Annotated in this window: 41 protein-coding genes and 1 riboswitch (3 of these 42 cut by a window edge); of the genes, 25 read left to right on the top strand and 16 right to left on the bottom strand. The window is 55.0% G+C overall.

All coding sequences use genetic code 11. The annotated features are described in order from the left end of the window. From G006_RS0101485 to G006_RS0101455, 7 genes are all read left to right on the top strand, one after another. Positions 1 to 619 carry the 3' end of a DUF1549 and DUF1553 domain-containing protein gene (locus tag G006_RS0101485; RefSeq protein WP_020481385.1) on the top strand. The gene continues 1,718 nt to the left of window position 1, outside the view, so only the last 619 of its 2,337 coding nucleotides appear in the window; the start codon falls outside the window, past its left edge; it ends in the stop codon at positions 617 to 619. A gap of 103 nt (positions 620 to 722) precedes the next feature. After that, positions 723 to 2,186 carry a DUF1501 domain-containing protein gene (locus G006_RS0101480; protein ID WP_020481384.1) on the top strand — a complete coding sequence of 488 codons (1,464 nt, stop codon included), beginning with the start codon at positions 723 to 725 and terminating at the stop codon, positions 2,184 to 2,186. 390 nt (positions 2,187 to 2,576) lie between these two features. Beyond that, the gene (locus G006_RS0101475) at positions 2,577 to 2,927 is read left to right on the top strand and encodes a hypothetical protein (RefSeq protein ID WP_020481383.1); all 351 of its coding nucleotides are present in this window, start codon (positions 2,577 to 2,579) and stop codon (positions 2,925 to 2,927) included. A 10-nt stretch (positions 2,928 to 2,937) separates the two neighbouring features. Continuing rightward, positions 2,938 to 3,528: a peroxiredoxin gene (locus G006_RS0101470; RefSeq protein ID WP_020481382.1), complete on the top strand. Its 591-nt coding sequence runs from the start codon at positions 2,938 to 2,940 to the stop codon at positions 3,526 to 3,528. Positions 3,529 to 3,557: 29 nt separating this feature from the next. Further along, entirely contained in the window at positions 3,558 to 4,253 is a 696-nt protein-coding gene (locus G006_RS0101465) for a c-type cytochrome (RefSeq protein ID WP_235048808.1), read from the top strand. 52 nt (positions 4,254 to 4,305) lie between these two features. Next, positions 4,306 to 4,896, top strand: coding sequence for a peroxiredoxin (locus tag G006_RS0101460; protein WP_026146767.1), 591 nt, complete (start codon positions 4,306 to 4,308; stop codon positions 4,894 to 4,896). A 90-nt stretch (positions 4,897 to 4,986) separates the two neighbouring features. Beyond that, entirely contained in the window at positions 4,987 to 6,627 is a 1,641-nt protein-coding gene (locus G006_RS0101455; protein WP_020481379.1) for a PepSY domain-containing protein, read from the top strand. A gap of 192 nt (positions 6,628 to 6,819) precedes the next feature. Here the strand turns inward: G006_RS0101455 and G006_RS0101450 are convergent, their stop codons facing one another. The 8 genes from G006_RS0101450 to cysT all read right to left on the bottom strand — a co-directional run bounded on the left by G006_RS0101450 (position 6,820) and on the right by cysT (position 15,535). Beyond that, entirely contained in the window at positions 6,820 to 8,466 is a 1,647-nt protein-coding gene (locus G006_RS0101450; protein ID WP_020481378.1) for a family 2A encapsulin nanocompartment cargo protein cysteine desulfurase, read from the bottom strand. Beyond that, positions 8,453 to 9,370 carry a family 2A encapsulin nanocompartment shell protein gene (locus G006_RS0101445; RefSeq protein ID WP_020481377.1) on the bottom strand — a complete coding sequence of 306 codons (918 nt, stop codon included), beginning with the start codon at positions 9,368 to 9,370 and terminating at the stop codon, positions 8,453 to 8,455. The genes G006_RS0101450 and G006_RS0101445 overlap by 14 nt, the downstream gene beginning before the upstream one ends. Positions 9,371 to 9,470: 100 nt before the next feature. Continuing rightward, positions 9,471 to 10,400 (bottom strand): serine O-acetyltransferase EpsC, encoded by a 930-nt coding sequence (gene epsC / locus G006_RS0101440; RefSeq protein WP_020481376.1) that lies wholly within the window; start codon positions 10,398 to 10,400, stop codon positions 9,471 to 9,473. Beyond that, the gene (gene cysK, locus G006_RS0101435) at positions 10,397 to 11,374 is read right to left on the bottom strand and encodes a cysteine synthase A (RefSeq protein ID WP_020481375.1); all 978 of its coding nucleotides are present in this window, start codon (positions 11,372 to 11,374) and stop codon (positions 10,397 to 10,399) included. The genes epsC and cysK overlap by 4 nt, the downstream gene beginning before the upstream one ends. 341 nt (positions 11,375 to 11,715) lie before the next feature. Then, a complete protein-coding gene (locus tag G006_RS0101425; protein WP_020481373.1) occupies positions 11,716 to 12,618 on the bottom strand; it encodes a LysR substrate-binding domain-containing protein in 903 nt (300 codons plus the stop codon). Positions 12,619 to 12,726: 108 nt separating this feature from the next. Then, positions 12,727 to 13,770 carry a sulfate/molybdate ABC transporter ATP-binding protein gene (locus G006_RS0101420; protein ID WP_026146766.1) on the bottom strand — a complete coding sequence of 348 codons (1,044 nt, stop codon included), beginning with the start codon at positions 13,768 to 13,770 and terminating at the stop codon, positions 12,727 to 12,729. 65 nt (positions 13,771 to 13,835) lie between these two features. After that, entirely contained in the window at positions 13,836 to 14,699 is an 864-nt protein-coding gene (gene cysW / locus G006_RS0101415) for a sulfate ABC transporter permease subunit CysW (RefSeq protein WP_020481371.1), read from the bottom strand. A gap of 8 nt (positions 14,700 to 14,707) precedes the next feature. After that, positions 14,708 to 15,535, bottom strand: coding sequence for a sulfate ABC transporter permease subunit CysT (cysT, locus tag G006_RS0101410; protein WP_020481370.1), 828 nt, complete (start codon positions 15,533 to 15,535; stop codon positions 14,708 to 14,710). A 306-nt stretch (positions 15,536 to 15,841) separates the two neighbouring features. On the opposite strand from cysT, the gene G006_RS0101405 reads away from it, so the two are divergent. The 12 genes from G006_RS0101405 to G006_RS0101350 all read left to right on the top strand — a co-directional run bounded on the left by G006_RS0101405 (position 15,842) and on the right by G006_RS0101350 (position 38,926). Beyond that, positions 15,842 to 16,027, top strand: coding sequence for a YezD family protein (locus G006_RS0101405; RefSeq protein ID WP_020481369.1), 186 nt, complete (start codon positions 15,842 to 15,844; stop codon positions 16,025 to 16,027). Positions 16,028 to 16,111: 84 nt separating this feature from the next. Continuing rightward, positions 16,112 to 17,677, top strand: coding sequence for an alginate export family protein (locus G006_RS24645; protein WP_020481368.1), 1,566 nt, complete (start codon positions 16,112 to 16,114; stop codon positions 17,675 to 17,677). Between the two features lie 338 nt (positions 17,678 to 18,015). Continuing rightward, a complete protein-coding gene (locus tag G006_RS26795; RefSeq protein WP_020481367.1) occupies positions 18,016 to 23,100 on the top strand; it encodes a PAS domain S-box protein in 5,085 nt (1,694 codons plus the stop codon). 1 nt (position 23,101) lies between these two features. After that, positions 23,102 to 27,466, top strand: a complete 4,365-nt coding sequence (locus G006_RS26790; protein ID WP_020481366.1) for a response regulator — start codon at positions 23,102 to 23,104, stop codon at positions 27,464 to 27,466. Between the two features lie 311 nt (positions 27,467 to 27,777). Continuing rightward, positions 27,778 to 27,878, top strand: a riboswitch (guanidine-I (ykkC/yxkD leader). Positions 27,879 to 27,941: 63 nt separating this feature from the next. Beyond that, the gene (locus G006_RS0101385; protein WP_020481365.1) at positions 27,942 to 28,937 is read left to right on the top strand and encodes an ABC transporter substrate-binding protein; all 996 of its coding nucleotides are present in this window, start codon (positions 27,942 to 27,944) and stop codon (positions 28,935 to 28,937) included. Between the two features lie 15 nt (positions 28,938 to 28,952). Continuing rightward, the gene (locus G006_RS0101380) at positions 28,953 to 29,762 is read left to right on the top strand and encodes an ABC transporter permease (RefSeq protein WP_020481364.1); all 810 of its coding nucleotides are present in this window, start codon (positions 28,953 to 28,955) and stop codon (positions 29,760 to 29,762) included. 5 nt (positions 29,763 to 29,767) lie between these two features. Then, positions 29,768 to 30,607, top strand: a complete 840-nt coding sequence (locus G006_RS0101375) for an ABC transporter ATP-binding protein (protein WP_020481363.1) — start codon at positions 29,768 to 29,770, stop codon at positions 30,605 to 30,607. Between the two features lie 18 nt (positions 30,608 to 30,625). Continuing rightward, entirely contained in the window at positions 30,626 to 31,357 is a 732-nt protein-coding gene (locus tag G006_RS0101370; RefSeq protein WP_020481362.1) for an urea amidolyase associated protein UAAP1, read from the top strand. Between the two features lie 25 nt (positions 31,358 to 31,382). After that, positions 31,383 to 32,021, top strand: a complete 639-nt coding sequence (locus G006_RS0101365; protein ID WP_020481361.1) for an urea amidolyase associated protein UAAP2 — start codon at positions 31,383 to 31,385, stop codon at positions 32,019 to 32,021. Between the two features lie 69 nt (positions 32,022 to 32,090). Next, positions 32,091 to 35,699 (top strand): urea carboxylase, encoded by a 3,609-nt coding sequence (uca, locus tag G006_RS0101360; RefSeq protein WP_020481360.1) that lies wholly within the window; start codon positions 32,091 to 32,093, stop codon positions 35,697 to 35,699. After that, positions 35,696 to 37,504, top strand: coding sequence for an allophanate hydrolase (gene atzF, locus G006_RS0101355; protein ID WP_020481359.1), 1,809 nt, complete (start codon positions 35,696 to 35,698; stop codon positions 37,502 to 37,504). Before uca ends, atzF begins: the two co-directional genes overlap by 4 nt. 120 nt (positions 37,505 to 37,624) lie before the next feature. Beyond that, complete coding sequence (locus tag G006_RS0101350; protein WP_020481358.1) at positions 37,625 to 38,926, top strand: porin; 1,302 nt, start codon at positions 37,625 to 37,627, stop codon at positions 38,924 to 38,926. A 168-nt stretch (positions 38,927 to 39,094) separates the two neighbouring features. On the opposite strand, the gene G006_RS0101345 is transcribed toward G006_RS0101350, so the two are convergent. From G006_RS0101345 to G006_RS0101310, 8 genes are all read right to left on the bottom strand, one after another. Beyond that, positions 39,095 to 39,805: a rhomboid family intramembrane serine protease gene (locus G006_RS0101345; protein WP_020481357.1), complete on the bottom strand. Its 711-nt coding sequence runs from the start codon at positions 39,803 to 39,805 to the stop codon at positions 39,095 to 39,097. Beyond that, the gene (locus tag G006_RS0101340; protein WP_020481356.1) at positions 39,802 to 40,209 is read right to left on the bottom strand and encodes a hypothetical protein; all 408 of its coding nucleotides are present in this window, start codon (positions 40,207 to 40,209) and stop codon (positions 39,802 to 39,804) included. The genes G006_RS0101345 and G006_RS0101340 overlap by 4 nt, the downstream gene beginning before the upstream one ends. A gap of 315 nt (positions 40,210 to 40,524) precedes the next feature. Continuing rightward, positions 40,525 to 42,006: an efflux transporter outer membrane subunit gene (locus G006_RS0101335; RefSeq protein WP_020481355.1), complete on the bottom strand. Its 1,482-nt coding sequence runs from the start codon at positions 42,004 to 42,006 to the stop codon at positions 40,525 to 40,527. Between the two features lie 10 nt (positions 42,007 to 42,016). After that, a complete protein-coding gene (locus tag G006_RS0101330; protein WP_020481354.1) occupies positions 42,017 to 45,142 on the bottom strand; it encodes an efflux RND transporter permease subunit in 3,126 nt (1,041 codons plus the stop codon). Beyond that, entirely contained in the window at positions 45,139 to 48,279 is a 3,141-nt protein-coding gene (locus G006_RS0101325; protein ID WP_020481353.1) for an MdtB/MuxB family multidrug efflux RND transporter permease subunit, read from the bottom strand. Before G006_RS0101325 ends, G006_RS0101330 begins: the two co-directional genes overlap by 4 nt. A gap of 3 nt (positions 48,280 to 48,282) precedes the next feature. Then, the gene (locus tag G006_RS0101320) at positions 48,283 to 49,554 is read right to left on the bottom strand and encodes an MdtA/MuxA family multidrug efflux RND transporter periplasmic adaptor subunit (protein ID WP_020481352.1); all 1,272 of its coding nucleotides are present in this window, start codon (positions 49,552 to 49,554) and stop codon (positions 48,283 to 48,285) included. Continuing rightward, complete coding sequence (locus G006_RS0101315; RefSeq protein WP_020481351.1) at positions 49,551 to 50,210, bottom strand: CerR family C-terminal domain-containing protein; 660 nt, start codon at positions 50,208 to 50,210, stop codon at positions 49,551 to 49,553. Before G006_RS0101315 ends, G006_RS0101320 begins: the two co-directional genes overlap by 4 nt. A 310-nt stretch (positions 50,211 to 50,520) precedes the next feature. Beyond that, complete coding sequence (locus G006_RS0101310) at positions 50,521 to 51,993, bottom strand: MBL fold metallo-hydrolase (protein ID WP_020481350.1); 1,473 nt, start codon at positions 51,991 to 51,993, stop codon at positions 50,521 to 50,523. Positions 51,994 to 52,392: 399 nt separating this feature from the next. Here G006_RS0101310 and G006_RS0101305 point away from each other — a divergent pair, with 399 nt between their 5' ends. Further along, positions 52,393 to 53,664 carry an OmpP1/FadL family transporter gene (locus tag G006_RS0101305; protein WP_020481349.1) on the top strand — a complete coding sequence of 424 codons (1,272 nt, stop codon included), beginning with the start codon at positions 52,393 to 52,395 and terminating at the stop codon, positions 53,662 to 53,664. A 72-nt stretch (positions 53,665 to 53,736) separates the two neighbouring features. Next, positions 53,737 to 54,894 (top strand): pyridoxal phosphate-dependent aminotransferase, encoded by a 1,158-nt coding sequence (locus tag G006_RS0101300; protein ID WP_020481348.1) that lies wholly within the window; start codon positions 53,737 to 53,739, stop codon positions 54,892 to 54,894. An 88-nt stretch (positions 54,895 to 54,982) separates the two neighbouring features. Continuing rightward, on the top strand, positions 54,983 to 55,597 hold the full coding sequence (locus G006_RS0101295; protein ID WP_020481347.1) for an ATP-binding cassette domain-containing protein: 615 nt from the start codon (positions 54,983 to 54,985) through the stop codon (positions 55,595 to 55,597). Then, complete coding sequence (locus tag G006_RS0101290; protein WP_020481346.1) at positions 55,597 to 56,829, top strand: hypothetical protein; 1,233 nt, start codon at positions 55,597 to 55,599, stop codon at positions 56,827 to 56,829. Before G006_RS0101295 ends, G006_RS0101290 begins: the two co-directional genes overlap by 1 nt. A gap of 188 nt (positions 56,830 to 57,017) precedes the next feature. Next, positions 57,018 to 57,671, top strand: partial view of a GTP cyclohydrolase II gene (gene ribA, locus G006_RS24630; RefSeq protein ID WP_020481345.1) — the 5' portion only. 3 nt of this gene lie beyond the right edge of the window; only the first 654 of its 657 coding nucleotides appear in the window; its start codon is at positions 57,018 to 57,020; its stop codon lies off the right edge, out of view. Beyond that, positions 57,652 to 57,671, top strand: partial view of a RibD family protein gene (locus G006_RS0101280; protein ID WP_020481344.1) — the 5' end (the start) only. 697 nt of this gene lie beyond the right edge of the window; 20 of the gene's 717 nt are visible here — the first part of the coding sequence; the start codon lies at positions 57,652 to 57,654; its stop codon lies beyond the right edge, outside the window. Before ribA ends, G006_RS0101280 begins: the two co-directional genes overlap by 23 nt.

The following is a 57,671-nucleotide window of genomic DNA, read 5'->3' as shown; positions in this document are numbered from 1 at the left end:
GCAAGTCAGGGATTCCTTGTTAGCCGCGGCTGGCAAATTGGAAGAGAAAGTGGGCGGCCCTAGTGTTTACCCACCCTTGCCGAAAGCGATTAACACCGCCAGCGGCAACTTCCAAGGCGATCCGGCCTGGAAAACCTCCAAGGATGTGCACGATCAGAACCGCCGCAGTTTATACATCTTTACCCGGCGCAGTATCCCTTATCCGATTCTGGACTCCTTCAACATGGCGTCGCCGCAGGAAGCGCACAGCAAACGCGAGGTAACCACCACGCCGCTGCAAGCCCTGACCTTGTACAACAGCGAATTGATTTTCGATTGGTCTAAATCCTTGGCCGGCCGGGTGATCAACGAGGCGGGTGAAGACGAAGAAGATCGGATCAGCAGACTGTATCAAATCTTGTTTGCGCGGCAACCGAAGGATGATGAAAAAGAGTCGCTGCAGGCCTTCTTGAATGAACAGGAAGCCATCATTCGTGCTAAGGCAGCCGATGGCAAATTTGAAGTGAACGTGCCGGCCGGCGTTAAGGACAAGCCGCTGGGTGACCCTGTTAGAGCTGCTGCATTCGTGGATTTGGTCCATGTCGTAGCCAACTCCAACGAGTTTATCTACCGGTTTTAACGATACATACGACTCGGTTTAAGTGGGTGTCTGCCGAATCGGCAGGCGCCTACCGAACCCGAAACAGTTGCCGATACAAAATAATATTCAAGAGGTTTAGATAATGAACAACAAATCACGTCGCGATTTTTTAGTAAAAACCGGCTATGGCTTGGGCGGCTTGGCTGTCAGCGGTTTTCTGCCGGGCGGTGGCGTCATTGCCAGCGCCTTTGCCGATGACCCCGCCTTGCAAGCCTTGGCGGGTGCCAACCCTTTAGCGCCGAAAGCGCCGCATTTTGCGCCTAAAGCCAAAACCGTCATCTGGCTGCATATGTCCGGTGCGCCCAGCACGTTGGATTTGTACGACTACAAACCGCAATTGGTCAAACAAGCCGGGACCGGTATTCCGGCGTCGTTTTTGCAAGGTATCAAAACCAGTACACAAGGGGGCATCACCAAATTGATCGCCACCAAACGCGATTGGAAACAGCACGGTCAAAGCGGTGCCTGGTTTTCCGACTGGTTGCCCAACCTGGCGGAACATGCCGACGACCTGGCATTTATTAAATCCAGTGTGACCGTGGGTGCGACCCACGATATTTCTATCATGAAGTTGAACACCGGCGGTTTGAACCCCGGCCGGCCAACGCTGGGTGCCTGGGTGCAATATGCCCTGGGCTCGGCGAACCCGAATCTGCCGGCCTACGTGGTGTTATATAACGACAAACGTGAGCCACGCGGCGGTGTGACCAATTGGGAGTCCGGCTTTTTACCCGCGGTTTATCAAGGTACGCCGTTCCGTCCCGGTAATTCGCCGATTCTGCATTTGAACAACCCGGAATATCTAGCTAACGCGGAAAAACGCCATGCGCTGGACCTGTTGAAACAGATTAATCAACAACATGCGTCCAACTATCCCACCGATAGCGAATTGCAAGCCCGCACCGAATCTTACGAGCTGGCTTACCGCATGCAGGAAACCGCACCGGAAGCGGTCGACTTCAGCAAGGAATCCGAAGCGACTAAAGCGCTATACGGCTTGAACGACGAAATCACCCGCCCATACGGCGAGTTGTTGTTGCGTGCCAGACGCTTGACCGAGCGCGGTGTGCGCTTCGTGCAAGTCGTATCCGGCCCGACCGACATCAAAGGCGACAGCCGCGATTGGGACGCGCACCAAAACATCGAAGACAACCACAGTAAACATTCAAAAATTATCGACAAACCGATCGCCGGCTTGTTGAAAGATTTGAAAGCCAAAGGTTTGTTGGATGAAACCTTGGTGGTGTGGACCTCCGAGTTTGGCCGCACGCCATGGAGCGAATCCGGCGACGGTCGAGACCACAACCCTTGGGGCTACACCCAATGGATGGCGGGCGGCGGCGTCAAAGCCGGCTATACCCATGGCGGCACCGACGAGCTGGGCGTACAAGCCATCAAAGGCACCGAAGTGGATACCTACGACTTGCATGCGACGGTGCTGAACCAGTTGGGTCTGGATCACTTGAAACTGATTTACAAGTATCAAGGCCGTTCGGAACGCCCAACCGTGGTGTACGGCAAAGTGATCAAGGAATTGATTGCCTAAGGCCGGGCTTTAGAGTCTTACCCGAAGGCGTGGCGCTTTCGGGTAAGCCATTCGCCGAGCCGGCTATTAGCCTGGTGTAACGCGAATTTGAATCAATGTGGACATCTCTGAAATTCCTTCTTTATCAAACAGGGCGTTAGGACGACGCTGTCAGGTGAGCGTTTATCCCGGCAAGGAGGCTGGGGCCAATGGACGGCAGGCCGGATATCTCCCGGTAATACGCGAAGCCGGGCCTTTGTGGGGGCCTTGGGTGACAGTGTTTCGTTTGAGTCCTGTTTGGCGAAGAGGGAATTTTAGAGATGTTCCGAGAAAACAATTTAATGCGGTATGTAATGCCGTGACAGGGTTAGTGATATGCGAAAGACGATTTATCTTTTCGGAGTGTGGTTAGTGCTTAGCAGCAGTGCGGTGATTGCGGAAAGCGAATTCGATTTCGAAGAGTTAATGAATGACGTGGAAACCAAAATTCAGGAAGTGCAAAACAATATTGCCGCCAAGGACGCCAACACCGCGGTAACGCAAGCCAAGCAATTACAGGACGAATTCAAACTGGTTGAAGGCTTTTTTGCGAAGCGCGGCAATGCCGATGATGCCACGCATAACGCCAAGGAATATCAGGACAAGGCGGCGAATATTCAGAATGCGCTGACGGCCGGCGATTTCGATACGGCTGCCGTTGCCGCCAACGACTTTTCCAAACAATGCCGCGGCGCCTGCCACGACAAATACAAACCCCTCTAATTGAAGAATTATGAAAAACCTAATTTTGAAAAGCCTGCTGCCTGCCGTATTTGCTTTGCCGGTGATGGCCGCGCTGCCGGAGGGCCATCCCGCCCCGGATTTTCAAGCGCAAGCCTCTCTAGCCGGCAAGGCTTTTAATTACACGCTGGAAGAGGCTTTGAAAAAAGGCCCGGTAGTCGTTTATTTCTATCCGTCCGCTTATACCGGCGGCTGCAATTTGCAGGCGCATAGCTTTGCGGTCAATCACGAAAAATTTGCCGCCGCCGGTGCCAGCATCGTCGGGGTATCGCTGGACAGCATCGAGCGCCTGAACGACTTTTCGGCCGACCCCAATTACTGCGCCAGCAAGTTTCCGGTAGCATCCGATGCGGACGGCAAAATATCAAGTAACTACGATATTGCCGTGAAAGCCGCCGCGCCGGGTAAAACCGATAGCCGAGGCGTGGAAATCAACCACGGCTTTGCCGAGCGCACCACCTTCGTGGTCACGCCGAACGGCAAAATCGCCGCGACCTTGGGTGGCTTGAAACCTGAAGAAAATGTCGCCAAAGCGCTGGAAATCGTGGAAAAGCTCGCCGCTGAACGATCGAAGGCGAACTAAGCATGGGGTTTTGCCGCTGGGTATTTGCTGTGACGCCCGAAACCAAACCCCGCAGAGCAAGAGCACATTGGCGTCGGCGCAGTCCGTGGCTGGCCGTCAGTACCTTTGCCTTGTTGGCCTCGGCGAAAACCGTATTCGCCGAGCAGGGCGATGAACTTTCTTTGCAACGCATCGGCAACGGCAACCCGGTCGCCGGTAAACAAAAGTCGGCTGACGAACGTTGCCAGGAATGCCATGGCGAGGACGGCAACAGTGGCGATGTCAGAATTCCCAGCCACGCCGGTCAATACGCCGGTTATCTGGTTAAACAGCTCAGCGATTTTAAATCCGGCGCCCGCAGTCACGAGATTATGAATGTGATGGCTGCGGATCTTTCCCAAGAAGATATGGCCGACATCGCCGCTTATTTTGCCAGCCAAAAAGTCATGCGCGGCGAGCGGATCGCCGACAATCCTCTTGCCAAGAATTTGTTTGTGAACGGCGATGCGGCGCGGGATTTACCCGCGTGCGCCAGTTGCCACGGTGAAAACGGTAAAGGCAAGGTGGTGGATAACGTCATTTACCCGGTGATAGGTGGCCAGCGCCGGGTTTATCTACGCAGTCAATTGACCAACTGGAAGCTGGGCGAACGCAAAAACAGCCCGGAAGCGGTGATGAACAAAGTCGCCAAGTCGTTAAACGACGACGAATTGAATGCCTTGGTCGAATACCTATCGGGGTTGTAAGCAGATGAGTGTGCCGCCGGAAGCTTATTCCTATCCTTTTTACGGAGTTGATATGAAACGTTTTTTTCTGGGTAGCGCACTATTGCTGTTAGCCGCGTTTTCGGCGCTGGCCGGCTTGCAAGAAGGTGATGTGGCGCCGGATTTCAATACCCAAGCCTCGTTTGCCGGCAAGCCGTTTGCCTATTCCTTGAAAGAAGCGCGCGGCAAAGGCCCGGTGGTGGTGTATTTCTATCCGACCGCGTACGGGCGTGGCTGCAATATTCAAGCAAGAACCTTTGCGATCAATCACGACAAATTCGCTGCTGCCGGCGCGACTATTGTCGGCGTGTCCTTGGACAGTATCGAGCGTTTAAACGAGTTCTCGGCTGACCCTGATTATTGTGCCAGCAAATTTCCGGTGGCCTCGGATGCGGACGGCAAGATCGCCAATGCTTACGGCTTAAGCGTGGACGAATCGAAAACCGGGCGCTTGGATAGTCGCGGCGTACAAGTCAATCACGGCTCTATCGCCAGGACCACGTTTGTGGTGGCGGCGGACGGCAAGATTGTTGCCAGCGTCGGCGACTTGCAACCGGCCGAAAATGTCGAAAAAGCCTTGGAGATTGTGCAAGGTTTGGGCAAATCCGCACAGGCTGGACAATAACGGGTTAAGGACGTGTGCATTAGGGGGACGAAGTACAAGCTTATTTTCAACGGATAGTGTCATCAACAAAAGGTGTTTAAGAGGGCGGTAATGAAGAAGTCTTTGAATTGGTTGTTATATGAAACCCACCGCTGGCTGGGGGTGGTGTTGGCTTTGTTCATGTTTTTCTGGTTTTTTACCGGCATCGCGATCATCTATTCGACGCCGACCACGCAAAGCCGCAGTCAACAACTGGCGCATGCGGAAAGCCTGGCCCCGGAAGCGGGCTGGTTGAGCCTGGGCGAAGCCTGGGAGCGCAGTACCGAGCAACGTAAGCTGTTTGCCGCGCAACATAAATCAAAGCCGGCAAACATGGGGGAACACGGCGGGCAGGCAAAAGCCGAGGTGGGCCATGGCGTCGAACAAGTGGTCGGTATAGCCGATGCCCGCTTGGTAAGACGTAACGACGAGCCGTTTTGGCTGGTGGAAGATAGCAAAGGCGCCCGCTTTGCACTGTCCGCGTTAGATGGCAGCTTACGCGAAACCTCGGTAGAGCAGGCGCTACGCATCGCCGATGACTGGTTCAAGCGCGATGGTATTAACCAGAATTTGCAAGTAGTGGAAACGGTGGATGCGCCGATTATTCTGCGCAATCAGGATGCCTTGCGGCCTTTTCATCGGGTGGCTAGCGACGCTGGCGACGAGTTGTTGATTTCGGCGCGCACCGGCGAAGTACTGCATGCCTCGACCCGTGTCGATAGAGCGTTTTACTACGCCGGCAACTGGTTGCATTTGTTCAAACCTCTGGAAGCCATCGGTCTAGGTCAATATCGCCATGATGTGCAACTGTGGTCCGGCTTGGGCGCGACTATCGCCTGCATCACCGGTTTGATTATCGGTTGGCTGCGCTGGCGGCCTGGTTTTAACGGCAAGCCCACTTACTCGCAAGGCCGCACGCAACCGTACCGCGAATTTTGGTTTAAATGGCATTTCTGGAGCGGTTTGATCGGTGGTACCGTGGCGCTGTCCTGGGCGTTGAGCGGATTTATCGATACCAATCCCGGCAAATTATTTTCCGAAGCCAACCCGACGCGGCAAGAACTGAACCGTTATTTGGGCAAGGTGTTGCCCGATGCGATGCGCAATTGGCAACCCGGCCCGCTTAACACGGCCCAGGGCAAGGACATTGTTGAACTGGGCTGGCGCCGCTTGGGAGGGGAAGCCGTGTTATTGGCCTACAGCCGCGATGGTCAGCGATTGCCGCAAGCGGTGGATGGGGCGGTTCAGCAATTCAATAAGGTCTCGGTAACCGAAGCGATTCAGCGTGTGGCGGAATATACGCCCATCGCCAGCCAGGAACTATTGGACGACTACGACAGTTATTATTATCCGCGGCATAATCAAAGCTTGGTGGAAAAACCACTGCCGGTGGTGGCGGTGCAGTTGGCGGACGAAGCCGGTACCCGGTTTTATCTGGACCCGCAAGACGGCAGCTTGCTAGCCAAGCTGGATCGCAGTCGCCGGGTGTTTCGTTGGTTGTATTCCGGCTTGCATCATTGGGATTTCGGTTGGCTGTATCACCGGCCGATTTGGGATGTCTGGATGTTGACCTGGGTGGGTTTCGGGTTGGTACTGGGTGCCAGTTCGCTGGTGGTCGGCTGGAAAAGGCTGGTTAAAACCTTTAAGCCGAAAAAACGCAAGGCGGCCGGACCGCAGTCGGTGCTGGAACTGGCTACGGAAACCCGTAGTTAAGATAGTAAATGCTCGGTAACGCCAGGACAATTGGCGTTACCGATAAGCTAAGATATAAGGCCTAGAATCAAGATGGTTTTATAGCGGCTTATGCCCATTTCCTCACGTTGTAAATGCTTCTAAGAAATAGGTTGGCATGTCCAGCGCGAGTATTTGAGGTCAAGACTGTAGTCTTGACCTCAAAATGCTAGTCTAAAACCTCCGAGAAGTGCACTGCAGCCGTTTTAGGGTTGCCGATAACCTATCGATTTCCTCGTAAGTGTTATAAAACGCCAACGAAGGTCTTACGGTACTTTCCAAACCAAAACGCCGCAAGATGGGCTGTGCGCAATGGTGGCCTGAGCGAACGGCAATACCCACCTCATTCAGGGCTTTGCCAATATCTTGCGTGCTATGACCGTCCATTACGAACGAAACCACACTGGTCTTTTCCGGCGCGGTGCCGATCAAGCGTAGTCCGGGAATAGCTTGCAAGGCATGCATCGCATAAACCAGCAATTCATGCTCGTAGCGGGCTACGTTCTCGATGCCAATCTTGTTCAGATATTCCAGCGCCGCACCCAAGCCTACCGCATCGGCAATATTCCCGGTGCCGGCTTCGAATTTGGCGGGTGCCGGCTGATAGACGGTTTTCTCGAAGGTGACGTCTTCGATCATATTCCCGCCGCCTTGCCACGGTTGGGTAGCCTCCAAAACTTCCGCCTTGCCGTAAAGCACACCGATACCGGTTGGACCGAAGATTTTGTGGCCGGAAAATGCCAGCCAATCGCAATCCAAGGTCTGTACATCAACCTTCAGATGCGACACCGATTGTGCGCCATCCAACAATACCTTAGCGCCGGCCCGGTGTGCCAATTCGATCATTTCCTGCGCCGGCGTGACGGTGCCCAACGCATTCGAGACCTGCGTAAACGACACCAGCTTGGTTTTGGCATTTAGCAGTTTTTGATATTCGGCCAAAATCACCTGGCCGTTGTCGTCGACCGGAATGACTCTTAACACCGCACCGGTTTCTGCACAAAGCTGCTGCCAGGGCACGATGTTGGCGTGATGTTCCAGCCAGCTGATGACGATTTCGTCGCCTGCGCCAATATTCTGCTTGCCCCAACTTTTGGCAACCAGGTTGATGGCTTCGGTGGCCCCGCGCACGAACACCACTTCATCGGCCGACGAGGCGTTAATAAAACGTGCGACGATGTTCCGTGCGCCCTCATAGGCATCGGTAGCCCGAGCCGCTAATTCATGCGCGGCGCGGTGGATGTTGGAATTTTCGTGTTGATAAAACTCCGAGATCCGATCGATCACCACCTGCGGTTTTTGCGTGGTGGCGGCGTTATCCAGCCAAGCCAGCGGGTAACCGTTCACGCGTTCTTGCAGAATCGGAAAGTCTTTGCGCACCGCATGCACATCAAAGGGCGGATGCGCGGAACCTAAACCCGGTATTTGCGCCGCGCGCGCCAATGCCGATACGTCGTTTAAAAAATAAAACGCTGAACCGCCAGTCGTCGGCGGTTGCGGCGCATGGCCCATGGGCGTGGACAAGGCGGTTTGCAAATCCGTGGTGCCGGGCAACGCAAAACTGCGCTGCACCAGGGCCGAAATCGCGCTGTCGTCGATGCCGGGCCGGGAATCGAAACCTGCCGGTACATTGGTGAACGGAACTGATGTTGCCGCCGACACTGGCACGGTATCGATTGCTTCGCCTGCGTTAGGTATTTCTTGGAAAAACTGGTTGGCCAAGCGCGTCAGTTCGGCGGTATCCGGCAAGCCATCGGGCAACGTGCCGCCGCTCAGCGCTTGTTGCGCCAGACCGGCTAAGTCTATGTTATTGGTAGTCATAGTAGTTGCCTATTTCGACATTCTCCAATACGCCGATGGCATCTTCAGTTAACACCGCCAGCGAGCAATACAGCGATACCAGATAGGAAGCGATGGCCTTGTGGTTGATGCCCATGAAGCGCACGGACAGGCCCATGCTCAATTCGTCGGTCAAGTTGGGTTGATACAAACCAACCACGCCTTGACGGCTTTCGCCGGTGCGCAACAACAGGATGTTGGTTTTGCCGTTGGTGATTTTTAGCTTGTCGGTCGGAATCAAGGGCAGGCCGCGCCAGGTTAAAAATTGCGAACCGAACATGGAGATGGTAGGTGGCGGTGTGCCGCGGCGAGTCGCTTCACGGCCGAACGCGGCGATGGCGCGTGGGTGGGCTAGAAAGAAAGCGGGTTCTTTCCAGACTCTGGCAATCAACTCGTCCAGATCGTCCGGGGTTGGCGAACCTTTGCGGGTTTGCACTTTTTGCGCGGGCGCAACGTTGTTCAACAAACCGTATTCGGCATTGTTAATCAATTCGCTTTCTTGGCGCTCTTTGACGGTTTCGATGGTCAGGCGCAGCTGTTCGTGGATTTGGTTGTAAGGACTGCTGTACAAATCAGCGACGCGAGTGTGAACGTCCAGCACGGTGTTGACGGCGTTCAGGCGATATTCGCGGCCCCATTCTTCGTAATCCACGTAGGTTTGCGGTAACACTTTTTCGTCCAGGCTGGAGCAATCCACGGCAATGCTGGTTTCGCTTTTTACTTTGTTGACCCGGTAAATACCCGCTTCGACTGGTACCCAGTGCATCAAATGCACCAGCCAGCGCGGGGTGATGGTACCCATCATGGGCACGGTTTTGGTGGCGTTGGATAAGGTGCGCGCAGCGACGTCGCCTAAGGCGGTATGGGCTTGATGAATGTCTGACATGGTGATTTTCCTTTCTTAGTGGGTGGTGGGTTGTTAACTGGGTGTTTTCGTTGCAGATATTTTTAAAGTTTGTTTAAAAAAGCCGATTTGCCATTGGCGATTAAATCCCGCCGCCGCCGGCAAACACTTCGGTACGATTTTGGCCCTGGCTGACCAGACTGCCGGGCGGGACGCTGTGGGTTAGCCAGACGTTGCCGCCTATCGTCGAGCCGCGACCTATCGTGATGCGCCCCAAAATCGTGGCGCCGGCATAAATCACCACATCGTCCTCGACGATGGGGTGGCGGGCGTGGCCCTTGACCAGAATGCCGTTGTCGTCTTTGTCAAAGCGTTTGGCGCCGAGCGTGACAGCTTGATACAGGCGTACCCGGCGGCCGATGACTGCGGTTTCGCCTATCACCACGCCGGTGCCGTGATCGATAAAAAAGCTTTCGCCAATTTGCGCACCCGGATGGATGTCGATGCCGGTGGCGGAATGCGCTACCTCACTAATCACGCGCGCCACCAGCGGCAGCCCCAATTCGTAGAGCACATGAGCCAGCCGATGGTGGATTACGGCGGTGATGCCGGGATAGCAGACCAAGACTTCGTCGGCGCAGCGTGCGGCCGGGTCGCCTTCGTAAGCAGCTTGAATGTCGCTGTCGATCAATTGCCGCACGCCAGGTAGCTGGGCTGCAAACTGCCGAGTGATGTCTGTCGCTTGACTATGCGTGTCCAGGGACAGGCCTTGCTGTTCGGCGACAAATTGCAATTCCAGGCCGATTTGCCGCTGCAATTGTCGTAGCAGACTATCCAATGTGTGGCCGACAAAATAATCGATACCTTCGTCAGTCAGGTCGGGCATCCCCAGCCGGTTTGGGAACAGCACCGCGCCCAAATTGTCGACGATTTGGCTTAACACTTTGCGCGAAGGCAATTTGGGTGGATGTTCGCGGCGGTGGCGGCTTTCCAAGGATTGCAGACGCAGTTCGCGTAGTTCGGCGACCAGTGCATCGATTTCCCAGCGTTGGCCGTTTTCAGTTAAGGTCATAGCGCCACACCTTGCGGGTCGAATAGGCCTTCGAACAAGGCCGAGCTCAAGTAGCGCTCGCCGGAGTCCGGCAAGATGACCACAATCGTTTTGCCTTCGTGTTCCGGACGCTTTGCCACCCGCACCGCCGCAGCCACGGCCGCACCGCAGGAGATGCCAGCCAGGATGCCTTCCTCGCGGGCCAGACGGCGGGCATAGGTTATGGCATCGTCGTTACTGACCAGGGCAATTTCGTCAACCAGGGACAAATCCAATACCTCCGGCACAAATCCCGCACCGATGCCCTGAATCTTGTGCGGTGCGGGCTGCAGGGGTTCGCCGGCGCGAAACTGCGTCAAGATCGGACTGGCTTCGGGTTCTACTGCTACGGAAATGATCGGTTTGCGCTGTTTGAATTTGATATAGCGCGAAACCCCGGTAATGGTGCCGCCGGTGCCGACGCCGGACACCAAAATGTCGATAGCGCCGTCGCTGTCGGTCCAAATTTCCGGGCCGGTGGTCAGTTCGTGGATGGTTGGATTGGCGGGATTTTTAAACTGTTGCAGCAATACGTAACGGTCCGGATCGGATGCGGCAATTTCTTCAGCTTTGGCGATCGCGCCTTTCATACCCTTGGCGCCTTCGGTGAGGACCAGTTTGGCGCCGTAAGCCACCAATAATTTGCGCCGTTCCAGACTCATCGTCTCCGGCATCGTCAAAGTCAATGGAATACCGCGGGCGGCGGCCACGAAGGCCAGGGCGATGCCGGTATTGCCACTGGTCGGTTCTATCAATTCTTTGCCGTCGGTGAGCAGACCGCGCTGCTGGGCGTCGTTGATCATGGCCGCACCGATGCGGCATTTCACGGAATAGGCTGGATTGCGGCCTTCAATCTTGGCCAGCAAAGTCACCGGCGCACCGTCGGTAATGCGGTTTAGCCGGACTAATGGGGTGTTGCCTATCGATTGCGAGTTATCTGGATACCAATGCGTCATGGCGGTATTACTCCCTGTCGGTTTTCTGCGGGCCAAAAAAAAGCCAGCAGCCTGCTTATGAGTTCAGGCGTACTGGCTTCCGGTGGTCCGGTCAGCGATTTTTTTTAAAGTACTTGGTTTAAACGAAGGCTGTCAATACAGGTGCGGGCAGCCTAGGTTTGTGTAATGCCTATTTGAGATATATAAATCTAAAAATATGATTTACCTCGTTGCAACGGGCTTGCTGCGGTGGTTGGGTTGTTTGTAAGTCTTTGTTTTTGCGTGAAGCAGCGCAAAGTCAAAATTTTTAGGGCAGCTCTTATGATAAATATGGAAATAAAAACCGAAATTCCTGCCGGATTTTAATATTGATGCTCCTTGGTGGCTTTGGAAAGCAGCTCGTTAATGAAATATTGCAAATAAGTTGGTAGATATAATTGCTTCAAGTAAGCAATTTTCGTTACCGAGCGGGGGATCAGGTGTGACAAATCCCTGGCGACCAAATCATTGTCGTTGCGCGATTCATATGACGTGCCGGCGATAATCCCCACGCCCAAACCCAATCTGACATAAGTTTTGATAATATCGGAGTCGGCGGCTGACAGGGTGATGTCCAGCTCTTTACCGGCGTTCTTAAAGGCTTTTTCGATGGTCGAACGGCCGGTATAGCCTTGCGAGTAAGTTAAAATCGGAAATGCGGCCAGCCGGCCCAAGGTCACATCGCCTTGCGCCAAGGGGTGATGGCGCGGCACTACGGCAATGTGCTGCCATTCGTAGCAGGATTTGACGACCAGTTTCTCGTCCTCATCCAGCTTTTCGGTGCAGATAGCAATATCGGCGCGGTGCTGGTGGAGTTGCTCAATCAGCTCCTGGGGCGAGGATTGCACCATGTAGATAGTAATGCCCGGATATTTTTCCCGGAATTTTTGCACCGGTTCCGGCAGCAAGTACTTGGCTTGAGTATGGGTGGTGGCGATATGTAAAGCGCCGTTGCGATTCTCGCGAAAGTCGTCGGCTATCGACAGGATGTTCTTTTTGGCCTGATTGATCCTGTCCACCTGTTCCATCACCTGCTCACCCAGCGGTGTCAAGCCCAGCAGTTTTTTGCCGTGGCGTTCGTACAAAGGAGAGCCCAATTCCTCCTCCAGTAACTGCAATTGCCGGCTGGCAGCCGACTGCACGACATGCATGATTTCCGCGGCTTTGGATTGGTTGAACTGGGTGTCCTTCAGGACACGCAATAATTCAAGCTGATTTAGATTCATATCGGTCTTTCCATGGGGTGATTTGAGCGATGGGGCAACAATCGTGAACCGTGTCAAATGCCTGTTCGGGGCTATGCTCGGCATAGCCCGAGCTATGAAGGGATGCTGTCAATTAAACCAATGCGCTTGCTTGATATGCACAGCCACGCGGTCGCCCTTGTTTAAATTCAATTGTTTGAAGCGTTCGTTAGGCATTTCCGCAAACAGTGTTGCGCCGGAACCGTTATGTTGCGGATTGAACAGCTCGATGCGTATCGTCGCGCCCAGATGTTGCCAGTCTTTCAACGTCACCGGCGAGCCGAAAGGTTCTTCGGCCTTGACGATGTCGATATGATGCGGGCGCACGTGCGCGAAGATGCCTTGCGGTTTTTCCGCCAGAATCCCCGCACGTTGCAGCCAATTGCTTTCGGTTTCCGACAGATCGAAAACGTTGGTTTGGCCGATGAATTTGGAGACGAAGGCATTGGCCGGATGATCGTAAATATCGGCCGGCGCGCCTTGTTGCTCGATACGGCCCTGATTCAAGACCACCACCTGGCTGGCCACTTCCATCGCTTCTTCCTGATCGTGGGTCACAAAAATACTGGTGACGTGCAATTCCTGATGCAGATTGCGCAGCCATTGCCGCAGGTCCTTGCGCACGCTGGCATCTAGGGCGCCGAACGGTTCGTCGAGTAATAACACGCTGGGTTCCACCGCCAAGGCTCTAGCTAAAGCAATGCGCTGCCGCTGCCCGCCCGATAGTTGATCCGGAAAACGATCCGCCAGCCAATCCAATTGCACCAACTCCAACAAGGCGTGCACTTTTTTGTTGATAAAGGCTTCGGTTGGCCTTTCCTTGCGCGGTTTGACCCGCAAACCAAAGGCGATGTTGTCGAACACCGTCATATGCCGGAACAAGGCGTAATGTTGAAACACAAAGCCGATGCCGCGCCGGCTGACATGTTGCTCGGTCTTGTCTTCGCCGCTGAGTAGAACCCGGCCGAAATCCGGGGTTTCCAGGCCGGCGATGATCCGTAGCAAGGTGGTTTTGCCGCAGCCGGATGGGCCCAACAAGGCTACCAGTTCGCCTTCCGGAATTTCCAAACTGACGTCGTACAAGGCGGCAAATTTGCCGAAGTTTTTGCTGATGTTGTTTAACAAAATACTCATGTTTTTTATCTCATAACGGATGTTAAGCGGACGATAAAACGCTTGCGTTTTTTCGTCTTTCGTCTTTAAACTCTGGCTTGCTTCCATTCCAAAAAGCTTTTCAAAACCAGCGTGACGATGGCTAGGCCGGCCAGAATCGACGCGCTGGAAAACGCGCCTATGACGTCGTAATCGTTGTAACTGACTTCTACATGTAGCGGCAGGGTGTTGGTCACCCCGCGAATATGCCCTGATACCACCGATACCGCGCCGAATTCGCCCATCGCCCTGGCATTGCACAGCAACACGCCGTAGAGCAAGGCCCATTTGATATTGGGTAAAGTCACTTTAAAGAATGTCTGCCAACCGCTGGCACCCAGCGATAGCGCGGCTTCTTCTTCCTCGTTACCCATTTCCTGCATCAGCGGAATCAGTTCGCGCGCCACAAAGGGGAAGGTGATAAAGATGGTCGCCAGCACGATGCCAGGCACCGCGAAAATCACCTTGATGTCATGCGCGGAAAACCATTGCCCGAACCAACCTTGGGCGCCAAACATCAGCACGAAAATCAAGCCGGATATAACCGGTGATACCGAGAACGGCAGATCTATCAGGGTCGTCAACAGGCTTTTTCCCCAAAACTCGAAGCGGGTGATCGCCCAAGCCGCGGCGACGCCAAATACGGTATTCAGCGGGACCGTGATCAGCGCAACCAAGAGCGTCAGCTGCATGGCGGCGATGGCGTCAGGCTGGGCCAGTGCAGTCCAATAAGCCTGCCAACCTTTGGAAAAGGCCTGATATAACACCAAGCCTAGCGGGACGCATAAAAACAGCACGATAAAACCCACCGCTACGCCGACCAGGCCCCAGCGCACCCAAAACGGATCATGTAGTGCTTTGAAGTTGGCTTGGCCGGCAGCGTCGCCGATGACATGAACGTTGGCGTGCATGATTCCTCCTAAATTTGCCCGGAGCGGCGACGCGCCCAGAGTTGCAGTAAATTAACGATCAGCAACAACAGGAACGATACCAGCAACATCGTCAGAGCTATCGCAGTAGCGCCGGCGTATTGGTACTGTTCCAGTTTGGTGATGATGAGTAGCGGGACGATTTCCGAGACGTAAGGCAGATTGCCGGCGATAAAAATCACTGAACCGTACTCGCCAACGCCACGGGCAAATGCCAGCGAAACGCCGGTCAGCAATGCCGGAAAAATGTTGGGGAAAATCACCTGAGTAAACACTTGCAAGCGGGTGGCTCCCAGACTGGAAGCTGCTTCTTCCATCGTGGTGTCGAATTCTTGCAACACCGGTTCGACGGTCCGCACCACAAATGGAATACCGATAAAAATCAATGCCACCACAATGCCCAGCGGCTTATAAGCCACCTGCACGCCAAAGGAGGCCATCAACCATTTACCCAGCAGGCCGCTGGGCTGAAAAATGGTCGCTAATATGACCCCGGCCACCGCCGTCGGCAAGGCAAAGGGTAGATCGATTAAAGCGTCCAAAAAGCGTTTGCCGGGAAAGGGATAACGCACCAACACCCAGGCAATCACAAAACCAAACAGGCCGGCCACCAAGGCGGCTATCAGCGACGTACCGAAACTGACCCGGAACGACGATACCACCCGATTATTGGTAATGATGTCCACATACTCGCCCCAACCCAGTTGCAAACTCTTGAATACCAGGGTGCTCAAGGGGATCAGTACCACCAATGCCAGATAGAACAAGGTGTAGGACAGTGCCGGTCGAAAGCCGGGCATGATGTTGCTTTGAGTCATTGTGTTTCTCTGGAAACAGTCAGTAGGTGCTGACAGGATAGAGAAACTTAAATGCCAACGGAAATGATATAAATTGAATTGATAATCTTTTATTTAGATAACAAGTTGTCGAATTTCGGCTGTTGCGGCCAGGATGGGATGCCAAGCATCGGTGATCTTATATATCCAATTAACAGATATATATTTCTGTTTATATCGTTTTCAATCGCTTTGTGGTTTTCTTACCATTTGTCCAACGGTCATGGGTAAGTATCCGTAAGTCCTATGCAGAACACCACGATAACCCACCATACTCCAGGAGGCTATATGGCGATTGAACTTAACAGTCATGCATTGAAGCAAGGCGACAATAAAGAAATTGCACTGCAAATCGCAGCGATTTTACAGGACATCCGCTTCGGTTCGGTCGAAGTGGTGATTCACGATGGCCGGATCGTCCAGATCGATAAACGCGAACGGTTCCGACTTGGTCAGCAAAAAGAATCCGCGTAACAATAACTAAGATTTAGCTGGCGGATAGACGGCCCTCAGCCTGTTTACCCTTAGTGAAACACGGTCTATGGAAAGGCCGTGTGAATGCAAGACTTGTTTTTTAAGCAAGAAACCAAAACCCTAAAACCCCAAAATAACAATATGAAACGTCACTCATTAAATAAATTGTCGACATCGGGCGCCTTGGGCCTGTTGTTGGTGTGGTCAGGCTCGGTAGCCGCCGAGGATTATTACGCAAAAACTAAAGGTTACCGAGTCGAACCGGAGCCCGATCCACCCAGCTACGTGCGCAATTTAAGCAAAACCCAGTTCGAGCAATTTCGTGACGTGAAATGGCTTGATGTCGGCTTGGATTTTCGAACACGATACGAATACCGCGAGAATGACTATCGGCCTACCGGCACTCGCTTCAAAAACGACCCGGATAATCTTTGGTTGTTGAGAACCCGCGCCTATGTAGGTATCCATGACATTCTCGACCCGTTTCGTTTTGTCGTAGAAGCACAGGACTCGCGCAGTTACAACAGCCTGTATGCCAAGACCAATTCCGACGTTAACGAGTTTGATCTTATTCAGGGTTACGGCGAACTGTATTTTGAAAACGCCTTGGGCCATAACCGCCCCCTGAGTATTCGCGCTGGCAGACAAAGTCTGGAGTTATTGGATAGACGTTTGATCGGTAACAACCAGTTCCGTAACACCACCAATAACTTTGAGGGTTACCGGGTGCGGTTCGGTAAAAAGCAAAACAACTGGGACCTGGACACCTTCGCTTTCCAGCCGGTGGATCGGATCATGAATGAATTCGATCAGCCGGATGAAGATACCTGGGTATACGGTGCGGTACTGAGCATCAAGCAATGGTCGGAATTTATTACTATCCAGCCTTATTTCTTAGGGCACAAGGTGGACGGTGATCCTTACAACGCTGTGAATGCCAGCCGCAAAGCTGATGTGGATGTCTATGCACCAGGTTTGCGAATCTATGGTGTCATACCCGATACCGGTTTCGATTACGATACCGATATCAATAAGCAGTTTGGCCGGTTTGGCAAGTTGTCGAGCACCGGGCGGAGAACTCAGACCTTACAACAGCACGACGCGATTGCTTACTCGCTGGAGTTGGGTTACACCTTCGATCACGACTGGAAACCCAGGGCCAGTGCTTATTACGGTTATGGCTCCGGCGACAAAAGCGCTAACGATACAACGAACCAGAATTTGGATACCTTTTTCGGTTTCAATCAGCCTTGGTCGCGTAACGATTATTTTTCATGGAATAACATCCACGCCCCTAAGGTTCGTTTGGAGTTTACGCCCTATAAGGACGTGCAAATCGATACCGGTTATAACGCCTACTGGATGGCCAGCGATGGTGGCGGTTGGAACCGTGCCGGGTTAACCGGTGCGAACGGCAAGACCTTTTTGGGTCATGAGTTCGATATTCGTCTACGTCATAAACTCAACGCCTACGTGGACTGGAGTTTGAGTTATGCGCGCTTTACGCCAGGTGATTACACCACATCGCAAAACGGCGTTCGTCAATCAGCGACAGCGACAGGGGCACCTTTCACCAATGAGCCGGGTAATTTCTTCTATTTTGAAGTTTCGCTGAACGCCTTTGGCGACGGTAAACCAACCTATAAATAAGCATTGCCGGCGGGCCTGCAAGGGGCCGCTAGCGCTTAACGGCAAAGGGGTGAATGGATTCGCCCCAAAATAGCCGGTATCTGTCGTTGATTGATGGCCGCTGTCGAAAAGCGGATTGACGGCAGCCGACCTTCGTCCCCACATCGCCAGCCACAACTGGCATCGTGCTGCGCCCAGCCCTTCGGCTGCGCTGCGGACAGGCTTGTCGAGGCCGAATGCAGCCTGTCTTTCGATAGCCTCAGCGGGACCCGTGAGTAAGCGCCGGGCTAATAATCAGCGAGATTTTTAAATTAGAAATCCCCCCGGCAGTCGCTATACTCTCAGCTAGAGGAGGGTTTATGCGTGAAGCAATGGCGCCTGCATGGCTGAGATGGATAGCTGCTGCCGGGCTTTATATCTTAACGGCCAGATTGGCTTTGTTGTATTTCGCGCCTAATGGCAGTGCCAGTGTGTTTTTTATTGCCAGCGGGCTGGCATTGGCGGCTATTTTGCTGGGCGGCCGCCACTATGTCTGGGCAATATTCATCGGAGCGTTGGCGCTTAATGTCTGGCAAGGCAAAGCGTTATTGAGCGCGACAAGCATATCGATCGGTAGTACTTTCGGTGCCTGGTCAGGCGCTTGGTTGCTCCAGCGCGTCCGTGGCTTCGACCAATCTTTGAAAACTCTGCGCGATTACCTGGTGCTGATTAGTCTCGGCGGGGTTGTGGCATGTTCGCTGACGGCGGCAATAGGCGTGTTGACTTTGTTTGTCGCCGGATTTATCGGCGAGGAGGCAGTCCTTTCCGCCCTGCTACATTGGTGGATGGGCGATACGCTGGGCGTGATATTGGTTACGCCGCTGATTCTGGTCTGGGCTAACAGTTCCTGTCAGGTGCAAGGTGTTAAACAATTCAGCGAAGCATTACTGATCATTGCCCTGAACTTTTTGGTGGGTCAGTTGGTTTTTCTCGATTGGTTTCACGACAGCCTCGGTGCTTACGCGAAAAGTTACTGGATATTTCTATTCGTCAGTTGGGCGGCGGTTCGTCTTGGCAGCCGCGCTACCACGCTGATCTTGGTCGTTACCGCGACACAGGCCATGTTCGGCTTGGTTTGGCGACGCTCCGGCTTGGCCGATCCCAGCTTGGGGGATAGCCATGAGATCAACTACTGGTTTTTCATGGTGGTGCTATCGGTAGTGGGCATGGCATTAGCCTGCTATTTTTCCGAGCGGCAAAGGGCCTTGGAAACCTTGGCCGACAAAGAAGATTTGCTACGCACCCTGTTAAAGGCCATGCCCGACAAAATATGGCTGAAAGATCCCAACGGCGTTTACCTACTGTGTAACCCGAGTTTCGAACCCCTTTTCGGCAAACCCGAACATGTTATCGTCGGCAAGACCGATTACGATTTTGTTAGCCGTGAACAAGCCGATACCTACCGCGAACAGGATTTTAGAGCCATCGCTGCCGGCGAACCTATTCGCAATCAGGACTGGGTAACCCATGACGACGGCAAGCATAAAGTACTCTACGAAACCATTAAAACCCCGGTTAATTCCAGCGACGGCAAATTGATCGGCGTGCTGGGTATGGCCCGAGACATTACCCAACTGCATGCAACGCAGATCGCCTTAAACGAGCGCATCAAGGAACAAAAATGTCTGCACGCGGTTTTTCGCGCCACCGAGGATTTAGAAAAGCCGTTGCCGGAGGTGCTACAGCTTGTTGTTGACCTATTGCCTGCCGGCTGGCTTTGTCCCGAAGCAACTGCCTTCCGCATGGAATGGGAAGGCCAAAGCTATTTCAGCGGCCATTTCAAACATCCTACCGGCTTGCTGACCGCGCCCATTCAAATCGACGGTGTAGCCTCCGGCAGCATTTCGGTCGCTCATCCGCAATCGCAGCCCGGACTGGACGATCAGTGTTTGGGCGAAGAACGACTCTTGCTCGATGCCGTGGCGGAACGGGTGAGTAGTTTTATAAAACGCCGGATCATCGAGGAAAAAGCCAGAAATCGCGAGCGGATTTTCAGTGCCATCGTCTCGCAGGCCACCGACGCGATTACCCTGATCGATGCTGAAACTTTCGAATTCATCGAATTCAATGATGCGGCCTGCCAACACTTGGGTTATAGCCGCGAGGAATTCGCCTGCTTGCGCCTGCCTGATATACAGGGGGAATTCGACGCCGCCCAGGTGCGCCAGATAGCAGACGATTTCATGCAAGCCGGCGGTGCGCAATTCGATACCTTACGCCGCCACAAGAACGGCACTTTGTTGAATGTCCATGTCAGCATAAAAGTGATTGAGATCAGAGGCCGCAATTATTTGTCCCTGATCTGGTCCGACATTACCGAACGCAAGCAGATTGAACAGCAGTTCCGCCATCTCTTCGACCACAATCCGGCACCGATGTTGATCTACGAGCGCGGCACACTGGCCATGGTTGCCGTGAACGATGCCTTTAACCAGTTATATGGCTACAGCCAAGCGGAAATCACCGCGCTAAAACTCACCGATCTGTTCCCGGACCAACAGAAACAGGCCATTACCACCCTGGCTGCCGGACTGCGCGGATTTGCCTATATCGGCGAGTGGCAGCATATCCTCAAAGACGGCCGGGTGATCGACATCATCGTGCGTTCGCACGACATCCATTTTTCCGAGCGTAACTGTCGAGTGGCAGTGATTACCGACATTACCGAACTGAAACAGGCGGAAGCGGAGCTACGCAAACTGTGGCTTGCGGTGGAGCAAAGCCCCAACAGCATCGTCATCACCAATCTGCAAGCGGAAATCGAGTACGTTAATCAGCATTTTACTACGGTCACCGGCTACAGCCGCGAGGAAGCCATCCGCCAAAATCCGCGGATCCTGCAATCCGGACACACCGGTCAAGCCACTTACGACGAAATGTGGAATACCCTGACCCAGGGTAAAAGCTGGTCCGGCGAATTGATTAACCGCCGCAAGGACGGCAGCGAATACATCGAATGGGCACAGATTACGCCGGTACGGCAAGCGGACGGTGCCGTCACTCACTATCTGGCCATCAAGGAGGATATTACCGAGAAAAAACGGGTAGAGGTCGAACTGGATTCTTATCGCCACCATCTGGAAGAGCTAGTGGCGGCGCGCACCGTAGAGCTGGAACAAGCCCGGCAGGCTGCGGAAGCCGCTACGCTGGCGAAGAGTCAATTCCTGGCCAATATGAGCCACGAAATCCGCACACCGATGAATGCGATTTTGGGCATGTTGTATTTGGCGCTGAAGCAGGATTTACCCTCAACCTTGCATAACCATTTGACGAAGGCGCAGAGCGCCGCGCATTCGCTGTTGGGTATCATCAACGACATTCTGGATTTTTCCAAAATCGAAGCCGGTAAGCTGGAGGTTGAGTCCACCGAATTTGCTCTGGATAGAGTGCTGGAACAACTCACAGACGCTATCGGACTACAGGCTGAGCAAAAAGGCGTGGAGTTTTTAATTCGCTACGATGTGAATATCCCTGCCACCCTGCGAGGCGATCCACTGCGCTTAAAACAGGTGCTGTTCAATCTGTGCGGCAATGCCATCAAATTCACCGAACGCGGGGAAGTGGAATTGGCGTTCCGGATGCTCAGCAAAAAGGCCGACGCGATCATCTTACAGATTTCGGTTCGCGATACAGGCATCGGTATGGATCGGGAGCTGCAAGGGCGGATATTTCAGAAGTTTACCCAGGCCGATCAGTCCACTACTCGGAAGTTCGGCGGCACCGGATTGGGATTGGCAATCAGCAAACACCTGGTGGAACTGATGGGCGGCAGGATCTGGCTGGAAGATTCACAACCCGGACAAGGCACGACTATTTGTTGCACGGTGCAACTGCAAATTGCCCAACAGGCCGAGGCGCGCCGCCGGGAATTGTTGGATCAGACCGGGTCTTTACTGAAAGGCATCCGCGTCTTGGTAGTGGACGACAACGAAATTTCCCGAGAAATTCTCGCGGAAATGTTACGTTTCTTTCAATTGGATGTCAGTTTGGCCGGCGATGGCGCCAGCGCGATTCGTTTGCTGGAAACCGCCGCCGACCATCCTTTCGATCTGGTGTTGATGGACTGGCGGATGCCCGGCATGAATGGCGACGAAGCCACTAGGCGAATTCATGCCGATGCGGCAATTGTGCTGCAACCTAAGGTGATCATGATCACGGCATACGGCCGCGAAGACGTGATGTCGCTGGCTCACCAAGCCGGAGTAGACGGTTTTCTGATCAAGCCGGTTTCGCCGTCGTCGCTGTTGGATAGTATGCTGTCGGCATTGGGGCGGGGCGACGTCCTCGAAAGGCAGGAATCGCAGTATGCCGCCGCTCAGGCGCCGCCGAATTTGCTTGGCCGCCACGTCTTATTGGTGGAAGATAACGCCATCAATCGCGAATTTGCTGTCGAATTGCTGCGCAGTATGAATATCGAGGCGGATGAGGCGGTGAATGGGGAGGAAGCATTGGCGATGGTGCAGCGGTACCAGTACGATTGCATATTGATGGACATCCAGATGCCGGTGATGGACGGTCTGGAGGCAACGCGGCGGATTCGCGCTTTGGCCGGGCAAGCGGGGGGAGAGCGCTTCGCCAGCTTGCCGATCATCGCCATGACTGCGTTGGCAATGGCCCGCGATGCCGAAGAAAGTCGGGCGGCCGGCATGAACGACCACATTACCAAACCGGTTGAACCGCAAAGCTTGTTTTCCTGTTTGGCAAAATGGCTGCCTGTCGTTTCCACCGTTGTTCTGCCCGAGACTTATCTGGTCGATGATGCGCCGGCACGGGTGGTTTGTTCTCCCGAATTATTGGGCTTGCAAAGTTTGCAAGTCAGCGAGGGTATTCGCCGCATCGGCGGAAAGGAAACCGCTTACCGTAAACAACTCAGGCGCTTTCGCGAACATTACGCCAACGCAGTTGACGAATTACAGCGTATATTACAGACCGACAATCTCACAGCCGCTGAAAATTATTGTCATTCCTTGAAAGGCGTGGCCGGCAATATCGGTGCCAACGCGTTTTACGAGTGCGTCGCCGGCATTGATGCCGGGCTTAAACAAAAGCAAAGGCCGGCCGCAGAAAACATGGAGCAGTTGCGCAATTTACTGCAACAGGTGATGACCGACATCGATAGTCTTGCCGCACCGCCGGCGCCGGCCGCATTGCCGACAAAACGGCTGTCCGCCGATGCCGTGAACGCTAAAATTACCCGGCTAATGGCTGTTTTGGAAACTGATTTAGGCGCAGCCGAAGCGTTGATCGGCGATTTGCGCCAGGGTACGGCGGCTAGTGAATTCGAAGCCGATTTCGCCAAGATTGCCGCCGAGGTCGATGCGTTTAACATAGATCAAGCCATAGCCCTGTTGGTTGCGGTACAACAACGCCTGTTGGCTGGACCATCACTAGATCAGCGAAACTAACATGTCCCAGACGAATAACAGCAAACCGAGTATTTTGATCGTCGATGACGTCAATGAAAACCTGCATGCTTTACTGAGCATTCTACGCGAAGACTATGCCATTCTTGCCGCGACCAACGGCGAAAAAGCGCTGGAACTGGCGACACGCGCCCCAGGCCCGGATCTAGTATTGCTGGACATTAAAATGCCGGGCATGGACGGTTACGAAGTGTTGCGGCGGCTGAAGACCGATCCGATGACGGCCGATATTCCGGTGATCTTCGTCACGGCCTTGTCGGAAACCGCTGACGAGGCCGCCGGCCTTAAGTTGGGCGCTGCCGATTACATCACCAAACCGATTAATCCCGACCTGCTGAAACAGCGGATACTGACGCAACTGGAATTGCGCCAATATCGCCGCAAGCCGCTGATGTCCTTAAACGAACAGATGTTGATCAGGGCGGAGCGGCCGGCACTGCTGTTGGTTGACGATATGCCGGAGAATATCCACGAGTTGGCCGAGGCCCTAAAGGAGGAATACCGCATCCGGGTAGCCAACAACGGCCGCAAAGCCGTCGAAATAGTGCTGGGCCCCCATCCGCCCGATGTGGTGCTACTTGACATCCTGATGCCGGAAATGGACGGGTATGAAGTGTGTCGGCGCATCAAGGCAACAGCCGTAGGTAACCGGATACCGGTGTTATTCGTCAGCGTGGTTGATAAAACGGTGGACAAAGTGCGCGGCTTCTCGATTGGTGCCGCCGATTACATTACCAAGCCTTTTGATATTGATGAAGTTCGGGCGCGGATACGCACGCATTTGGAACTTAGCCGCCTGAATCATCATTTCGAGCAGTTGATTGAGCTGCACACCGCCGAGTTGCAACACTTGGACTCCATTGTCTGCCGGTCTCCGGTGGTTGCAATTACCTGGCGCAACACTGAGGATTGGCCGGTGAGTTATGTCAGTGCCAATATCTCGGATTGGGGTTATCGTCCGGAGGATTTGCGCTTGGGCAAAGTGAAGTATCTGGATTTGCTCCCGCCCGAAGACCGGTTTCGGATCGAAGCCGAAGTCGCTGAACATATTGCCCATGGCCCGGACGAATATCATCAGGAATACCGCCTATTGCACGGTGACGGCCATTGGCTCTGGATCGATGAATTTACCCGACTAAGCCGTAACGAACAGGGCGAAGTGGATTCCTTCGATGGCTTGTTGAATAACATCACCGCACGCGTCGAAGCCGAGCAGGCTTTGCGGGAGCGGGAGCATCAATTGCGGGTGATGGGCGATAATCTGCCCGATGGTTATGTGTATCGTTACCAAATCTGGCAGGACGGGCGGGCTGCTCTGCAATACATTAGCGCCGGGGTGGAGAAATTGCACGGGCTGAAACCCGCGCAACTGATCGACGACATCAATCCGTTCTTTGCGCAAATGGCGCCCGAGTCGCTTCAGCAATACCGGGAAGCGGAAGCCGAATGCTTAAGAGAATTAAAAGTCTACAAAGGCAGCGTGTTGTTCAATCCGCCCGGCGGCCGCCAGCGCTGGATTGCTTTTCAGTCCAGCCCAAAACAGCAAGCCGATGGCAGCGTGGTTTGGGATGGTGTTGGTGTTGATGTCACTCAGCGTATAGAGAACGAACAAAAGCTGATTTTACAGGCCCGGCGTGCGCAAGCTTTGTTGGAACTGCCAAAGGCATCGGAAGACTTAAACGAAATGGAATTCATGCAGCGGGGTATGGTTCTGGCGGAGGATCTGACCTCTAGCCAGCTGGCTTTTGTGTACTTCATCAATGTTGACGAAGACAGTATGGAGCTGGTGGCTCAATCCCATGGCACTCCGGAATCAAAGGGCCACAGGTTCGCAGAGAAGCGCATTGCTCTGGCTCAGGCCGGTATCTTGGCCGAGTCTGTCAGAAGCCGCGAACCGGCGGTTTTCAATGATTACCCGGTCCATCTCCCTAAAGAGGTTGTCGTAAAAGCCGATACTGAACCCTCTCCCCTCGGGAGAGGGCAGGGTGAGGGTATGCAAATCAATGCTTTATCTTATACTATCCCCCTCACCCCAACCCTCTCCGGCGAGGAGAGGGGGCTTTTACGACAGCCTCCTGAAGATGGTTTTTCTGAAACGCAACCCGAACTGCGTCGCCTGATTACCGTGCCGGTAATCGAGAATGGCAAAGTGCTGATGTTAACCGGTGTAGGGAACAGATCGAGCGAGTATACGGGGCTGGATGTCGAAACGGTTCAACTGATAGCCAATGCCCTCTGGCGCATCGTCCAACGCAAGCGTGTCGAGAAAAAGGCCGCCCGTTTCAGCCAGGTGTTGGCCCGCTCCACCAATGAAATTCATATTTTCGATAGCCGAACACTGCGGTTTATTGATGTTAACCAGGGCGGGCGGGACAATCTTGGTTATTCAAGCCAAGAGCTCGAAGGGATGACGCCGTTGGATATCACACCCGAGTTAACCTTGGAAGCGTTTGAACTGTTGTGCGCGCCGCTGCGTGCGGGCAGCAAGAGTCGCTGCGATTTTTCAACCATCCATCGACGTAAAGACGGTAGCGAGTATCCGGTTGAAGTTCATCTGGAATTAATCGATGATCAACCTCCGTTATTTGTGGCCATCATCAACGATTTGACGGAAACTCGGCAGATGCAGGACCGCATCGTACAATTATCGCGGTACGACCCGGTCACCGGTTTGCCGAATCAATTTTTCTTCGAAGACCTGTTGTCGTCAGCCATCGCGCAAGCCGAGCATCAGCATCACGATATTGCGGTTTTGCGTTTGGATATTGAAAATTTCCACATGATCGATGATACCTACGGTTACGAAATTGGCGACCAAACCTTGAAAATCATTGCCAATCGTTTGGTTAAGGCCGCAGGTAGCGAAGGCCTTGTCACCCGCATGGCCAAGGATAATTTCAATATTGCCTGTTCGGACATCAACGGCCCCTCGGCAGCCGAACAACTCGCTGAAACGGTGAGAGCGGCGGTCACGGAAGCAGTGGTTTTAGCCCAGCACGAAATCCATCTGGAAGCCAAGATCGGGATCAGTTTTTATCCCTCGGACGCTAAATCGGCCAGCGAATTGGTGCAGCGCGCCGGGATAGCTTTAAATCACGCCAAAGCCGATAAAGCGTCTGGCTTTCGTTTCTTCAAACAGGACATGAATGAGCTGTTACTGACCAGAATTGCGCTGACCAACGACATGCGCCACGCGGTCGAGCGCGAACAATTTGAGCTTCATTACCAGCCTCAGGTCGATCTTACCAGCGGAAAAGTCATTGGCCTGGAAGCCTTGGTGCGCTGGAATCACCCGCGTGAAGGATTTTTGCCGCCGAATAAATTTATCCCCTTGGCGGAAGAGTCCGGCTTGATCGTGCCCTTGGGAGATTGGATTATCAAGCGGGCCGTATCGCAAACCAAGGAATGGCGCGATGCCGGCCTAATCCCTGAGGGGTTTACCGTTGCTGTCAATGTCTCCGCCATACAAATGCAGGCGGGTGGCTTGGTCGATTTGCTAAAGCAGTTATTCGCTGACACCGATTTGCCGGCCCATTATATTGAATTGGAACTTACCGAAAGCTTGTTGATGACGAATGTAGCCGAGACCCTGACGCTGCTGAAACAGCTGAAGGATCTCAGTATCCATCTGTCGATTGACGATTTCGGCACCGGCTATTCTTCGCTTTCCTACCTCAAACAATTCTCGGTGGACAAGCTCAAGATAGATAAAAGCTTTATCGACAATGTCATCACCGATGCCAACGATGCGGTGATTGTGCAAGCCACCATCGCGATGGCGCACAGCATGGGCCTGGCCGTCATAGCGGAAGGGGTGGAAACCCAGGGGCAAACCACTTACCTGAGAAGGCTGCGCTGTGATCAGCTACAGGGCTATTATTTCAGCCGGCCCTTGCCCAGCGCTGAGATTCGGCAGTTATTGCAGGCCGGAACTATACTGCGTTTCCCCTCGGATGAACAAAAACCGCAGGTGCTTATCGTGGATGACGAACCCTATATCATGTCGGCGCTGAAGCGCTGCTTGTGGCGGGATGATTATGAAATTTTGACGGCCGGCAGTGGTGGAGAAGCACTAGAGTTATTGGCCAATCATCCTGTCATGGTGATTATTTGCGATCAACGCATGCCCGATATGACCGGTACGGAGTTTTTGTCGCGCGTTAAAATCATGCACCCGCGAACGGTACGAATGATTATTTCCGGCTATGCCGACCTAAACACTATTACCGAGGCTGTTAACAAAGGCGAAATATACAAATTCCACAACAAGCCTTGGGACGACGATGAATTACGGAATGACGTTCGGGAAGGCATCGAGCGTTACTATGCCTCTGAAAAAAACAGGTAATTGTAACGGCTTGCAATTGGTCGATTGTGTCATCGGGCAAAGGGAAATATGGCAGCTTTAAAGGTCAAGGTTTTTGTTTAAAAGAGGGCATTTCGCAAACCAGCCAAGATCCAAATAAGCTACTTTAATCAGAATCTTGTGCACCAATTTAGATCTAATTTTGTCTGTGATTGCACCACTAAAACGCAAAAGTTTGATTTTGCAATCGGTATGATTTTGTATATAATTGATTTATATGCAGAGTTAAGTATGGCATATTGCTTGCTGTATAGTTTTACAACACGTGAGGCGCGATCATAAAAGCGCCTTATCAAAATGGTGACTAGGGTTCCGGTTCGATTTCGAACGTCAGCGACCGAGAGTTGCCGGCTTCTTTCGGGGAGCTACACGGCGGGATAAAAGCCCGGGAGGTCAGACGGTTTAACAAACCGGTCCGCCTCTACGTGTAGCTTTTTCAACCCGACCGGAGCTACTCATGACATCTACTTTCTCCCACTGCCTGTCCCGATTAATTGCGCTTGTCCTCGCTGCGGCGTTGTTTTGCTTATCTAAACCGGCTTTCGCCGAGGTAAAGGTCGGCGTCAGCGATTGGCCCGGCTGGGTGGCCTGGTACGTCGCCGAGAAGAACGGCTATTTCAAAAAATACGGTGCCAAAGTCAAACTGGTTTGGTTTGCCAATTACACCGACTCGATCTCGGCCCTATCGGCCGGCCAACTCGATGCCAACTGCCAGACCTGGTCCGACACGATGGCGCCGCTCAGCAAGAACGTGCCGATCAAAGCCATTTTGGTCAACGACAATTCCGACGGCAACGACGCCTTGATGGTCAATCCGGGCATCAAAAGCTTCGCCGACCTGAAAGGCAAAACCATCGCTCTCGAGCAATATTCGATATCCCACTTCGTGCTTGCCACGGCGCTGAGCAAGAACGGCCTAACATTCAACGATATTAAAACCGTAAACCTGTCGGCCGGCGACGCGGCGGCGGCGTTTCTGAGCGGTCGGGTCGACGCGACCGTGGTGTGGAATCCTTGGGTCAACAATATCCAAACCAGCGGCAAAGGTTCTGCCTTGTTCACTTCCAAAGACATGCCCGGTTTGATCCCGGACTTATTGGTAGCAAGGGTTAAAGCCATCGAAACCCACCGTGCCGAACTGGTCGGCATGATCAAGGCTTGGCAGGATACGCAACGCTTTATCCGCGAGCAGCCCGACCAAGCCGTCGCGATCATGGCCAAAGTGGTCGGCATGAAACCGGACGCCTACAAAGTGTTTCTGCCGGGCACCCGCTTCTTTACTCTCGAAGACAATCTCAAAGCCATGGCCGTCGCAACCGAATCGTCCTCCTTGGCCGCTGTCGGTCCGACCATTGCCGGCTTTCTGAAAGACAATCGCCTGATCGAATCCGTGCCCGATTTAGCCGCTGGCTTTGACGCCTCGTTGGTGACCGAAGCGCTCGCCGTTCATTAGCTCCAGGTGGCAACTATGACTGGCAATTTGAATCCGCGCCGACCATTGTGGGCGATACGCGGCAGTTTGGAACGGCGCGCGCATTGGCTGATTGCAATGAGCGGTTTACTGTCGGTGCTGCTCGGTTGGTGGTGGGTCTCCGCCGGCGGCGCGATAGACCCGGTGTTCCTGCCGACGCCGCCTTTGGTGTTGGACAGTGCCTGGGAATGGCTGCGCGACGGCGATTTGCTCGGCGACATCGCCATCAGCGTTTATCGGGTCGTGGCCGGGTTTCTATTGTCGGCAGTGCTGGCCTTGCCCTTGGGCGTACTGGTGGGCACTTATGCGCCGGTCAAGGCCCTGTTTGAACCGTTGACCGACTTCATCCGCTATATGCCGGCGGCAGCCTTCATCCCGTTGGTGATGCTGTGGGTCGGTATCGACGAGGGCGCCAAGATCGCGATTATTTTCATCGGCACCTTTTTTCAAATGCTGTTGATGATCGCCGAGGACGTGCGGCGGGTGCCGATGGAACAAATCGAAGCGGCGCAAACCATGGGCGCCGACCGCGACGAAATCGTGATGCGGGTGATCATGCCGTCGGCCAAACCGGCGATTCTCGATACCTTGCGGGTGACGATGGGCTGGGCCTGGACCTATCTGGTGGTAGCCGAGTTGGTGGCGGCCAATTCCGGCTTGGGCTTTGCCGTGCTCAAGGCGCAACGCTTTTTACAGACCGACAAAATCTTCGCCGGCATCATTCTGATTGGGTTATTCGGCCTGGCTACCGACCAATGCTTCCGCTGGGCGCATCGCCGCAGCTTCCCTTGGCTGTACCGGAGATAGCGCCGATGACGACTCCCATCATTCAAATCCGCAACTTGCAAAAACGCTTTGCCGCCAACGGCGCGGATATCGTCGCCTTGCAGGATGCCGATCTCGACATTGCGCCCGGCGAGTTCGTCACGCTGGTCGGCGCGTCCGGCTGCGGCAAATCGACCTTGCTGCGCATCGTTGGCGGCCTGGAGCCGGCCAGCGGCGGTAGCGTCAACGTCGACGGTTTGCCTATCGCCGGCCCCGGCATTGACCGGGCCATGGTATTCCAGCATTACAGCCTGTATCCGTGGTTGAGCGTGACCGACAACATCAAGTTCTGTCGGCAATTAAAAGTGCATCGGGACGTATCGACGCTGGGCGATGTTGAATCAGCCGAAGGCCGGGCCGACGCCTTGATCCGCTTGATGGGTCTGAGCCACGTCGCCGACGCCTATCCGAATCAACTGTCCGGCGGCATGCAGCAGCGGGTGGCCATTGCCCGGGCCTTGATGGCTCGGCCGCGCATCTTGTTGATGGACGAGCCGTTCGGCGCATTGGACGCCCAGACCCGCGAAGTGATGCACGATCTGATTCTGCACGTATCCATCCTGGAAAAAACCACGGTGCTGTTCGTCACCCACGACGTGGAAGAAGCGATTTATCTGGCCCACCGGGTGGTGTTGATGGCCCCCCGGCCGGGACGCATCGCCGCGATACACCAGGTACCGTTGCCGGACCACCGTGACCAGGACATGAAACAGAATCCGGACTTCATTGCCTTGAAAAAACAGATTTTGGCCGGTATTCGCGAGACTTCCGGCATGCAAACCAATTACGAACTACTCGAGCGTCTGGGGCAGAGCCCGGCGCTATAACCGATTCAGGAGACCACGATGAGCTTAGCCTCGATAAATAACGAAGACCTGCTGTGGAGCGAAAATCTGCCGGCCGGCGCCCATACCTCGTTCCGGATGCGGCGCGGCAACCGCTTGCGTTTTACCGACAGCGAAGGCGGCGCCAATCTGGCGGCCTTGTTTATCAATGACGACGAACGCACTGAACGCTACAACATGGCCGACACGCTGAAGGCCCAACATACCTTTCATCTGAGCGAAGGCTTTGTCTGCTATTCGGACATGGGCCGGGTGTTGTGCTCGATTACCGCCGATACGCTGGGCTGGCACGACACGGTGTGCGGTGTATCCGACGCCGCGCAAGTGCTGGCCAAATACGGCACGGCCAGTTACCAAAGCCATCGCAATACCATGTATCGCAACGGCCGCGACAGCTTATTGATCGAATTGGAAAAGTGGGGCTTGGGCAAGCGCGACCTGGTCGCCAACGTCAACTTCTTCAGCAAGATCGCGGCCGACGACGATGGCAATTTGCAATATCAAGTTGGACATTCCGCCCCAGGCAACCAAGTAGAGCTGCGCTTTGAACTGAACACGCTGGTGCTGCTCAGCACCTGCCCGCATCCACTGGACCCGAATCCGCATTACCAGCCCAAATCGGTAAAGCTCGAGGCTTACCGTGGCGATTTGCCGGACCAGGACGATAAATGTCGCAATTTCCGCCCGGAAAACAGCCGCGGCTTTACCAATACCGAACGCTATTTCCTGTAATCACCGATTTTACGAGAACCAACCTATGCCCATCGTCGAAAGCACGCTCGACCCGAGCACCGCACTTTACGATTACACCTTGCCGGCCGGCGAACCCTGGCTATATACCATCAAACAAGGCCAGACCTTCCGCATCTTGGATCTGGAAGGCAACCAAGCCGTCGACACCTTGTTTTACAGCGCCGCCGACCATGAAGAACGCTACAGCGCCACCGACACGATACGCCACCAAGGTAATTTGTACCTGAGTGCCGGCACCAAGCTGATGTCCGGCGAGGGTAACGTGCTGCTGACCATCGTGGCCGACACCTGTGGTCGCCACGATACCTTAGGCGGCGCTTGTGCCGCCGAGAGCAACAGCGTGCGCTATGCCCTGGATAAGAAGCACATGCACAGTTGCCGCGACAGCTTTTTGTTGGCCATCGGCCACGCCGACTGCGGGCTGGCCAAGCGCGACATCGCCAGCAATATCAATTTTTTCATGAACGTGCCGGTCACGGCAGACGGTCAATTGACCTTTGCCGACGGCATTTCCGCGCCGGGTAAATACGTGGAAATGCGGGCCGAGATGGACGTCATCGCGCTGATTTCCAACTGCCCGCAACTGAATAATCCGTGCAACGCCTACAACCCGACGCCGGTGCGCCTGCTGATCTGGGATTGACCCGTAATCCGCGCCGGGACGACCCGGCGTTGGCAAAGCAAGGCGGGACGGCCCGCCAGAAGAGGATTCATGTTTAACAAGGTATTGATCGCCAATCGCGGCGAAATCGCCTGCCGCATCATTCGGACCTTAAAGCAATTGGGGGTCGCCAGCGTCGCGGTGTATTCCGAAGCCGACGCCCACGCCCGCCACGTGCAGGATGCCGACGAAGCGGTTTGCGTCGGCGGCGCGGCGGCGGCCGACAGCTATTTGCGCAGCGAACGGATTCTGGCAGCGGCGCTGGCCACCGGCGCCCAGGCCATCCATCCCGGCTACGGCTTTCTGAGCGAAAATGCCGAATTTGCCGAACAATGCGCGGCGGCCGGTATCGTCTTCATCGGCCCGACCCCGGAGCAATTGCGGCGTTTCGGCTTGAAGCATACCGCTCGCGAGATCGCCAAAACCTGCGGAGTACCGTTACTGCCGGGCACAGGCTTGCTGGCGGATATCGCCCAGGCCTTGCAAGCGGCGGCCGACATCGGCTATCCGTTGATGCTGAAAAGCACTGCCGGCGGCGGCGGTATCGGCATGCGCTTGTGCCGCAACGATACCGAACTGAGCGAGGCGTTTGCCGTAGTGCAGCGCTTGAGTGCGGCCAATTTCAAGGACAGTGGCCTGTATCTGGAAAAATTCATCGAACGCGCCCGCCATATCGAGGTGCAGATATTCGGCGACGGCGCGGGCCGGGTGATCCATTTAGGCGAGCGCGATTGTTCGGTACAGCGCCGCAACCAGAAAGTGATCGAGGAAACCCCGGCGCCAGGCATCAGCGAGGCGACGCGCGCGGCACTCTATCGCCATGCCCTGGCACTGGGCGAGGCGGTGGCTTACCGTTCGGCCGGTACGGTCGAATTCGTCTACGACCAGGACAGCGGCGAGTTTTATTTCCTGGAGGTCAACACCCGGCTGCAAGTCGAACACGGTGTCACCGAACAAGTCACCGGCACCGATCTGGTGGCATGGATGCTGCGTTTGGCGGCTGGCGATTCCGTATTTCTGGATCAATACCGGCACGCGCCGCAGGGCTGGTCGATGCAAGTTCGGGTCTACGCCGAAGACCCGAACAAAAACTTCCAACCGTCGGCCGGCCTGTTGACCGATTGCCGGTTTCCGGCCGCAGTCAGGATCGACCATTGGCTGGAAAACGGCTTGGAAGTCACGCCGCATTACGATCCGTTGCTGGCCAAGGTCATCGTCCACGCCGCCGACCGCGAACAGGCGTTGGCGGAGATGCACGCCGCACTGGCCAACACCCGTTTGGCCGGTATAGAAACCAATCTGGCCTATTTACGGCAGATCGTCGCCGACGACGTGTTTCGCAGCGGCCGGCAGATCACGGCTTATCTAGCCGGACTGACTTATCGTCCGCGCACCTTGGATGTGCTGGAAGCCGGCACCCAAAGCATGATCCAGGACTATCCGGGCCGCCTGGGTTATTGGGACGTAGGCGTACCGCCGTCCGGGCCGATGGATATGCTGGCCTTTCGTTTAGGGAACCGGATTTTGGGCAACCCGGAACACGCGGCCGGTCTGGAAATGGCGATCAACGGTCCCTGCCTGCGCTTCAATTTCGCCACCCGCATCGTTTTGACCGGCGCGGCGATGCAAGCCGAGTTGAACGGCGAATCGGTGGCATTCTGGCAAGCCATTCAAGTGTCCGCCGGCGACGTATTGAAACTGGGTACTATTGCCGGCCAGGGTTGCCGAACTTATCTGGCGCTCCAAGGCGGCTTCGACGTGCCGGAATATCTGGGCAGCCGCGCCACGTTTACCTTGGGCCAGTTCGGCGGCCACGGCGGCCGGGTGCTGCGGGTCGGCGACGTGTTGCCGATTGCGGCGGAAATCGGTTTGACTGAGGAAGTCGTACCGAATCCAAGCGCGCTCCCCAGCTACGCCGAGCATTGGCACATCGGTGTGCTGTACGGGCCGCACGGCGCGCCGGACTTTTTTACCGATGCGGACATCGCCGAATTCTTCGCGACCGATTGGGAAGTGCATTACAACTCCAACCGTACCGGCATTCGCCTGATCGGCCCGAAACCGCGCTGGGCGCGTAGCGACGGTGGCGAGGCCGGCCTGCACCCGTCCAACATCCACGACAACGCCTACGCAATAGGCGCGGTGGATTTTACCGGCGACATGCCGGTGATACTCGGTCCGGACGGTCCCAGTCTGGGCGGCTTTGTCTGTCCGGCTACGGTGGTCGCGGCGGAATTGTGGAAACTGGGCCAACTGAAGCCAGGTAATACCGTGCGCTTTATCCGCTTGAACCGCGAACAGGCTGCACATCTGGATGCCGAGGTCGAACGGGTCATAGCCAATCCTGCCGATGCGGCTTTGCCCGAATTGCCAGCGGAAACGGATGCCCAGGAAAGCTGCATCGTCGCCCAGCTGCCGGCCTCTGGCGAGCGGGTAGCCGTCACCTACCGCCAAGCCGGCGACCGCAACCTACTGGTCGAATACGGGCCATTGATTTTGGACCTGAATCTGCGCTTTAGGGTGCACGCCTTGATGACTTGGCTGCAACAGCGCGGCATTCCCGGCATTGTTGACCTGACGCCGGGCATACGTTCCTTGCAAGTGCATTATGATCGAAGCTTGGAGCTGGACGAACTGATGCGGATTCTGGCGCAGGCCGAAGCCGAATTGCCCGGCATCGAAGACATGGAAGTGCCGACCCGCATCGTCCACCTGCCGCTGTCCTGGGACGATCCGTCCACGCAATTGGCTATCGAAAAATACATGCAGTCGGTGCGCAAGGATGCGCCGTGGTGTCCGAGCAATATCGAATTCATCCGCCGCATCAACGGACTGGACAGCATCGAACAGGTCAAGGAGATCCTGTTCAACGCCAGCTACCTGGTGATGGGTTTGGGCGACGTCTATCTCGGCGCACCGGTGGCAACCCCGATCGATCCGCGCCACCGACTGGTGACGACCAAATACAACCCGGCTCGAACCTGGACCCCGGAGAATGCAGTCGGCATCGGCGGCGCTTACCTGTGCGTCTACGGCATGGAAGGCCCGGGCGGCTATCAGTTTGTCGGCCGCACCGTGCCGATGTGGAATCGCTACCGGCAAACCGCCGATTTTCGCGACGGCAAGCCGTGGTTGCTGCGCTTTTTCGACCAAATTCGGTTTTATCCGGTATCCGCCGAGGAATTGCTGCGTTACCGGCAAGATGTGCTCAGCGGCAAGCTCAAGCTGGATATTCGCGAGGAAACCTTCAGCTTACGCCAATACAACGACTTTCTACGCGAACACGCCGGGGAGATCGCCGAATGCAAAAGCCGCCAACAGGCTGCCTTCGACGCCGAACGCGAACGCTGGGAGCAAGCCGGCCAGGTTTATGCCGACGACCAGACCGTCGCGGCGGCGGCCATCGATACCGAACTAGACTTGCCGCCCGGCGCCCGGGCCGTGGCCAGCCATATCGCCGGCAATGTCTGGCAGGTATTGGTTCAGGCCGGCGATAGCGTCAGGAAAGGCGACGCCTTGGTGGTGGTCGAATCGATGAAAATGGAGTTTCCGGTGCCGGCGCCGGAAGACGGCACGGTCTGGAAAGTATTTTGCAACGAAGGCGCCCAGATCAGCGCCGGCCAAGATTTGCTGGTGCTGCAGGCCGGGGAGGACGCATGACGGCTTGGACCGAATTGCCCGAGGTACTGAGCATCGCCGGCCTCAGCCAAGCTTACCGGGATGGAGAATTGACGCCGGCGGCATTGGTGGACATGCTCTGGCAACGCCTGGAATCCGCACCGGCGCGCGGCGTCTGGATCAGCCGTTTATCGCTACCGCAGATGCGAGCTTATGCTGCGGCGTTGGCGGATAAATCGGCGGAGGACTTGCCCTTGTATGGGATTCCGTTTGCGATCAAAGACAACATCGATCTGGCCGGTCTGCCCACTACCGCAGGCTGTCCGGCTTACGCCTACCAGCCGCAGCAATCGGCTTTTGTGGTGCGGCAATTGTTCGCCGCCGGTGCGATTCCGGTCGGCAAGACCAATCTGGACCAGTTCGCGACCGGTTTGGTCGGTACCCGCTCGCCGTATGGTGTGTGCCGCAACAGTTTCGATCCGGCTTACATCGCCGGCGGCTCCAGCTCGGGTTCGGCGGTCGCGGTGGCGACGGGGTTGGCCAGCTTTGCACTGGGCACCGACACCGCCGGTTCCGGCCGGGTACCGGCGGCGTTCAATAATCTGGTCGGCGTCAAGCCGACGCGGGGCTTGTTAAGCACGTCCGGCGTGGTGCCGGCTTGCCGCAGCCTGGATTGCGTATCGATCTTCACGTTGACGGCCGCCGACGCGGAACGGGTAATACGGGTCGCCAACGTTTACGACGATGCGGATGCTTACAACCGTCCCGATCAACCCTTGCCTGTGCCGCCAGGCTTCGCCGGCTGCTTCCGTTTCGGTGTACCTAAGCCGGAGCAACTGCAATTTTTCGGCGACGCTGCTGCCAGCGCATTATTCGCCGAGGCGGTTGCGGAACTGGTCGGGCAAGGCGGTAGCGCGATCGAAGTCGACATTCAAGCTTTGTTGGACGCCGCCAGCCTGCTTTACGCCGGGCCTTGGCTGGCCGAGCGCTATTTGGTTGCCGGCGAGCTGTTGCAAAACTCCCCGGAAGCGCTATTCCCGGTTACCCGCGCCATTTTGGCCAACGGCGCGGACTTGTCGGCGGCCGATGCCTGGCAAGCATTTTACCGGTTGCAGGAATTGAAGGTGCGAAGCGATGCGATCTGGAGGCAAATCGATGTACTGGTCACGCCGACCACCGGCACCATCTACCGGATCGCGGCAGTCGAAGACAATCCGCTCGAATTGAACAGTCGATTAGGCTATTACACCAATTTCATGAACCTGCTCGACTTCAGCGCCATCGCGCTGCCGGCCGGTTTTCGCGCCAATGGCCTGCCGTTCGGCATCACCTTGTGCGCGCCGGCCTTTGCCGACCGGGCCTTGCTGGCTTTGGCGAAACGGCGCGAGCAATTGGCGCCGCATGCGCTGGGCGTCTCCCAAACCTTAAGCGCCGAATATCCAGACGCGAGCACTGATGACTCGTCCGGCTTCGTGCGGGTCGCGGTATGCGGCGCGCATCTGTCCGGCCTGCAGCTAAACCATCTGTTGACCGGCCGCGGCGGCGTCTTGTTGCAACGCACGCACACCGCGCCGACCTACCGGCTATATGCGTTGCCGGACGGCAAGCGGCCCGGTATGGTGCGCGCCGAACCCGGCGCGGCAATTGCGGTCGAGGTGTGGGCCTTACCGGTCAGCCGTTACGGCGAATTCGTCGCCGAAATACCGCCGCCGTTGGGTATAGGCAGCGTGCAATTGCAGGACGGCACTAGCGTGCAGGGCTTCGTCTGCGAAACCGCCGCCGTGGGCGAGGCACTGGACATTACCGATTACGGCGGCTGGCGCGCCTATCTTGCCCGTCCCGACTAAACGGCTGCCGGCCGCGATCTGACTTTCCGCAACCTTAGCAATTTAAGCCGGATTTTCCGGCTGGCGGGCGCGCTTGCGTCCGAAAAACTTCGACGATTCATTTTTCGACAGGAGAACACCATGCCACACTCATCTTTACGAATCCGCGAATGGCTGTACGCCGCACCGTTATTGTTGGCGATGTCGCCATTGCCGGCCGAGGAACGCGCCGGTTTGTTAAATGGCTTATCCATGATCAACGATTTGCCCTGGATGAAAGCAGCCGGCTTGCGCGTCCACAGTTGGGCAGACGCCGGTATCGTTTACAACGCCAACGACCCCGGCGACGGTTACAACGGCACCGTGGTGTTTGCCGACCGGGCCAACGAATTCAATTTGCACCAGTTCGGCGGCGAATTGATCCGCGACGTCGATACCGGCGGCGACCATTGGGACGTCGGCGGCAAACTGACGCTGATGTACGGCAGCGACGCCCGTTTTAATACTATCAATCCCTACGGCGGCGGCCATTGGGATAACCGCTTGATCGGTTCCGACGAGCGTTTCTACAAACTGGCGATCCCAAATGCCTATTTGGATATTTTTACGCCTATAGGCAAGGGCCTGACCACGCGTATCGGCCGGTTTTATACGATCATGGGTTACGAAACCGGTTTGTCGCCGGACAATTTTTTCTACACTCACCCCTATACCTTCCAGTACGGCGAGCCGTTTACCCATTTCGGCATGACCACCACCTATCCGGTCCATCAAAATCTGAGCGTGACACTGGGCGCGGTGACAGGCGGCCACACCAAACTAAACGGTGTACTGGACGGCAACGGCGCCTGGGACGGTTTCGACAAAAACATGGAAAACTGGAATTTCCTGGGCGGCGCAACCTGGACCAGCGACGATGCAGCAACCTCGTTTACCGCGACGCTGATTACCGGCGACGTCAACAGCAACAACAATCTACGCGAATTTCAGCGCCAGACCGGTATCAATAAACGCGATAACCGCACCTTTTACAGTCTGGTATTCCAGCACAACTTCGCCGAACGCTGGCATTACGTGTTGCAGCACGACCACGGTATCGAACAACAACATCCCTTGAACAATTTCGCCGACGCCGAATGGTACGGCATCCATTCTCAACTGAAATACGATGTCACCGATACGGTGGGCGTGGGTCTGCGCGGCGAATGGTTTAGGGATGACGACGGCGTTCGGGTTGGCCAAATGTGCCCGAGTTGCGCGGTACTGGCAACTGGGCCTGCCAACTACTATGCGGCGACAGTCGGCCTAAACTGGAAACCGGCGAAATGGTTGATGTTTAGACCTGAAGCCCGCTACGACTGGTCGCAAGGCGTCGATGCTTACGACGAACGCAATAAGGACAGCCAATTTATATTTGGTGCCGATGTGGTTGTTACCTTTTAGGGGCTGTTGCCGTTTTTCACTAATCAAACGATGCCACGACGGTTGTTTACGGACGAATACCGGAATAAATTCAAAGCCATCCTGTTATTAACCCGGCCCTTAAATACCGTTCGCCCTGGGCTTAGGTGAGCTCAGTCCGAACGGAATGCCCGAGATAAATAGGGCCGGTCAATAGTTTGGCCAAGGCTTGTCGGCCGTTTTTCTAGGTCTGAAACGGCAGTAAACGATAGCCCCCAGCGCACCCAGGGCATGACCGTAATGATCGATTTTAAATTGCAGTTGACCGTTTGCTTTATATTCCATGCTGTTTCCGAAGGACAAAACCACCAAAAACACGCCACAGATAAGTACCGCATACAGCCACTCTTTGATGCTCAGACCCTCCTGGTCGGTGAAGTAAGCGGCAGCTAAACCGAATACGCCGCCGGAAATACCGCAGATCGCAATAGGCTCGGCATAGAACAGGATTGAGGGGATAGAGGACAAGCCGGCTACCAGCAACACCATTAAAAATCGGCCCGAGCCGACTTGCCGTTCATACGCCGCAGCGATGCCCAGGCCGGCTACATTGGTCAGCACATGCGGAAAGTTAATGTGGATGAATAAATGCGTGATGGCTTGCAGCGGCCATAAAATCGCCGCTGCCGAAATATTGTTCAATGCAAATAAACGATAAAGCCGCTGATCGATCTCATTAAAGCCAAAGTCGCTGGTAACTAGAAAAATACTAAAAAGCAACAAACCGGAAAACAACGCCGCTTTAATTTGCTTAAAGTTTTCCAAGAAAGTCAGCGGGGCGTCTTTCAGGCTGCTCGGCGATGGTCTGTAAAACAGCAGCAGCGCGGTATAGGCTGCCGTCACAATAAAAAACAAGATCATTTAACGACGGCAATATTGCGTTCGATATGCTGTTGCGTGGCTTCGTCAAGCTTGGCTACTTTTTCCACGCCTTTTAGCTGCGCTTTAATGTAGATATTTCGGCCGTTATTAAATGTAAATTTCATCGGCCTTTGCAGCATGCCCTTGCCGATTTTGACGGTGGCAATCTCGTTGAAGGCAAAAAAGTCGTCGCTTGCAAATTTCCCCAATAAGTTTAAACGGTGAAAATGGATGCCTTTTTGAGTAACGGCAATAAAATATTGCTTCATGCTCAATACAGCCAGGGGGCCGATGATAAAAAACAACCAAAGTTTGAAAGGTTGCTGGGCGATGAAAAATCCGACTAGAGAATCTCCCGGCATTAAATTTTTCAGAATATGCGCCTTCGCCGCTTCTTTGTTCATTAAGATTCCTTATGGTCAATTATTTAATAGTGGCGTGAATACAATTGATGCCCGCCTTGGCCGGTTGTTGAAAGCTTAACGGCTAAACCGAACTGCCGATAAATGTAGACCAACCACGAAGGGTGTCAACGGATGGGGGTGTTTGGATTAAGGTGGTGCGGGGGGATAAGCAGGTTTTTATCCCCCTTTAGAATTAATTTGTTGAGTCGGCAGGCAGAGATTTACCAAGCAAAACAGCGTTTGTAGCTTTACCCCACCATTGTTGTAACTGTAAGTAGTGTGCAATGGTGGCCTTGCGTCTGATCTTCCCTGCGATTATTCCACCAGCGGCAAAATCAAATAATCCGTCCATTTCCGGTCGCCGTCGGCTTCGTCTTCGGTCGGCACCAGGGTTTCATTCCATCCTCCCCCAAGAGCTTTTACCAGCATCACAGAAGCCGACAAACGTTGCCCCAACAATTGCGTAGCAGTTTGTTGATTGGCTAGAGCGGCGGTTTGTGCAGTCATCACGTTTATATAACTCACGGTACCAGCCTGGTACTGGTTATTGGTCAGCGCCAAGGCCTGTTTGGCCGCCGCCACGGCTTTGTCCTGCACCTGAGTTTCTTCCTCCAGTATCCGCAATGCGGCCAGGTTGTCTTCCACTTCCTGAAAGCCGGTAAGTACCGTTTGTCGATATCCGGCGACAGTAGCATCGTAGGCGTCTATCGCCTGTTTATACTGCGCGTTTTTGGCCCCGCCATCGAATAAGGTTAAGGCCAGTCCGGCCGGCCCCAAGGACCAATAACGCCGTGCCATCGTAAACAAGGTATCGGCGGTCGGCGATTGAAAACCGTTGGTCGAGGCCAGATTCAGCGTCGGAAAATAAGCGGCTTTAGCAACGCCGATCTGCGCATTCGCAGCGGCAATTTTGCGTTCGGCGGCAGCGATGTCCGGGCGGCGCTCCAGCAGTTCAGACGGTAGGCTGACCGGAATGCCCGGCGGCTGTGCGTCCAGAGGCGCGGGTGCCAACGCCAGTTCCGCCGGCGATTTGCCTATCAGCACCGCGATAGCATGTTCCAGCTTGGCTCGTTGTACGCCAAGATCGATAGACTGGGCGCGCACGGTTTCCAGTTGAGTTTCTGCTTGCACCACATCGGCCTTGGCCACCACGCCCACCGCATAGCGGTTTTTGGTAATTTCCAGGGTTTTTGTAAAAGCCGTCACTGTTTCATCCAATAAGGCTTTTTGGGCGTCCAGTGTTTTCATTTGAAAATAACTGTCCGCCAAAGCAGATTGGCTGGACAAAATCAGGGCATGCAAAGTCGCGGCGCTGGCCTGCGCATTGCTGGTGTTTGCTTCCACCTGGCGGCGTACGCTACCCCATAAATCCGGTTCCCAGGCCACGCCGACCGCCTGGCCGAACAGGTTGCGCACCCCGCCCACCGCGACGTTCTGGCCGGTGGCGGCGCGGAAGCGGTTGAAGGTGCCGGTCAGCGTCGCCACCGGCAGCAAGGAGGATTGCACAGACTGCACCAGATGCTGGGCTTGCCGGTATTGGGCTTCGGCCTGGATGATGGACTGGTTGGCGGCGGCGACCTGTTCTTCCAGTTCGTTCAGTTTGGGGTCGTTAAAAATTTCCCACCATTTGCCGGGCAAGCCGGTATCGCGCGGCTGGGCCTGTTTCCAGCCTTTCACTTCTTTAAACTCTTCGGATACATTGGCTTGCGGACGGACATAATCCGGGCCTACCGTACAGGCAGCCAATGGCAAAGTCAGTAAGGAAGCAAGCAACGGTGGGTTAATTCTTAAACGCATGACTATCGGTTTAGATGGAATGTGGCGCTGGTCTGGCGGCGCGGTTGGAAAAACGGCCGTGCAACCACAGCCGGAACCGGTCGAGGTACAAATAAACGACCGGCGTCGTGTACAAAGTCAACAGCTGGCTGAAAATCAGGCCGCCGACGATGGAAATCCCCAAGGGCTGGCGCAATTCCGCGCCGTAACCACTGCCCAAAGCCAGCGGCAGGGCGCCGAACAGCGCGGCCAGGGTAGTCATCAGGATCGGTCTGAAGCGCAACATGCAGGCCTGAAAGATCGCTTCCCGCGAATCCAAACCGCGCTCGCGCTCAGCCAGCAGTGCAAAGTCTATCATCATGATCGCATTTTTCTTGACGATGCCGATCAGCAAAATCACCCCGATCAGCGCAATGATGCTGAACTCCTTTTCGCAAGCCATCAAGGCCAGCAAGGCGCCGACGCCGGCCGAGGGCAGGGTGGACAGAATCGTCAACGGATGTATCAGGCTTTCGTACAACACGCCCAGCACGATGTAAATACTGATCAGCGCGGCCAAAACCAGCCAGGGCTGGCTGCGCAAGGCTTCCTGAAACGCCTTGCCGGAACCTTGAAAACTGCCGGTAATGGCGGCCGGCAGGCCGATGTCGCGCAACGCTTGATTTATTGCAACATCGGCAGTGGACATCGATATGCCGGGTTTTAAATTAAACGACAATTCGGTCACCGCAAACTGGCCTTGGTGATGCACCGATAGCGGCGCATTGCTCGGCGCAAAGCCGGCCAGCGCCGACAGCGGCACTTGCTTGGGCTGCGCCGGCGTACCGTCGGTTCCGGTTCGTCCGGGCGCGCTGATATACAGTTGTTTCAGACTATCCGGTGATTGCCAGTACTGCGGCGCCAGTTCCATCACCACCCGGTATTGATTCAACGGATTGTAAATCACCGACACCTGACGTTGCCCGAAGGCACTGTTCAGGCTATTGTCGATCAAGGCCTGGCTGACGCCGTAACGCGCGGCCAGATCGCGGTTGACGGTCAGGCCGATTTGTTCGCCCTTGTCCTGCTGGCTGGTGCTGACGTCGCTCAATTCCGGCAGCCGGGCCAGGGCGGCTTGTACCTTGGGGGTCCATTCCCGCAATAGATTCAGATCGTCGGCCTGTAGTGTGTAATCCAGCATGCCAAACGACATGCGTCCACCTATCCGCAGTTCCTGGGCCGGAAACATATGCAAACTGGCGCCGGGAACCCGGCCCGCCGCCTTGCGCAAGCGTTCCATCACCACTTCGACGCCGTCGCGGTGTTCGTGCGGAATCAAGGTAACGAAAATCCGCGCGCTGTTACTACTTTGCGAACTGCCGGCAAAGCCGGCGACATTGGCGACTGCCGGGTCTTTTTGCAATATCTCGGAGATTTGCGCGAATTGCTTTTGCAGGGTTTGGAACGAGGTGTTTTGATCGGTCTGAATCTCGCCGAGCAAGCGGCCACCGTCTTGGGTCGGGAAAAAACCTTTGTCGATTGCGCCGTATAAGTAAATGTTTAAAGCGATGGTTGCCAGCAATAAGCTCAGCATAATGCGGCCGTGGCGCAAGGCCCAGCTCAGGCTGATCCGGTAGATGTTTTGTATCCAATCGAAAGCTGCGCCTATGCCGTGATAGACGGGGCCATGTTCCTTGGATTCCTTACCCAGCCAGCGCGCGCAGAGCATGGGGGTGGTAGTTAGCGAGATCACCAGCGAGACCAGCACCGCTGCCGACAAGGTCACTGCAAACTCCCGAAACAGCCTACCCGGCACGCCGCCCATCAACAAAATTGGCAGGAACACCGCTACCAGCGACACGCTCATCGCCAATACGGTGAAGCCCACTTCTTTGGCTGCCAATAGCGCCGCGCGGAATGGCACCACGCCTTCTTCGATATGCCGGTTGGTGTTTTCCACCACCACAATCGCATCGTCCACCACAAAACCGGTGGAAATGGTCAAGGCCATCAATGTCAGGTTGTTGATACTGAAGCCGCAGAAGTACATCACCGCACATGAGCCCAGCAGGGAGGCCGGTACCGCGACGATGGGTACCGCCGCCGAGCGCGGATTGCGCAGGAACACCAGCACCACCAGAATCACCAACGCCACCGCAACGAACAAGCCGTGCTCGACTTCTGTAATGGATGCACGGATGGATAAGGATCTATCCACAACCACCGAAAGTTCGATATTGCTGGGCAAGGCCGCCCGCAACTGTGGCAGCACGGCCAATACCTGATCGACGGTTTGAATGACGTTGGCCAAGGGTTGCTTGCGGATGATCAACAGCACCGAAGGTTTGCCGTTCTTTGAGCCGGTATTGCGCAAATCCTCCACCGAGTCGACCGCTTCGCCCAAGTCGGCAATCGTCACCGGCGCACCGTTACGATACGCGACGATCAGCGGTAGATATTCCTCGGCCTTGCGGGCTTGGTCGTTGGCTTGAATCTGCCAGCGGGTATTGGCATTTTCTATTACACCCTTGGGCCGAGTGACGTTGGTTTGGGCGATGGTGTTGCGCACATCTTCCAAGCCAATGCCGTATTTGCTCAGCGCGTTGGGGTTCAGTTCCACACGCACCGCCGGCAGCGCCGCGCCGCCGATCTGTACCTGGCCGATGCCGGGGATTTGCGAAATTTTTTGTAGCAAAATCGTCGAGGCGGAGTCGTACATCTGGCCACGCGTGAAACTGTCCGAGGTCAGTGCCAGAATAAGTATTGGAGAATCCGACGGATTGTCGCGCCGATAACTGGGCCGGTTGGGCATAGTGCTGGGCAGCATGCTGGCGGCGGCGTTGATTGCGGCCTGCACGTCGCGGCAGGCGCCGTCGATGTCGCGGTTTAAATCAAATTGCAATGTAATCTGCGTAGAGCCTTGGGAACTGCTGGAGGTCATTTCCGTAACCCCGGCGATCCGACCCAGTGCGCGTTCCAGCGGCGTGGCGACCGTCGCAGCCATCGTCTCGGCGCTGGCGCCGGGTATCTGCGCCTGCACCGATACGGTCGGAAAGTCCACTTGCGGCAGCGAGGAAATAGGCAGATTCAAAAACGCCAGCACGCCGCATAAGGCAATGGCTATGGTCAATAAGGTAGTGGCGACCGGGCGGCGGATGAATAATTCGGACAGGTTCATGGTTGGCTTGGGTCCTCTGCTGCTTGTTCCACTTGATTCAGCCCCAGACCGGCGTTAACCCGCCGCGCCAACCTGTCCATGGCCAGATAAATTACCGGCGTGGTGTACAGCGTCAACAATTGGCTAAGCAGTAAGCCGCCGACCATCGTGATACCCAGCGGATGGCGCAACTCGGAGCCGACGCCGCTACCCAACATCAACGGTAGCGCACCCAATAGCGCAGCCAAGGTGGTCATCAGAATCGGCCGAAAGCGTAACAAACAAGCCTGAAAAATGGCTTGCTCGGGCGGCAGATGTTGCTTGCGTTCCGCTTCCAGCGCAAAGTCTATCATCATGATCGCGTTCTTTTTGACGATGCCGATCAACAAAATAATGCCGATGATGCCGATGATGCCCAGGTCGCCGCCGGAGACTTGCAGCGCTAGCAACGCGCCTACGCCGGCCGAGGGCAGGGTGGACAGAATCGTGATGGGGTGAATGTAACTTTCATAGAGTACGCCCAGCACGATGTAGACCGTGACGATGGCCGCCAGAATCAGCCACAGGGTATTGCCCAGCGAGGCCTTGAAGGCTTGCGCGGCGCCCTGGTATTCGCTGCGGATGGCTAAGGGCAATTCGATCTCGGTTTTGGCGGCATCGACGGCGGCCACCGCATCGCCCAACGCATAACCGGGGGCCAGATTGAACGAGACGGTCGTCACTGGGAACTGGTCCAGATGGCTGATTGCTAGCGTGGTCGGCCGTTCCGACAGTTCGGCGATGGCCGACAACGGCACTTGCGTGCCATTGGTGGAAGGTATGCGTAATTCGTTTAAGGCTTGCGGACCGGTCTGCTCTGTGGGATCGACTTCCAATACCACCCGATACTGATTGGCCTGGGTGAAAATGGTCGAGACCAGGCGTTGACCGTAGGCACTGTATAAGGCGTTGTCCACAGCTGCGGTACTGACACCCAGCCGGCTGGCGGTGGCGCGGTCGATCTTCACGAACACCTGGCGGCCCTGGTCTTGCACGTCGCTGACTACATCGGCAAATTCCGGCCGACCTTCCAAGGCGTTTACCAGCTTGCCGGTCCAGCGGTTCAAATCGTCGATGTCGGCGCCTTCCAGGGTAAATTGGTATTGGGTGCGGCTGACCCGGTTTTCCATCGTTAAATCCTGCACCGGTTGCAGGTATAACACGCTGCCGGGCGATTCCGCCAAACGGGTTTTCAAGCGGGCGATAATCTCGTTAGCCGATGGCCGTTGCTCGTGCGGCTTTAAGTTGATCAAAAACCGGCCGCTATTGGGCGTGGCGTTGACGCCATCGACGCCGATGAATGAGGACAGGCTGTCCACGGCTGGATCTTCCAATATCAGCTTGGCCAGTTTTTGCTGTTGCTCGGCCATGGCTGGAAACGACACGTGTTGCGGCGCTTCGGAAAAGCCCTGAATGATGCCGGTGTCCTGGCTGGGGAAAAAGCCTTTCGGTATCCAGACGTACATCGCCGCGGTTAATGCCACGGTGACGAAAAACACCAGCAAGGTCGCCGCTTGCCGTTGCATTACCCAACTTAGGCTGCGGCCGTAGGTCTTGATCAACCGGCCGAACCAGTCGTCGCCGATTTCGTCTTCGCTATGGTTGCCGGTGCCGGGGCGCAGCAGTTTGGCGCACATCATCGGCGTCAGGGTCAACGACACCACCGCTGAAATCAAGATCGCTACCGCCAGCGTAATCGCAAATTCCCTAAACAGCCGGCCTACAACATCGGACATGAACAGCAGCGGAATCAATACCGCCACCAGCGAAAAAGTCAGCGAGATAATGGTAAAGCCGATCTGCGCGGAGCCTTTCAAAGCCGCTTGCAAGGGTGTTTCGCCGCGCTCGATATAGCGGGAGATGTTTTCGATCACCACGATGGCATCGTCCACCACGAAGCCGGTGGCGATGGTCAACGCCATCAGGGTTAAATTGTTGATGCTGAAATCGGCCAGATACATCGCCGCAAAGGTGCCCACTAAAGACAGCGGCACCGCAACCCCGGGGATGATGGTGGCTGGGATATTGCGCAGAAACAGGAAGATCACCATTACTACCAGCGCCACGGCCAGCAATAGCTCGAATTGCACATCGTGCACCGAGGCGCGAATGGTTACGGTACGGTCGGTTAAGGGCGTGACTTCTATGCCGGGCGGCAGCGAGGCTTGCAGTTTGGGCAGCAATTCCTGAATCCTATCCACCACCTCGATCACATTGGCGCCGGGTTGGCGCTGGATGTTGACGATGACGGCTGCATTGTCGTTGGCCCAGGCGGCTAGGCGCACGTTCTCGGCGCCGTCCACAACTTCGGCGACGTCCGCCAGTTTGACCGGCGCGGCGTTTTTGTAAGCCACCACCAGCTCGCGGTATTCGGCTGGCGAACGCAATTGATCGTTGCTGTCTATCGTCGCGGCGCGAGTTGGGCCGTTGATTGAGCCTTTGGGTTGATTGACGTTGGCGGCGGCAATCGCGCTGCGCACATCTTCCAGACTGATGCCGTAGGCCGCGAGTGCTTTGTGATTGGCCTGAATGCGCACCGCCGGCCTTTGCCCGCCGCTGATGCTGACCATGCCGACGCCGGGCAATTGGGCGATTTTTTGCGCCAGCCGGGTATCGACCAGATCCTCTACCTTAAATAAGGGCAGCGATTTGGCGCTGACCGCCAGTGTCATAATTGGCGTATCGGCCGGGTTGACCTTGCTGTAAATCGGCGCTTGCGGTAAATCGTCGGGTAAAAAGTTGGCGGCGGCGTTGATGGCGGCTTGCACGGTTTGCTCGGCAACGTCCAGGTCCAAGTGCAAGTTAAACTGCAAGGTAATCACCGACGCGCCGCCGGAGCTGGTGGAACTCATTTGCGTCAAGCCGGGCATCTGCCCGAACTGCCGTTCCAACGGCGCAGTGACGATGGAGGTCATCACTTCCGGGCTGGCGCCGGGATACAGGGTGGTGACCTGGATGGTTGGATAATCGACCTGCGGCAGCGCCGAGACCGGTAACAGCCGATAGGCCAGTATGCCGACCAACAACAATGCCACCATCAACAAGGAGGTGGCTACCGGCCGTAGGATGAATAGGTGCGAAGGATTGAAGCCGGCCTTGCCCGGATCGCTAAGACTCATGACTTATCCGCGCCGCCTACGTTTGCCGGGTTCGTCTTCCGGCTTGGGATGCAATTCCGGTTTTGCGGCGACCGCTTGTCCGTCTTTCTCGGCCACATCCACCACGCCGCCGTCCTTGACCCGGTCTATGCCGGTGAGGATGAGCTGTTCGCCGGGGGCCAGGTTGTTTTCGATAGCCACCTTTTCGCCTTCGCTGGGGCCGGGCTCGACGCGGCGCAAATGGGCAATATTTTCGGCATCGACCACATACACAAACGCACCCTGGGTATCGTGTTGCAAGGCGGCGCTGGGTATCTGTGTGACGCCATGCAAGGTATCCAGATGCATGCGTACGTTAACAAATTGATTGGCGAATAAGGTTTGCTCGAGATTGTCGAATTGAGCTTTCAGTTTAATGGTGCCTGTGGTCGGGTCGATTTGATTGTCAAGCGCGGTAAGCTTGCCTTCCGCCAGCTTCAGCGCGCCGCCTCTGTCGTAGGCCTCTATTTTAATAGCCTGACCGTCACGATAGTGCTTCACCACCTCCGGCAATTTATCTTCCGGCAAGGTGAACACCACGCTGATCGGCTGTAACTGGGTGATGACGACCAGACCGTTGGCGTCGTTGGCGCGAACGATATTGCCCTGATCGATCTGCCTTAGGCCGGCGCGACCACTAATCGGTGCAGTCAGCTTGGCATAGCTCAGTTGCAGCTTGGCGCTATCGACCAAGGCCTGATCCATTTCCACGTTGCCTTGATATTGCTTGACCTGCGACGCCTGGGTGATGGTTTGCTGGGCGGCGATGGAATCTTGAGCCAGCAAGGTTTCATAACGGGCATGATCCAGTTCGGCGTTTTTCAACAGCGCCTGGTCGCGCAGCAACTGGCCTTGGGCTTGTTGTAATTGCACCTGAAACGGCCGCGGGTCGATTTCTGCCAGCAGATCGCCAGCTTTGACCATTTGCCCTTCGCTGAACGCGACTTTTACCAGTTCGCCGTCCACTCGCGGCTTGACGGTCACGGTACGTAGTGCGGTGACGGTACCAAGTGCATTCAGATATACCGGAAAATCCCCGCTGCTAGCGGATTGGATGGCGACGACGGCCGGAGCGTCTTGTTGCTCAAAAAATCGCCGGCCTTTGCCGCCACCGCGCTCGGCTTTGACGTCCGGAGCTGCTTCGCTATGCTGAAAATAGACGCCGGCGCCGGCCAGACTCACAACCAGTATTGCGCCGGTCCACAACCAGGGCCGGCGCTTGTTCGCCGAGGGTAACTCGGAAATTCGTTGGTTCATGCTTGGATACGCTTAGGTAAAGTTTGCGAACGGATGGCGCGGATGCCGGCCAGCGAAAAATCCACCACATGCTCGGCAAAGGCGCCGATGTCACTAAGATCAGTGGGGAGGGCGCGCTGCGGCCGGGCTTGTTGCATTTGTTTCAGACGCAGTAATTGAAAGCATTGGCCCATGATGCTGGCATGGCAATATTGCAATTGTTGCTCGCTGGCGTCCTGGCCCAGGCATTCGCGCAGCAAGCCGAACATTTGTTGGCGCTGCGGATTAATTTCCTTTTCCAGAATGTCGGCCAGCAAGCGGGTCGGTTGCGCCATTTCCTTGTGAATAATCGCAAATGAATACGAATCGTCGCTGGCCAAGCGGCGGATTAGCGATTTGATGCGCCCCGCCAGCTGCTGTTCCACGGGGGCCTGGCGCGACACGCCACCGTCGGGCGGGTACTGGACCAGTTCGTGGTTGAAGGCATGGCGCCAGGCTTCCAGATACAGGGTTTGCTTGTCGCCAAAGTGATAATTCACCGAGGCGATATTGGCTTGTGCTTGCTCGCATATGTCGGCGATGGTCGTGTCCTGATAGCCTTTCGCGGCAAAAATCCGGCTGGCGGCACTCAATAATCGCTCGCGAGTTTTCTCTGACTTGGTTTTTAGGTCAGTCATGCGTAGTTCCGGAGCGATGAGTGGTAAATGTGAAATTGGTAATTCAAATACGCATTTAACTAAGCACTCTACGTGCCAACTTTTAAGATGTTGCGTTTTAAAGCGTCTAGCCGCGTTGGCTTAGCTAGAGTGTTTGAAATTCAGCAGCGATTGGCTTCGAGGTGTTGATGGCGGGGCAGAGCTTACTTGGTGCTGAGGCGCCCGATCAGCGGGCTGAAGCATCGAACATCTATTGGTGTTTCTGAGTCAATTCTCTCAGCGCTGAGATTGAGGCGCCGGCCTTCGGCCATCGCCTCAATTATTGACCTTCTTAACGGGAGGCTTTAGTTATGCCGATGACGTTGCGCAGATCCCCCAACGTCACCACACGTGGACCGTGCAATGCAGCGATCTGTCCAACATCCAATTTAAGCCTTTGAATATTTTCATACAGATTTAGCGAATAAGGGTTCACGGAAGTGGGAGCCGGCGCGTTAGAGGCTTGCGGGGTGTAGGCGTCGGCTTCTATCAATATCTTTTCCTTAGGTAAATACACCGCAACAAATGCGTCGTTGTGACTATTCCCAGCCAAGGCATGAATTTCAATATTGCGTTTACCGTCCGAAATGACCTGCTTCCCGTCAAAGCTAATGAAGCTTGCGGTTTTCTTAGATCTTTCCAGGTTGTCGGGGTTTAGGCTGTGGGGAGCAGACCAGATTTTTTCGTAATAGGCCTGATTGGGCTGATGGGTGACGATAGTGGCGCCGGCATCGACAAAGGTACGCAAACCGCCGCTGTGGTCAAAGTGCGCGTGGGTGTTGATCACATATTTAATCGGTTTATTGGGGATGGTTTCCTTGAGTTTTTCAATCAGAGCCAATGAGCGTTCTTCGTTTTGTGGTGCTTCGACCAAGACGATATGGTTTAGCTGCTCGATAGCCACGCTATGGTGAGTCCCGCCGGTCAAATAATACACACCATCCGCGAGTTTATTGGCCGCGACGATGATGTTTGGTTTCTTGGTTGCTTCTGCGTGTACCGGAATGTTAAGTATCGGGTTGGCTGTTACGGTCGTGACGTTCAAATCCAATACCGGATAGCCACCTATTAGACGCACGATGTGGCTTGGAAATAGGCCGCCGTCAAATGCCTTGTATTCACTGTATTGGGTTTCCACCAATGTATCGCCAAGTACCGGGTTGTCGATCCAAGTTTTGACGTTAGTCAGTTGGTGTTTGCCGTTCAGTGTCCCCACATATCGGTACTTGCCATCCAATGTGAACGTTACTTCGCTGTTGTCGCCTTTATCTTCGACTCTAGCCTGATGGCTCTGCGCCGCTCTTAAGAAGCCTTGTGGGCTGGCCCAGATTTCGGCGGCACGTTCTTCGATGGCTGCCGGTTGCGTGGTGATGCTGGGCGTTGCGTTCGCTGCGCCGGCGGCCGCTGGCGCAACGTTCCAGGCATACGCGCCGCTGATGAATTGATCAACCTTTTGCTCGGTGGGCTGTGGCCGATTCCGTCCTGGCTCTATCTCCTGTAAACGGCTAATTTGCACGCGGGCGCTGGCGGTTTCGTAATTGATGTCGGCGGTGTAGCTTTTTACCGCGAAAGGCGGCCAAGGCAGATCTGGATTGGGAGCTTGTCCGAACTGATACCAGCGGCCGGTACCGCTAAATTCGATGGATTTGACGTTCGTCACGCCAGCGGCGTCGCTGGCCAATTGGATACTGTTTTGATGCAGCGAACTACAACCAGTGAAAATAAGCGCGGTTAAACCAGCCGTTCGGTATAGCAATTTGTTCATGTTAACTCCTGTCTGTTTGAAATAAGTTGTACTGAAGTTTGGTTGGGTGTGGGTCGATATACGCGGTCTGTTTGATTCCAATTGGAGGTGAGTTCAGCAAGAGCTGTGCCGCTTAGCCGCAAGCCGCAAATGCGGCAGACCCAGGGGATGGTTTGGGTTGAAGTGGAGGGCGATATGCTGCTCAACTAGCAACAGTTGCTGCTCAAGTGTTTATGCAGAATCAATTCGGATTTCTGTGTCAGGCCCGGTTATTAGAACAGTATTGGCGTTCTACGCGGTTGGTGTGGCGTATGCTGTCGTTATGCTAATATTTGAAATACACATCGAAATATATCGTTTTTAAAGAGAGTCTAGCGCTGTATAGAATTTTCCTAAGCTTTTCACTGAGGGAAACCTTGTATGTCGTTCTCAAAAATTTCTCTAGCGTTGTTGGGTTCCGTTACCGCGATGGCGGCATACGCGCCTGCCGCGAATGCCACCAACGGCTATTTTGCCCACAGCTACGGCGCCAGGAGCAAAGCCTTGGCGGGGGCGAGTACCGCTTTTGCGCAGGACGCGATTATTTCCGCGATTAATCCTGCCGGTCTGGCGTATGTCGGCGATCGTCTGGATTTGGAGCTTGAATTATTCAGTCCGCATCGCGAGTACCGAGTTAACGGCGGCGGCATGTTAGCGACTGGGTCGGTCGAAAGCGACAGCGAGTATTTCCCGGTGCCGGCCTTGGGTTGGAGTTACAAATTAGACGCAGAGCAAACCCTCGGTTTGGCCATGTATGGCAATGGCGGCATGAACACTGATTACAAGCCGCTGGTCAACGGCAATGGCTTGTTTACCGGCGCGAACGGTACATTTGGCGCCGGCCGCACCGGCATCGATATGGCGCAGGCCTTTATCGTCGGCACTTACGCGCATTCGTTTGCCAAAGGCCGATATGCGTTGGGAATTTCGCCGATATTCGCGGCGCAGACTTTCAAGGCAAGAGGTTTGAGTACATTCGGTCAGTTCGGTTTTTCCAGTGAACCGGATCATTTATCGGATCAGGGGCGCGATTATTCTTTCGGCGCCGGTTTTCGGATAGGCGGTTTGGCTGAGTTGCTGCCAGGGCTGCGGCTGGGTGCGTCTTACAAAAGCCGCATCTACATGTCCAAGTTTGAACGCTATTCGGGCTTATTTGCCCAGGGCGGTGGTTTCGATATTCCGGACAGCTTTAATGTCGGTTTGTCCTGGGACGTTACCAAGGCGCTGACCACCAACTTTGATGTCGAGCATATCCGCTACAGCGAGATTAAATCGGTCGGCAATACCTTTCAGGGCAATTTGCTGGGGTATGCCGACGGTCGCGGTTTTGGCTGGAACGACATGACGATTTATAAAGCCGGGGTGCAGTGGCAGCAAAGCCCGGATTGGATTTGGCGCGGCGGCCTAAGTTACGGGCAGCAACCCATCGAAGGTTCCGAGGTGCTGTTCAATATTCTGGCGCCTGGGGTGCAGGAATGGCACTTGACCGGCGGCTTAAGTCACGCGCTTAGCAAACAGGACGAACTCAGTTTTGCTTTCATGTATTCCCCGCAGAAAACCATCACCGGCCCAAATCCATTGAGTCCGGGACAATCAATCGATTTGTCGATGAGCCAGTTTTCCTTGCAATTCGGCTGGTCGCGGCGCTTTTAATCTATTCAACACGCTCCTAACTTCAAGCGCCGTTACGGCGCTTCTTTTTAACTGACTTTTAAAAAATTGCCGATGATTTTCCCCGCTGCTAACCGGATCGCCAACTTACAGCCATCCGACATCCGTTTAATGACCCGCGAATGCGAACGCGTTGGCGGAATTAACCTGGGGCAAGGGCTGGGTGATTTGCCGGCTCCTGCACTGGTGCGGGACGGTGCAATCAAGGCCATTCAATACGGCCTCAACACCTATACGCCTTCCGAAGGCGTGCCGCCATTACGGCAGGCGATTGCCGCCAAACTGAAGCGCGACAATGGTTTGGAAGTCGATGCGGATACCCAGATCGTGATTAGCGGTGGCACGACGGGTGCATTCGCAGCCACCTTAACGGCGCTATTAAACCCAGGTGACGGCATTCTGCTGATGGAGCCTTACTACGGCTACCATCTGAATACGATCTTGCTCAACGGCCTGGACCCGCAGTTTTTAACCTTGACGCCACCGACTTTCGCCCTCGACGAAGCTGAGTTGCGTGCCGCCTTAAAACCCAATACCCGGGCAATCGTGGTCTGCACGCCCAGCAACCCCAGCGGGAAGATCTTCAGTGCCGCCGAGTTAGCAATCATCGAGCGAGTGGCTGAACAACACAATCTGTTGGTCATTTCCGATGAAATATACGAATACATCACCTATGACGACGTGCCACATATTTCCCCGGCCAGCGTCGGCAGTTTGGCCAAGCGTACAGTCAGTATCATGGGCTTTTCCAAAACCTTTAGTATCACCGGTTGGCGCCTGGGCTATGCGGTCGCCGAACCTGCATTGGCGCAGGCGATAAATTTGGTTAACGATTTACTCTACGTCTGCGCGCCGTCGCCTTTGCAATACGGCGCAGCGGCGGGCTTGCAGGCGCCGCCGGACTATTTTCAGCAGCTGCGAGCACAGTATCAACGCAAGCGCGATATCATTTGCGCCGGCCTGCAGGCTGCTGGGTTGACGCCGCTGGTACCGCAAGGTGCTTACTACGTATTGGCCGACATTGCCCATTTCGGTTATCCCACAGCCAAGGCCGCAGCATTAGCTATTTTGGAACAGACCGGTGTCGCCAGCATCCCGGGCAGTTCGTTTTATCAAAGCGCCGCTGGCGAAGGTTTGATTCGGTTTTGCTTTGCCAAGGATGACGCTACCTTGCAGGAAGCAGTCAGGCGTTTGAGCACATTTAGCGTTTAGCTATGTCGCACCATAAGATAGAAATTTTACGAGTTGATCATAAAGCGAATTGTCGACAAACTAAATTCAGTCGAATCTTGAGTTTCCCATGTTACGTGCCGTTGCCTTAACAAAACACTTCTCTGGGAAACAAGTTATTGCTAACTTTTCGTTTGCCTGGAGCCGCCCTGGAATTTATTTAATCGCCGGCCCCAACGGCGTGGGCAAATCGACCTTGCTATCGTTACTGGCAGGTGCACAGGTCGCCGATGCCGGCGAGGTATTTGTCTGCGACGCTGACCTGAGAAACACTCCGTTGTCGGCACGGCGACGTTTAAGCTTTTGTCCTGCCGATTGCCCGGTGTTTCCGTTTCTCACCGGCCAAGACTGGCTAGGGCTGTTAGGGTCCGTGCGCGGACAACTGAATCGCCAGGTTTTGGATCAGCTGATGGATGGCTTTCAACTGCACGCGCAGCTGCACACCCGCTTCGATCAATTATCGCTCGGCACTGCCCGCAAGATTTTATTGCTTGGTAGCATCGCCGCCGATACGGAGATATTGCTATTGGACGAACCCAGCAATGGCCTGGATGCCGAGTCGCTGGCGACGCTACAGCAGGTCCTAAGGGAGCAGGCCCGGCAACGTTTGATTATCCTGTCTTGCCACGAACCGGCTCAACGGCGGGGATTTGACATCAGCCCGGAGCGCACCCTGTCGTTATAGTGAAATCGTTAGCCCCAGGCGGCAGAGCATTATTTTTTCAGTTGTTAGGCTGGCGTTTACGCTTTTATGCCGATGCCAGCCTCAAATTGCTGATTCGGCGTTGGCAAATCTGGTGTTTGCTGCTGTTTACCCTGTCGCCGGCGGATATGCCTTTTGCCGCGCAGATACAAGTTCTGTCCAAACCGGTAGAGTATTTGTTATGCGGATCGGACGCGATGCTGGCCTGGCTTGGTGTATCTATGCTGGCAGTGGCCTGGACTTCGGTGCAAGCTGACGCGCTGCGCGGCGGCGTACCCTGGAATTATCTGCGCTCGCTACCGCACATCGCGGCGCTGGAAACTAATCTGGACGCGTGTCTGTTGTTAATTGCCGACTTACCGCTGTTACTACCGTTTATCGCCTACGAATTCAGCCGTTATTACGTCAATCGGAGTTTTGATATTGACTGCCTACTGGCTGCGGCATTGGCCGTCCAGTTATTGCTTATTCAACAAGGGCTGTTGCGCGGCGCGAAGTTATACGCATTTTTGACCTTCGCTATTTCGCTTTGCGCGCTAGAAATACACAGCCTTGAGAGCTCTGGCATTGTGGTGGCTGTTATGCTTTTAGGCGGCCCGATTTCCGCAGCAGGGTTACAAACACAATGGCGTAAGCGAATAGTCATCGATAAGCCGGGCCATCGCCGACGCTTCGCCAAGCTATCACCGCGCTATCATCCGCTCGCCAATCTAATACTGATCAGTCTGCGCAGCTTGGTGCAGCACCAAGAGCTTAGGGCCAGCTTGCCGCTGCTGGTTTATCTGGGCTGCATCGTCTGGTTCGGTATTATTTGGCAGCGGATTGGCTTACAAACCCCGGTGGCTATCGGCCTATTGCTAACTAGCGTGATTCCGCTGCTGCTGCAAACCGCGAGCCTGGGAATTACGCTACATATCGGCCGTAAACCCTTGCACGCTTTGTATGCCTCAATGGGCATCAGCCAACAGTGCTTGCTGCTTGCGGATTTGCTGATAGTGGAAGCGCTGTTTTCGTTCTTGGTGCTGGTACCGATAGTGATACTGCACCCTATTCTTGGCATTCGCTCAGTATTGATACTGCCCTTGGGCAATATCGGCTTGGCCGCTTTAGCATGGCATTATGCGCTGGACCAAACGTACAAGCCGCGAATACTACCCAAGCTGATGGTATCGATTTGGTTTTTAGCCATGTGTTACTGGTTTATTGCCTTTTAAAAAACAGCTCGCCGCGCCTATCGCCAAAATGCTGCCGAGAAGCTTGTAAATCAACAACCATCCAGCAATTACTGTTTATATATCAACACACAATTTGCAATGATCCAGCTTTTTGTTCGCGCAAACAACGACTTGAAAAATGGCACATAAATTGATTGTTGAAAGGAATTAAGCATTTATCGAACACCATGTCCAAACCTACCGTTTCCCGACTTGCCAGCACCCGTATCCCCACGGCGTATGGCGATTTTCAACTCTGCTATTACAGCAACACCCTGGATAACAAAGAACATTTGGCTTTTGTGATGGGCAACGTCACGGGCGCAGAAAATGTATTGGTGCGTATCCATTCAGAGTGTTTTACCGGCGATGTGCTGGGCTCCAGACGTTGCGATTGCGGGGAACAACTGGACCGCTCCCTGCAATTGATCGCCAGCCAAGGTGCCGGCGTTTTAGTCTATTTGCGTCAGGAAGGGCGCGGCATTGGCTTATTGCAAAAAATGCGCGCCTACAATCTGCAAGATCAAGGTTACGACACGGTGGACGCCAATCTGTTGTTGGGTCACGGTGCCGACGAGAGAGACTATTCATTGGCGGCCCGTATTCTGGAAGAGCTGGGTGTCCATTCGATACGCCTGATGACCAACAATCCCGCAAAGATTCATGCCTTGGAAAGCGAAGGTATCCGAGTCAACGTCCGTTTTCCGTTGGAAGCCACAGTCAATGCCGACAACGAAGGCTATTTGCTGACCAAAGTTCGACGCATGGACCATTTATTGAAAGTCAAACCTGCTGCTTTTAGGGTAAGCGTGACAACCGCGCATGATTGTGAACCAGCAGAT

Source organism: Methylomonas sp. MK1 (assembly GCF_000365425.1).
In the GTDB taxonomy this organism is placed as follows: Bacteria; Pseudomonadota; Gammaproteobacteria; order Methylococcales; family Methylomonadaceae; genus Methylomonas.
This window is presented reverse-complemented; position numbering and strand designations above follow the sequence as displayed.

Coding starts and splice junctions, on each gene's coding strand:
- G006_RS24645 (WP_020481368.1), top strand. CDS start 16,112: ATGCAAGACTTGTTTTTTAAGCAAGAAACCAAAACCCTAAAACCCCAA.
- atzF (WP_020481359.1), top strand. CDS start 35,696: ATGACGGCTTGGACCGAATTGCCCGAGGTACTGAGCATCGCCGGCCTC.
- G006_RS0101385 (WP_020481365.1), top strand. CDS start 27,942: ATGACATCTACTTTCTCCCACTGCCTGTCCCGATTAATTGCGCTTGTC.
- G006_RS0101310 (WP_020481350.1), bottom strand. CDS start 51,993: ATGAACAAATTGCTATACCGAACGGCTGGTTTAACCGCGCTTATTTTC.
- cysT (WP_020481370.1), bottom strand. CDS start 15,535: ATGACTCAAAGCAACATCATGCCCGGCTTTCGACCGGCACTGTCCTAC.
- G006_RS26790 (WP_020481366.1), top strand. CDS start 23,102: ATGTCCCAGACGAATAACAGCAAACCGAGTATTTTGATCGTCGATGAC.
- G006_RS0101455 (WP_020481379.1), top strand. CDS start 4,987: ATGAAGAAGTCTTTGAATTGGTTGTTATATGAAACCCACCGCTGGCTG.
- cysK (WP_020481375.1), bottom strand. CDS start 11,374: ATGACGCATTGGTATCCAGATAACTCGCAATCGATAGGCAACACCCCA.
- G006_RS0101305 (WP_020481349.1), top strand. CDS start 52,393: ATGTCGTTCTCAAAAATTTCTCTAGCGTTGTTGGGTTCCGTTACCGCG.
- G006_RS0101405 (WP_020481369.1), top strand. CDS start 15,842: ATGGCGATTGAACTTAACAGTCATGCATTGAAGCAAGGCGACAATAAA.
- G006_RS0101445 (WP_020481377.1), bottom strand. CDS start 9,370: ATGTCAGACATTCATCAAGCCCATACCGCCTTAGGCGACGTCGCTGCG.
- G006_RS0101325 (WP_020481353.1), bottom strand. CDS start 48,279: ATGAGTCTTAGCGATCCGGGCAAGGCCGGCTTCAATCCTTCGCACCTA.
- G006_RS0101370 (WP_020481362.1), top strand. CDS start 30,626: ATGAGCTTAGCCTCGATAAATAACGAAGACCTGCTGTGGAGCGAAAAT.
- G006_RS0101450 (WP_020481378.1), bottom strand. CDS start 8,466: ATGACTACCAATAACATAGACTTAGCCGGTCTGGCGCAACAAGCGCTG.
- G006_RS0101345 (WP_020481357.1), bottom strand. CDS start 39,805: ATGATCTTGTTTTTTATTGTGACGGCAGCCTATACCGCGCTGCTGCTG.
- G006_RS0101380 (WP_020481364.1), top strand. CDS start 28,953: ATGACTGGCAATTTGAATCCGCGCCGACCATTGTGGGCGATACGCGGC.
- G006_RS26795 (WP_020481367.1), top strand. CDS start 18,016: ATGCGTGAAGCAATGGCGCCTGCATGGCTGAGATGGATAGCTGCTGCC.
- uca (WP_020481360.1), top strand. CDS start 32,091: ATGTTTAACAAGGTATTGATCGCCAATCGCGGCGAAATCGCCTGCCGC.
- G006_RS0101460 (WP_026146767.1), top strand. CDS start 4,306: ATGAAACGTTTTTTTCTGGGTAGCGCACTATTGCTGTTAGCCGCGTTT.
- G006_RS0101320 (WP_020481352.1), bottom strand. CDS start 49,554: ATGAACCAACGAATTTCCGAGTTACCCTCGGCGAACAAGCGCCGGCCC.
- cysW (WP_020481371.1), bottom strand. CDS start 14,699: ATGCACGCCAACGTTCATGTCATCGGCGACGCTGCCGGCCAAGCCAAC.
- G006_RS0101295 (WP_020481347.1), top strand. CDS start 54,983: ATGTTACGTGCCGTTGCCTTAACAAAACACTTCTCTGGGAAACAAGTT.
- epsC (WP_020481376.1), bottom strand. CDS start 10,400: ATGACCTTAACTGAAAACGGCCAACGCTGGGAAATCGATGCACTGGTC.
- G006_RS0101420 (WP_026146766.1), bottom strand. CDS start 13,770: ATGAGTATTTTGTTAAACAACATCAGCAAAAACTTCGGCAAATTTGCC.
- G006_RS0101480 (WP_020481384.1), top strand. CDS start 723: ATGAACAACAAATCACGTCGCGATTTTTTAGTAAAAACCGGCTATGGC.
- G006_RS0101300 (WP_020481348.1), top strand. CDS start 53,737: ATGATTTTCCCCGCTGCTAACCGGATCGCCAACTTACAGCCATCCGAC.
- G006_RS0101425 (WP_020481373.1), bottom strand. CDS start 12,618: ATGAATCTAAATCAGCTTGAATTATTGCGTGTCCTGAAGGACACCCAG.
- G006_RS0101470 (WP_020481382.1), top strand. CDS start 2,938: ATGAAAAACCTAATTTTGAAAAGCCTGCTGCCTGCCGTATTTGCTTTG.
- G006_RS0101340 (WP_020481356.1), bottom strand. CDS start 40,209: ATGAACAAAGAAGCGGCGAAGGCGCATATTCTGAAAAATTTAATGCCG.
- G006_RS0101350 (WP_020481358.1), top strand. CDS start 37,625: ATGCCACACTCATCTTTACGAATCCGCGAATGGCTGTACGCCGCACCG.
- G006_RS0101315 (WP_020481351.1), bottom strand. CDS start 50,210: ATGACTGACCTAAAAACCAAGTCAGAGAAAACTCGCGAGCGATTATTG.
- G006_RS0101365 (WP_020481361.1), top strand. CDS start 31,383: ATGCCCATCGTCGAAAGCACGCTCGACCCGAGCACCGCACTTTACGAT.
- G006_RS0101330 (WP_020481354.1), bottom strand. CDS start 45,142: ATGAACCTGTCCGAATTATTCATCCGCCGCCCGGTCGCCACTACCTTA.
- G006_RS0101335 (WP_020481355.1), bottom strand. CDS start 42,006: ATGCGTTTAAGAATTAACCCACCGTTGCTTGCTTCCTTACTGACTTTG.
- G006_RS0101375 (WP_020481363.1), top strand. CDS start 29,768: ATGACGACTCCCATCATTCAAATCCGCAACTTGCAAAAACGCTTTGCC.